The 54,505-nt window shown below is 68.6% G+C and carries 62 protein-coding genes (1 of these 62 cut by a window edge); 20 read left to right on the plus strand and 42 right to left on the minus strand.

Annotated features, from left to right (window positions below; translation table 11 throughout):
- A partial coding sequence (panC, locus tag B2742_RS12135) for a pantoate--beta-alanine ligase (protein WP_292066631.1) occupies positions 1-777 on the plus strand: 777 nt, incomplete at its 5' end.
- An 8-nt stretch (positions 778-785) separates the two neighbouring features.
- On the opposite strand, the gene B2742_RS12140 is transcribed toward panC, so the two are convergent.
- The 6 genes from B2742_RS12140 to B2742_RS12165 form a co-directional block, all read right to left on the minus strand.
- Entirely contained in the window at positions 786-2,483 is a 1,698-nt protein-coding gene (locus B2742_RS12140; protein WP_292066634.1) for a hypothetical protein, read from the minus strand.
- Positions 2,484-2,547: 64 nt separating this feature from the next.
- The gene (locus B2742_RS12145) at positions 2,548-2,820 is read right to left on the minus strand and encodes a peptidase inhibitor I78 (RefSeq protein ID WP_292066637.1); all 273 of its coding nucleotides are present in this window, start codon (positions 2,818-2,820) and stop codon (positions 2,548-2,550) included.
- Complete coding sequence (locus B2742_RS12150) at positions 2,817-3,113, minus strand: hemolysin (protein WP_292066641.1); 297 nt, start codon at positions 3,111-3,113, stop codon at positions 2,817-2,819. The genes B2742_RS12145 and B2742_RS12150 overlap by 4 nt, the downstream gene beginning before the upstream one ends.
- Before the next feature lie 23 nt (positions 3,114-3,136).
- On the minus strand, positions 3,137-3,439 hold the full coding sequence (locus B2742_RS12155; RefSeq protein WP_292066642.1) for a hypothetical protein: 303 nt from the start codon (positions 3,437-3,439) through the stop codon (positions 3,137-3,139).
- Between the two features lie 8 nt (positions 3,440-3,447).
- Complete coding sequence (locus B2742_RS12160) at positions 3,448-3,909, minus strand: DNA polymerase III subunit chi (RefSeq protein ID WP_292066643.1); 462 nt, start codon at positions 3,907-3,909, stop codon at positions 3,448-3,450.
- A gap of 22 nt (positions 3,910-3,931) precedes the next feature.
- A complete protein-coding gene (locus B2742_RS12165) occupies positions 3,932-5,407 on the minus strand; it encodes a leucyl aminopeptidase (RefSeq protein WP_292066645.1) in 1,476 nt (491 codons plus the stop codon).
- A 134-nt stretch (positions 5,408-5,541) separates the two neighbouring features.
- On the opposite strand from B2742_RS12165, the gene B2742_RS12170 reads away from it, so the two are divergent.
- The 6 genes from B2742_RS12170 (at position 5,542) to rsmA (ending at position 13,694) form a co-directional block, all read left to right on the plus strand.
- Positions 5,542-6,675, plus strand: a complete 1,134-nt coding sequence (locus B2742_RS12170) for an LptF/LptG family permease (RefSeq protein WP_292066648.1) — start codon at positions 5,542-5,544, stop codon at positions 6,673-6,675.
- The gene (gene lptG, locus B2742_RS12175; RefSeq protein ID WP_292066650.1) at positions 6,672-7,802 is read left to right on the plus strand and encodes an LPS export ABC transporter permease LptG; all 1,131 of its coding nucleotides are present in this window, start codon (positions 6,672-6,674) and stop codon (positions 7,800-7,802) included. Before B2742_RS12170 ends, lptG begins: the two co-directional genes overlap by 4 nt.
- Before the next feature lie 93 nt (positions 7,803-7,895).
- The gene (locus tag B2742_RS12180; RefSeq protein WP_292066653.1) at positions 7,896-10,295 is read left to right on the plus strand and encodes an LPS-assembly protein LptD; all 2,400 of its coding nucleotides are present in this window, start codon (positions 7,896-7,898) and stop codon (positions 10,293-10,295) included.
- Between the two features lie 98 nt (positions 10,296-10,393).
- The gene (locus B2742_RS12185; RefSeq protein ID WP_292066657.1) at positions 10,394-11,737 is read left to right on the plus strand and encodes a peptidylprolyl isomerase; all 1,344 of its coding nucleotides are present in this window, start codon (positions 10,394-10,396) and stop codon (positions 11,735-11,737) included.
- On the plus strand, positions 11,737-12,795 hold the full coding sequence (gene pdxA / locus B2742_RS12190) for a 4-hydroxythreonine-4-phosphate dehydrogenase PdxA (RefSeq protein WP_292066660.1): 1,059 nt from the start codon (positions 11,737-11,739) through the stop codon (positions 12,793-12,795). The genes B2742_RS12185 and pdxA overlap by 1 nt, the downstream gene beginning before the upstream one ends.
- A gap of 74 nt (positions 12,796-12,869) precedes the next feature.
- Positions 12,870-13,694, plus strand: a complete 825-nt coding sequence (rsmA, locus tag B2742_RS12195; protein ID WP_292066662.1) for a 16S rRNA (adenine(1518)-N(6)/adenine(1519)-N(6))-dimethyltransferase RsmA — start codon at positions 12,870-12,872, stop codon at positions 13,692-13,694.
- On the opposite strand, the gene B2742_RS12200 is transcribed toward rsmA, so the two are convergent.
- Positions 13,691-13,885 (minus strand): hypothetical protein, encoded by a 195-nt coding sequence (locus B2742_RS12200; protein WP_292066664.1) that lies wholly within the window; start codon positions 13,883-13,885, stop codon positions 13,691-13,693. The two genes, rsmA and B2742_RS12200, sit on opposite strands and share 4 nt — an antisense overlap.
- Before the next feature lie 315 nt (positions 13,886-14,200).
- Between B2742_RS12200 and B2742_RS12205 the strand changes: the two genes are divergently transcribed.
- Together B2742_RS12205 and B2742_RS12210 are read left to right on the plus strand one after the other, a co-directional pair.
- Positions 14,201-14,599, plus strand: a complete 399-nt coding sequence (locus B2742_RS12205) for a host attachment family protein (protein ID WP_292066667.1) — start codon at positions 14,201-14,203, stop codon at positions 14,597-14,599.
- Positions 14,600-14,806: 207 nt separating this feature from the next.
- Positions 14,807-15,034, plus strand: a complete 228-nt coding sequence (locus B2742_RS12210; protein ID WP_292066668.1) for a hypothetical protein — start codon at positions 14,807-14,809, stop codon at positions 15,032-15,034.
- A gap of 158 nt (positions 15,035-15,192) precedes the next feature.
- Here the strand turns inward: B2742_RS12210 and gmk are convergent, their stop codons facing one another.
- From gmk to B2742_RS12255, 9 genes are all read right to left on the minus strand, one after another.
- Positions 15,193-15,834 carry a guanylate kinase gene (gmk, locus tag B2742_RS12215; protein ID WP_292066671.1) on the minus strand — a complete coding sequence of 214 codons (642 nt, stop codon included), beginning with the start codon at positions 15,832-15,834 and terminating at the stop codon, positions 15,193-15,195.
- Positions 15,824-16,705, minus strand: a complete 882-nt coding sequence (locus B2742_RS12220; RefSeq protein WP_292066673.1) for a YicC/YloC family endoribonuclease — start codon at positions 16,703-16,705, stop codon at positions 15,824-15,826. Before B2742_RS12220 ends, gmk begins: the two co-directional genes overlap by 11 nt.
- On the minus strand, positions 16,702-17,838 hold the full coding sequence (mltG, locus tag B2742_RS12225) for an endolytic transglycosylase MltG (RefSeq protein ID WP_292066674.1): 1,137 nt from the start codon (positions 17,836-17,838) through the stop codon (positions 16,702-16,704). The genes B2742_RS12220 and mltG overlap by 4 nt, the downstream gene beginning before the upstream one ends.
- On the minus strand, positions 17,838-19,118 hold the full coding sequence (fabF, locus tag B2742_RS12230) for a beta-ketoacyl-ACP synthase II (RefSeq protein WP_292066676.1): 1,281 nt from the start codon (positions 19,116-19,118) through the stop codon (positions 17,838-17,840). The genes mltG and fabF overlap by 1 nt, the downstream gene beginning before the upstream one ends.
- Before the next feature lie 107 nt (positions 19,119-19,225).
- A complete protein-coding gene (locus tag B2742_RS12235; RefSeq protein ID WP_055830235.1) occupies positions 19,226-19,465 on the minus strand; it encodes an acyl carrier protein in 240 nt (79 codons plus the stop codon).
- A gap of 149 nt (positions 19,466-19,614) precedes the next feature.
- Positions 19,615-19,815 carry a hypothetical protein gene (locus B2742_RS12240; RefSeq protein WP_292066678.1) on the minus strand — a complete coding sequence of 67 codons (201 nt, stop codon included), beginning with the start codon at positions 19,813-19,815 and terminating at the stop codon, positions 19,615-19,617.
- On the minus strand, positions 19,815-20,555 hold the full coding sequence (fabG, locus tag B2742_RS12245; protein WP_292066680.1) for a 3-oxoacyl-[acyl-carrier-protein] reductase: 741 nt from the start codon (positions 20,553-20,555) through the stop codon (positions 19,815-19,817). The genes B2742_RS12240 and fabG overlap by 1 nt, the downstream gene beginning before the upstream one ends.
- 335 nt (positions 20,556-20,890) lie before the next feature.
- A complete protein-coding gene (gene fabD / locus B2742_RS12250; RefSeq protein WP_292066682.1) occupies positions 20,891-21,838 on the minus strand; it encodes an ACP S-malonyltransferase in 948 nt (315 codons plus the stop codon).
- A gap of 324 nt (positions 21,839-22,162) precedes the next feature.
- Positions 22,163-23,569: an FAD-binding oxidoreductase gene (locus tag B2742_RS12255; RefSeq protein WP_292066684.1), complete on the minus strand. Its 1,407-nt coding sequence runs from the start codon at positions 23,567-23,569 to the stop codon at positions 22,163-22,165.
- A gap of 56 nt (positions 23,570-23,625) precedes the next feature.
- Between B2742_RS12255 and B2742_RS12260 the strand changes: the two genes are divergently transcribed.
- The 3 genes from B2742_RS12260 to B2742_RS12270 all read left to right on the plus strand — a co-directional run bounded on the left by B2742_RS12260 (position 23,626) and on the right by B2742_RS12270 (position 25,604).
- Complete coding sequence (locus tag B2742_RS12260) at positions 23,626-24,036, plus strand: NUDIX hydrolase (protein ID WP_292066686.1); 411 nt, start codon at positions 23,626-23,628, stop codon at positions 24,034-24,036.
- 92 nt (positions 24,037-24,128) lie between these two features.
- A complete protein-coding gene (locus B2742_RS12265) occupies positions 24,129-25,142 on the plus strand; it encodes an SPFH domain-containing protein (RefSeq protein ID WP_292066689.1) in 1,014 nt (337 codons plus the stop codon).
- Between the two features lie 3 nt (positions 25,143-25,145).
- Entirely contained in the window at positions 25,146-25,604 is a 459-nt protein-coding gene (locus B2742_RS12270; RefSeq protein WP_292066690.1) for an NfeD family protein, read from the plus strand.
- Here B2742_RS12270 and rnhA read toward each other — a convergent pair.
- Positions 25,601-26,044, minus strand: coding sequence for a ribonuclease HI (rnhA, locus tag B2742_RS12275; RefSeq protein WP_292066692.1), 444 nt, complete (start codon positions 26,042-26,044; stop codon positions 25,601-25,603). The genes B2742_RS12270 and rnhA overlap by 4 nt on opposite strands.
- A 104-nt stretch (positions 26,045-26,148) precedes the next feature.
- Here rnhA and B2742_RS12280 point away from each other — a divergent pair, with 104 nt between their 5' ends.
- From B2742_RS12280 to B2742_RS12295, 4 genes are read left to right on the plus strand one after another with little or no spacing between them, the layout of a single operon-like run.
- A complete protein-coding gene (locus B2742_RS12280; protein ID WP_292066693.1) occupies positions 26,149-26,367 on the plus strand; it encodes a twin-arginine translocase TatA/TatE family subunit in 219 nt (72 codons plus the stop codon).
- Between the two features lie 29 nt (positions 26,368-26,396).
- A complete protein-coding gene (gene tatB / locus B2742_RS15515; RefSeq protein ID WP_349681130.1) occupies positions 26,397-26,915 on the plus strand; it encodes a Sec-independent protein translocase protein TatB in 519 nt (172 codons plus the stop codon).
- A complete protein-coding gene (tatC, locus tag B2742_RS12290) occupies positions 26,912-27,790 on the plus strand; it encodes a twin-arginine translocase subunit TatC (protein WP_292066695.1) in 879 nt (292 codons plus the stop codon). Before tatB ends, tatC begins: the two co-directional genes overlap by 4 nt.
- Before the next feature lie 57 nt (positions 27,791-27,847).
- Positions 27,848-28,123, plus strand: coding sequence for a hypothetical protein (locus B2742_RS12295; RefSeq protein ID WP_292066697.1), 276 nt, complete (start codon positions 27,848-27,850; stop codon positions 28,121-28,123).
- A gap of 78 nt (positions 28,124-28,201) precedes the next feature.
- On the opposite strand, the gene glnA is transcribed toward B2742_RS12295, so the two are convergent.
- Both glnA and B2742_RS12305 read right to left on the minus strand, forming a co-directional pair.
- A complete protein-coding gene (glnA, locus tag B2742_RS12300; protein WP_292066700.1) occupies positions 28,202-29,608 on the minus strand; it encodes a type I glutamate--ammonia ligase in 1,407 nt (468 codons plus the stop codon).
- A 74-nt stretch (positions 29,609-29,682) separates the two neighbouring features.
- Positions 29,683-30,021, minus strand: a complete 339-nt coding sequence (locus B2742_RS12305; protein WP_292066702.1) for a P-II family nitrogen regulator — start codon at positions 30,019-30,021, stop codon at positions 29,683-29,685.
- A 120-nt stretch (positions 30,022-30,141) separates the two neighbouring features.
- On the opposite strand from B2742_RS12305, the gene B2742_RS12310 reads away from it, so the two are divergent.
- The 3 genes from B2742_RS12310 (at position 30,142) to B2742_RS12320 (ending at position 32,731) form a co-directional block, all read left to right on the plus strand.
- On the plus strand, positions 30,142-30,969 hold the full coding sequence (locus B2742_RS12310; protein ID WP_292066704.1) for an NAD(P)H-hydrate dehydratase: 828 nt from the start codon (positions 30,142-30,144) through the stop codon (positions 30,967-30,969).
- 73 nt (positions 30,970-31,042) lie between these two features.
- A complete protein-coding gene (yaaA, locus tag B2742_RS12315; RefSeq protein ID WP_292066706.1) occupies positions 31,043-31,810 on the plus strand; it encodes a peroxide stress protein YaaA in 768 nt (255 codons plus the stop codon).
- A 72-nt stretch (positions 31,811-31,882) separates the two neighbouring features.
- Positions 31,883-32,731 (plus strand): 3-hydroxybutyrate dehydrogenase, encoded by an 849-nt coding sequence (locus B2742_RS12320; RefSeq protein WP_292066709.1) that lies wholly within the window; start codon positions 31,883-31,885, stop codon positions 32,729-32,731.
- A 261-nt stretch (positions 32,732-32,992) separates the two neighbouring features.
- On the opposite strand, the gene B2742_RS12325 is transcribed toward B2742_RS12320, so the two are convergent.
- The 4 genes from B2742_RS12325 to B2742_RS12340 form a co-directional block, all read right to left on the minus strand.
- On the minus strand, positions 32,993-33,853 hold the full coding sequence (locus B2742_RS12325) for a DUF5694 domain-containing protein (protein WP_292066711.1): 861 nt from the start codon (positions 33,851-33,853) through the stop codon (positions 32,993-32,995).
- Positions 33,854-34,245: 392 nt separating this feature from the next.
- Positions 34,246-35,163, minus strand: coding sequence for an L-threonylcarbamoyladenylate synthase (locus tag B2742_RS12330; RefSeq protein WP_414633066.1), 918 nt, complete (start codon positions 35,161-35,163; stop codon positions 34,246-34,248).
- Entirely contained in the window at positions 35,160-35,717 is a 558-nt protein-coding gene (locus B2742_RS12335) for a YceI family protein (protein ID WP_292066715.1), read from the minus strand. Before B2742_RS12335 ends, B2742_RS12330 begins: the two co-directional genes overlap by 4 nt.
- On the minus strand, positions 35,714-36,268 hold the full coding sequence (locus B2742_RS12340) for a cytochrome b (protein WP_292066717.1): 555 nt from the start codon (positions 36,266-36,268) through the stop codon (positions 35,714-35,716). Before B2742_RS12340 ends, B2742_RS12335 begins: the two co-directional genes overlap by 4 nt.
- A gap of 122 nt (positions 36,269-36,390) precedes the next feature.
- On the opposite strand from B2742_RS12340, the gene B2742_RS12345 reads away from it, so the two are divergent.
- Positions 36,391-38,175, plus strand: a complete 1,785-nt coding sequence (locus B2742_RS12345) for an acyl-CoA dehydrogenase (RefSeq protein WP_292066719.1) — start codon at positions 36,391-36,393, stop codon at positions 38,173-38,175.
- Between the two features lie 156 nt (positions 38,176-38,331).
- Here B2742_RS12345 and lpdA read toward each other — a convergent pair whose 3' ends face one another.
- The 19 genes from lpdA to B2742_RS12440 all read right to left on the minus strand — a co-directional run.
- Positions 38,332-39,735 (minus strand): dihydrolipoyl dehydrogenase, encoded by a 1,404-nt coding sequence (gene lpdA, locus B2742_RS12350; RefSeq protein WP_292066721.1) that lies wholly within the window; start codon positions 39,733-39,735, stop codon positions 38,332-38,334.
- 96 nt (positions 39,736-39,831) lie between these two features.
- On the minus strand, positions 39,832-40,788 hold the full coding sequence (locus tag B2742_RS12355; RefSeq protein ID WP_292066724.1) for a DUF3667 domain-containing protein: 957 nt from the start codon (positions 40,786-40,788) through the stop codon (positions 39,832-39,834).
- A 20-nt stretch (positions 40,789-40,808) separates the two neighbouring features.
- Complete coding sequence (locus B2742_RS12360; protein ID WP_292066726.1) at positions 40,809-41,216, minus strand: hypothetical protein; 408 nt, start codon at positions 41,214-41,216, stop codon at positions 40,809-40,811.
- A 17-nt stretch (positions 41,217-41,233) separates the two neighbouring features.
- Positions 41,234-42,532 carry a pyruvate dehydrogenase complex dihydrolipoamide acetyltransferase gene (locus B2742_RS12365; protein ID WP_292066727.1) on the minus strand — a complete coding sequence of 433 codons (1,299 nt, stop codon included), beginning with the start codon at positions 42,530-42,532 and terminating at the stop codon, positions 41,234-41,236.
- Entirely contained in the window at positions 42,529-42,831 is a 303-nt protein-coding gene (locus B2742_RS12370) for a DUF5076 domain-containing protein (protein ID WP_292066730.1), read from the minus strand. Before B2742_RS12370 ends, B2742_RS12365 begins: the two co-directional genes overlap by 4 nt.
- Complete coding sequence (locus B2742_RS12375) at positions 42,828-44,210, minus strand: pyruvate dehydrogenase complex E1 component subunit beta (protein ID WP_292066731.1); 1,383 nt, start codon at positions 44,208-44,210, stop codon at positions 42,828-42,830. Before B2742_RS12375 ends, B2742_RS12370 begins: the two co-directional genes overlap by 4 nt.
- Complete coding sequence (pdhA, locus tag B2742_RS12380) at positions 44,207-45,232, minus strand: pyruvate dehydrogenase (acetyl-transferring) E1 component subunit alpha (protein ID WP_292066735.1); 1,026 nt, start codon at positions 45,230-45,232, stop codon at positions 44,207-44,209. The genes B2742_RS12375 and pdhA overlap by 4 nt, the downstream gene beginning before the upstream one ends.
- A gap of 112 nt (positions 45,233-45,344) precedes the next feature.
- Positions 45,345-45,662, minus strand: a complete 318-nt coding sequence (locus B2742_RS12385) for an FtsB family cell division protein (protein WP_414633067.1) — start codon at positions 45,660-45,662, stop codon at positions 45,345-45,347.
- A 135-nt stretch (positions 45,663-45,797) separates the two neighbouring features.
- Positions 45,798-46,274, minus strand: a complete 477-nt coding sequence (locus B2742_RS12390) for a nuclear transport factor 2 family protein (RefSeq protein WP_292066740.1) — start codon at positions 46,272-46,274, stop codon at positions 45,798-45,800.
- A 78-nt stretch (positions 46,275-46,352) separates the two neighbouring features.
- Positions 46,353-47,129 carry a helix-turn-helix transcriptional regulator gene (locus B2742_RS12395; RefSeq protein WP_292066742.1) on the minus strand — a complete coding sequence of 259 codons (777 nt, stop codon included), beginning with the start codon at positions 47,127-47,129 and terminating at the stop codon, positions 46,353-46,355.
- A 138-nt stretch (positions 47,130-47,267) separates the two neighbouring features.
- Entirely contained in the window at positions 47,268-48,548 is a 1,281-nt protein-coding gene (eno, locus tag B2742_RS12400) for a phosphopyruvate hydratase (protein WP_292066743.1), read from the minus strand.
- 77 nt (positions 48,549-48,625) lie between these two features.
- A complete protein-coding gene (locus tag B2742_RS12405; protein WP_292066745.1) occupies positions 48,626-49,237 on the minus strand; it encodes a hypothetical protein in 612 nt (203 codons plus the stop codon).
- A 94-nt stretch (positions 49,238-49,331) separates the two neighbouring features.
- Positions 49,332-49,514, minus strand: coding sequence for a 50S ribosomal protein L32 (gene rpmF, locus B2742_RS12410; RefSeq protein WP_284220375.1), 183 nt, complete (start codon positions 49,512-49,514; stop codon positions 49,332-49,334).
- Positions 49,515-49,624: 110 nt separating this feature from the next.
- Complete coding sequence (locus B2742_RS12415) at positions 49,625-50,152, minus strand: GNAT family N-acetyltransferase (RefSeq protein ID WP_292066749.1); 528 nt, start codon at positions 50,150-50,152, stop codon at positions 49,625-49,627.
- 31 nt (positions 50,153-50,183) lie between these two features.
- Positions 50,184-50,714 (minus strand): GNAT family N-acetyltransferase, encoded by a 531-nt coding sequence (locus B2742_RS12420; RefSeq protein WP_292066750.1) that lies wholly within the window; start codon positions 50,712-50,714, stop codon positions 50,184-50,186.
- Positions 50,707-51,819, minus strand: a complete 1,113-nt coding sequence (locus B2742_RS12425; protein ID WP_292066752.1) for an NAD(P)/FAD-dependent oxidoreductase — start codon at positions 51,817-51,819, stop codon at positions 50,707-50,709. Before B2742_RS12425 ends, B2742_RS12420 begins: the two co-directional genes overlap by 8 nt.
- On the minus strand, positions 51,816-52,271 hold the full coding sequence (locus tag B2742_RS12430) for a type II toxin-antitoxin system RatA family toxin (protein WP_292066755.1): 456 nt from the start codon (positions 52,269-52,271) through the stop codon (positions 51,816-51,818). The genes B2742_RS12425 and B2742_RS12430 overlap by 4 nt, the downstream gene beginning before the upstream one ends.
- Positions 52,272-52,277: 6 nt before the next feature.
- On the minus strand, positions 52,278-53,240 hold the full coding sequence (gene lipA / locus B2742_RS12435; RefSeq protein ID WP_292066757.1) for a lipoyl synthase: 963 nt from the start codon (positions 53,238-53,240) through the stop codon (positions 52,278-52,280).
- 77 nt (positions 53,241-53,317) lie between these two features.
- On the minus strand, positions 53,318-54,505 hold the 3' portion of the coding sequence (locus B2742_RS12440) for a hypothetical protein (protein ID WP_292066758.1). It continues 354 nt past the right edge of the window; only the last 1,188 of its 1,542 coding nucleotides appear in the window; its start codon lies off the right edge, out of view — the gene reads right to left on this strand; it ends in the stop codon at positions 53,318-53,320.

Genomic DNA, 54,505 nt, shown 5'->3' on the forward strand with positions numbered 1-54,505 from the left:
GTGCCGACGATGGGCGCGCTGCACGAAGGCCATCTGACGCTGGTCCGGGAAGCCGGCCGGCGGACGGACCGGGTCGTGGCCAGCGTCTTCGTCAATCCGACCCAGTTCGCCGCCCACGAGGACCTGGGGACCTATCCCCGGCAGGAAGCCAGGGACGCCGAACTGCTGGCGGAGGCCGGCTGCCACCTGCTGTTCGCGCCCCCGGTCGAGGAGATGTATCCGGCGGGCGCGACGACCACGATCAGCGTCGGGGGACCGGCCGAGGGGCTGGAGGGCGATTTCCGGCCGCAGATGTTCGGCGGCGTGGCCCTGGTGGTCGCCAAACTGTTGAACCAGGTCCAGGCGGATTTGGCCGTGTTCGGGGAGAAGGACTGGCAGCAGTTGATGGTCGTGCGGCGGCTGGTCCGCGACCTCGACATCCCTACGGAGATCGTCGGATCGCCGACGACGCGGGACGGTCATGGCCTGGCCCTGTCGTCGCGCAACGCCTACCTGTCGGAGGCTGAGCTGGAGATCGCCCGGCGGCTGAATGGCGTGCTGGCCGAGGCCGGGGCGGCGGCGACCTCAGGCCGGCCGGTCGAGACGGTTGAGCGCGAAGCCTGCGACGCCCTGCTGGCCGCGGGCTTCGACCGGATCGACTATGTCGCGGTGCGCCGGGGCGAGGACCTCGCGCCGTTCGACAGCGCCCTGGTCGACGCGCCGGGCCGCATCCTCGCGGCCGCCTGGCTGGGGCGAACCCGCCTGATCGACAATATGGCGGTGGCCTCGCGGTCCTGACCGCGCGGTCAGGCCAGCTTGAGATCCATGGCCCCGCCGACCCATTCGATGCGCGACAGGCGGCGGGCTTCGGCGGCGGCGTCCGCGTCGCCCAGGGCCGCTTCCGCCTCGGCCAGGACGAAATAGCTGTAGGGGTCCGCCGGCCAATCCTCGATCAGCTCCAGCACCTTGGCTTTCGCCCCGGCGGCGTCGCCACTGAGCAGCAGGGCGGCGGCGAGGCTGCGGCGGGTCGGGTACCAGATGACGGGCGGATCGCCGCCCTCCTCCCCCTGGCCCTGGATTTCCGCGGCGCGGGTGAAGGCGGCGACGGCGGCGGCATGGTTGCCCTCGATCATCGCCGCGCGGCCTTCGAGAACGCGTTGGGACAGTTCGGTGAAGTCCCGGCGCATCTCGGCGCTCGGGCCCGAGGCGAAGGCGGGTTCGGCGCGGAGGGTCTTGATAGCCTCGGCCTCGGCCCGCACCGCCGCCGCGTCGCCGGCCCGGGCCGCGGCCTCGCCCCGGGCGTAGCGCCAGCTGATCCGCAGCAGCGGATGGGTGGCGGCGGGCTCGGCCAGGGCCGCGACCTGCGCGGGCGATCCGAACCGCCCGTAGTTGGCATAGGCGTTGTTGGCGGTGATCTGACGCCAGACATTGTCCTCCGGGATGTCCGGGAAGGTCGCCAGGAACCAGTCGGCGAGCTTCAGGCCCTCCTCGGCCCCGCCCGCCATCAGGGCGCCGCCCATGCCGAAATGGATGTTGTGGCCGTGCAGCGGCATGCCGGGCACGCCGCCCGGCGGCCGGGCCAGGCTGTCATAGCGCCGGTCCAGCGCCACGGCGTTGACGTTGGACATCATGGCGTCCCGGTAGCGGCCGACCCGGTAAAAAGTGTGCGACGGCATATGCACCAGATGGCTCGCCCCGGGGGCCAGCGCCGCCAGCCGTTCGCCATAGGGAATGGCCTTGTGCGGATCGTCCGACCACTCGGTCAGGTGGATGTAGAGATGAATCGCGCCCGGGTCGTCGGGTGCAGCGGCCAGGGTCTGCTCCAGCACGGCCATGGCGCGGGTGATGCCGGGGTCCATCGCCTTGCCGTCGTCATCCCACCAGTCATCGGCCTTCAGCATCCAGGCGTCGGCGGTGATGGCCGCGACGGCGATGTCCGATGGATTTCGACGCGCGATCCGGTCCATGGCCTGGGCGAAGCGGCGGTCACGCGATCCCTTGGCCCCCGAATAACGCTGGACCAGGGCGTCGATCATCTGGCGCTGCATGGGGACGGCGCGGCGGGCCAGCCGCCGGGCCTCGCGCGCGGCCTTCAGCGCGGCGGCCTGGCTCTCGTCGTCATTGCCGCCACCGTTGAGATTGGGGCCGAGGGCCCAGGCCTCGCCCCAGGCGCACATGCCGCACGACGGATCGAGCAGGCGCGCCTTGCGGAAGGCGCGCACCGATTCCTTGTGCTCGAAGGCCCAACGCAGCCGGACGCCGTGGTCGAACCAGGCCTGGGCCTCGGGGTTGGCGGTATCGATGGGGAAGCCGCCGGTTCCGAACCCCTCGACCATGACCATGTTGGCGACGGGAGTGCCTGCATTGGCCGAGACGGCCGGGCCGCAGACCTGGGGCCGTTCGATCCGGTCGAGCGCGGCGCGCTCGGCAGTCGCGTCTGCGACGGCGGCGGGACCAAACAGCGAGACGCCGAGGGCGACGCCCGCCAACAGAATTGTGCGCATTGTCCAGCTCTCCCTGCCCTCGGCGCCAGCTTGTCGCGAAAAGCGGCGGTCGCCAAGGGCCGGATCAGCCGCAGGCCACGCTCTCGATGATCCCTGTGGCTTCGTCGAACCGGATATTCAGCCGGTCGGGCCGCAGATCCTTGGTGACGGGACAGGTGGTGCAGGCGATGCGGACATTGGCGTCCTGCGGGAAGGACACCGCCCCGACATGGGAGCCGACCAGGGACCGGGCGCCCTCGATCCCGCATTGCTGCGGGATCGGCGTCTCGACCGGCGACGGCGCGGTCGGGGCGCACGCCCCGAGGGCAAGCATGGCGGCGATGGTGAGCGCTCTCATCCGCATTTAACCTCGCGGATGACGCCCGTGGACTGGTCGAACAGGATGTTCAGCCGGCCTGAGTTGTAATCCATGGTCACCGGGCAGGTCGTGCAGGTCACGCGCCAGACCTCGTCGGCCGGACGCGGCGGCAACTCCGAGCGGTTGCGGCCGACGAAGCGCTGATACTGGTCGGCCCTGCACTGGCTCGGTCTGTCTTCCGGCGGCATGGGGACGGCGCCGCCGTCGTCGACGGGCGCACAGGCGGCTGCAAGCAAGCCGGCCGCGGCGAGGCTTAGGGTCAGGATCTTCATCGGCGTCGTCTCCCGTGATGGCTTCAACCGCAGCGGACCTGTTCGATGACTTCGGTCTGTTCGTTGAAGAAGATGTTCAGGCGGTAGGGCGAATAGTCCTCGGTGATCGGGCAGCTGGTGCAGGTGACGCGCCGGTTCACGATATCGACGGGAACGGGGATGTCGGTCTTCGGTTTCCCGACCAGCCATTGCAGTTCGCCGGCGCGGCACAGGTCGGCGGTGGGATTCGTCGGACGCGTTCCCGTCGGCAGATTGATCTGGGCTTCTTCGATGGCGCGCGGGGCGGAGGCGTCCGAGGCCGGCGTCGAACAGGCCGCCAGGGCCATGAGCGCGATCAGGCCGCCTTTTCCCAGCGCCCCTCCGGAGACTGCTTCCAGTAGGCCAGATTGGCGCCCTGATCCTTCAGCGTCTTCCACCGGACCCGCGCGCCCGACAGCGCCGTCTCGTCCCGTCCGTCGAAGATGATGAAGCATCGATCGAAGCCTTTCGTATCGCCCAGCTCTGAGCCGTCCACGATGAACAGCGCCTGAGCGGCGTTCGGGTTCTCAAGCGATTCGGTCAGCAGTATGGGCTGCCGCGCCGCTTCGGGCCCGGACGCCCGGCCGTGGGCGAGGAAGCTGTCGTCGCGGTACGTCCACAGCCGATCGTCGATGTCGTCGAGCAACCGGGCGTCGGCAGCGCGCACCAGCGCCCTCCAGCCCCGCTCACGCGTCTTCTCCAGCAGGCCGGGCATGACCTGTTCCAGGGTCGACCGCTCGAGGTGGTAGAACCAGATTTCCGGCTTGGCGTCAGACACCCGGTTCTACCTTTTCAGAGACCTACGACTCGTAGCTGTCGGCCACCATCCGGTCGAGCGTGCGCACGCCCCAGCCGACGGCGCCGTCCGGGACGGTCGGATTGCGGCTGTCCTTGACCCAGGCGGTCGGGGCGATGTCGATGTGGGCCCAGGGCACGCCGTTGGTGAAGCGCTGCAGGAACAGGGCGGCGGTGATGGAGCCGCCGGCGCGGCCGTTGCCGGTGTTCTTCACATCGGCGATCGGGGTGTCGATGTGGCGCTCGTAGAAGGCCGGGATCGGCATCCGCCACGCGTTCTCACCGACCTTGGGACCGGCGGCGAGGAAATTGTTGGCCAGCGCGTCGGAGTTGGAGAACACCCCGGCGTATTCGAGCCCCAGCGCCACGATCATGGCGCCCGTCAGGGTGGCCAGGTCGAGCATGAATTTCGGCTTGAACCGCTCTTGGGTGTACCAGAGGCAATCCGCCAGAACGAGGCGGCCCTCGGCGTCGGTGTTCAGGATCTCGACCGACTGGCCCGACAGGGACATGACCACGTCGCCGGGGCGCTGGGCCGCGCCGTCGGGCATGTTCTCGACCAGGCCGAGGACGCCGACCGCATTGACCTTCGCCTTCCGGCCCGCCAGCGCGTGCATCAGGCCGGCCACGGCGGCAGCGCCGCCCATGTCCCATTTCATCTCTTCCATGCCGTCGGACGGCTTGATCGAGATGCCGCCGGTGTCGAAACAGACGCCCTTGCCGACGAAGGCGATGGGCTGGTCGCCCTTCTTGCCGCCGTTCCACTTCATGATGGCGACCTGGCTCTCGCGCACGCTGCCCATGCCGACCGCCAGGAGGGTGCGGAAGCCGAGCTTTTCAAGCTCCTTCTCGCCGAGAATCTCGACCTCGAGTCCGAGTTTCTCCAGCGCCTTGACGCGTTTGGCGAACTCGACCGGATACAGGACGTTGGCCGGCTCGCTGACCAGATCGCGCGAGAACTCGACCGCGTCGGCGACGGCGGACAGGTCGGCGTAGGCAGCCCCGGCGGCCTTGGGATCCGCCGCGACGATCTTGATGGTCTCGATCGACGGCGTTTTCTCGGGCTTCAGCGTGGTGCGGTATTTCAGGAACCGATAGGCGGCCAGGCGGGCGGCGAAGGCGGCGCGGGCGGCCTGGTCGGCGGTCAGGTGGGAGGCATCGATGGTCAGGACAGTCGCGCCCGACAGCTTGACGGCGTGATAGGCGGCGCCGGCGGCGGACTCGAGCGCCAGGTCGTCGAACTTGCCGGCCTCGCCCGCACCGCTGAGCAGAATGCTCGTCGCGTCGACGCCGGCGGGGGCGGCGACGATCAGGGTGCTGTTCGAGGCGCCGGTGAAGCGGCTGGCGGTCATCGCCCGGGTCAGGGCGCCGGAGGTCGCGGTGTCGAGGCGGGGACCGGCGCCGGAGAGGACCCGGCCCTCATGGACCAGGACGGCGAGAATTTCGGCGGGACTCGCGGACGCGACGAATTCGATCTTCATTTACTACTCCCGCCGGGCGATACGCCCCGGCTGTGTGTCGATGGGATGAGTGCGCGCGGTTTCACCGGCGCATTCGGGTGTGTATTAGATGCTCTCCCTCGCCGCCGCCTGCAACGGGCGATTTCCTGCCGTATATGACCCTGATTCAAGGCTATCTTTTCCGGCAGATCGCCCGTCCCGTCGTGGGCGCGTGCGCCGCGCTGGCCGGAATCGGCATTCTGAGCCAGAGCCTCGACCAGCTGGAAGTCATCGTCGAACGCGGTCAGAGCGTCTGGGTGATGGTCAAGCTGACCCTGCTCGCGGTGCCGCAATTGCTGGCCGTGATCATTCCGATCGGCCTGTTCGTCGGCGCCCTGATCGCCCTGACCCGGCTGCAGCGGGAGCAGGAGCTGACCGCGGTGTTCGCCTCGGGCGTCACCCGCTGGTCGGCGATTCGCCCCTCGGTCCAGCTGGCGGTCATCGCGGCGTTGCTGACCCTGATGGTCACCGCCGTGGGCCAGCCCTGGGCGCAACGGCAATCCCGGGCCGAGGCCTTCGCCGTCCGCTCCGACCTGGCGACCCTGCTGGTCCAGGAAGGCCGGTTCGTCGAGGGCCCGAACGGTCTGACCGTCTATGTCCAGCAGATCGAACAGAACGGCCTGCTGAAGAATCTGTTCGTCTATCTCGAGGAAGGCGACAAGGTCACCACCTGGGACGCCGCCGAAGCCCGGTTCAGCCGCATTGACGGCCAGCCCTATCTGACCCTGCTGAACGGGTCATGGCAGCGCTACTCGTCGCGCGGGGTGCTGGAGTATCTGTCCTTCGGCCGCCAGGACGTGCCCCTGGCCCAGTATTCGGAAGTGACCGAGCGCGTCCGCTACAAGCCGTCGGACCTCTATCTGACCCAGCTGTTCAACCCGTCGCCGGCAGATCTGGAGCGGGTCGGTTCGGCGGGCGAACTGGCGGCCGAGGGCCATTCGCGGCTGTCGGCGCCGCTTTACGCCCTGATGGCCATGGCCATGGCTCTGACGGCGATCATGGGCGGGCAGTTCAGCCGGACCGGCTACGGCCTGCGCATCGCCAAGGCCGCGGGCATCTTCCTGGTCGTCCGCATCGCGGGCTACGGCGTGGTCTCGGCCAGCGCCTGGAACGGCTGGTTGAACGTGTTCCAGTATCTGCTGCCGATCGTGGCGACGGCGGTCGCGCTGAGGCTTCTGTTCCGGGCCCTGAAGCCGCGCCGACGCCGGAGCTCGCGGTTTCTCGAGCGGCTGAAGGCGCGGGTCGCATGAGCAGCCGCACCTCCCTGCCTGTGCCCTGGCTGCGGCTCGGCCGGATTGAACGCTATGTGCTGGTCCAGCAGGCGCGGTCGCTGGGCGTCGCCCTGGGCGTCATCGCCGCCCTGATCATGCTGATCGACTTTGTCGAGATCTCCCAGCGCGTCGCCTCGAACACCGACCTGTCCGGGGTCCGCATTTTCGGCCTGATGCTGCTGAAGTCGCCGCAGGTGATCATCCAGTTGCTGCCGTTCGTCTTCCTGTTCGGGACGCTGGCGGCGTTCGTCGGCCTCAATCGTCGCAGCGAGCTGATCGCGATGCGGGCCGCGGGCGTCTCGGCCTGGCGGTTCGTCCTGCCGGCGGCCGGGGCCGCCCTGATGCTGGGCGTCATCACCGTCGCCGCCTTGGGACCGCTGGCGGCGTCGGCGGACGGTCTTTACCAGCGCGAGCGGACCCGTCTGTCCGGGTCGGCGGCCGGCGCCGAGGCCAGCCCGACGGTCTGGATCCGCGAAGGCGATGATACGCGCCAGATGGTGGTCCGCGCCGAGCGGCAGGACCGGTCGCGCGCCCGGCTGCTCGACGTCACCTTCTTCATCTACACCAATGACTCCGAGGGCATGCGCACCTTCTCGGAGCGGATCGACGCCGACTCGGCCTCGCTGTCGAACGGAAGCTGGCGGCTGGTCAATGCGGTCGGGGCCGAGATCGGCCAGCGCGCGGTGCGCTACGCCACCCTCGACCTGCCCTCCAGCCTGGCCGACGATGAGGCGTTCGAGCGGTTCGCGCGGCCGCAGGCGACCTCCTTCTGGTCGTTGCCGGCCCAGATCGCGCGGGTCGAGGACGCCGGGTTTTCATCGACCGCCTATCGCCTGCGTCTGCAGCAACTGCTGGCGACGCCCCTGATGTTCGCCGCCATGTCGATCCTGGCCGCCGCCTTCTCTCTGAGGCTGATGCGGCTGGGAGACCTGGCCCGGATGAGCGTGGCCGCGGTCGTGCTCGGGTTCGGCTTCTTCTTCGTGAACCAGGCGGCGTCGGCCTTCGGCTCGGCCGAGGTGATCCCGCCCTGGCTTGCGGCCTGGCTGCCGCCCTTGCTGACGGCGCTCGCCGCCTTCACCTTGCTGTTCTATACCGAAGACGGCTAAGCGATCCGGCCTGCCCCGCCCCTGCCGACCCGTACGCCATCCAGAGTGACCTTTTGCATGCAGCGTGACCGCCGCGCGCCCGATTCGGGAGTCTTGCGCCACCGGCTTCTGGCCGGTGCGGCTGTCATCGCGCTGTTGGCGCTGGCCGGAGCCGCCCGGGCGCAGGACGCGCCCGTCCCGTCCACACCGGGCGCCGACGGGCTGACCCCGGGATCGGTCTATATCGAGGCCGATGCCGCAGGGCGGGATGGCGACGTCATCACCGCCGAGGGCGCCGGCTCCGACCGGGTCCTGGCCCGGTTCCGCAACGCGACGCTCAGGGCCGGCGCGATCAGCTACGACCTGCGCCAGGGGATCGCCACGGCCGACCGGCAGGTCGAGTTCACCGATCCCGAGGGCAATGTCGTCTTCGCCAGCCATCTGGAGCTCGACTCCGATCTCAGGGCCGGCGTGGCGGTGGATTTCGCGACCCGGTTCCGCAACGGCGCCAACCTGATGGCGGCCACCGCCGTGCGGCGGAGCGTCAACGTCAACGAGCTGAACTACGCCATCTTCACCCCCTGTCCGATCTGCGACGACGAGGGGAACGCCAGACAACCGAGCGTCTCCATCCAGGCGGAAAAGGTGGTCCAGAACGAGGAGTTGCGCGCGATTCTGTATCGCAACGCCGTGTTCCGCGTCGGCGGGGTCCCGGTCTTCTACCTGCCCTTCTTCGCCCATCCGGATCCGACCGTCGAACGAGCCTCCGGCTTCCTCGTGCCGATCCCCAGCTATGACGAAGGGCGCGGGCTGAGCCTTGAGGTCCCCTATCTGCGGGTCGTCTCGCCGTCCGAAGACTGGCTGATCAGCCCCCAGCTGAACACGGACGTCGCCCCGTTGCTGAACCTGCAATGGCGCCGGCGCTTCGCGGACGGGACCGTCGTCGCCCGGGGCGGCTACACCTATGAGCGCAATTTCGGGGACTTTGATCTCGACGGCGACGGCGACCGCGAATCCAACGTCAAATTCGGCGACCGGACCAGCCGGAGCTACATCCTCAGTCACGGCCGGTTCGACCCGCAAGGCCCGTGGCGCTGGGGCTTCACGGTCGAACAGGTCTCGGACAAGACCCTGTTTGACCGGTACGACGTCCGTGATCCCTATCAGGACAACGGACTCTATTACGGCGACCAGCGCCGACTGATCAGCCAGATCTACGTCGAGCGTCAGACCGCCCGCTCCTACATCTCCGTGGCGGCGTTCAGCATCCAGAGCCTGAGACTCGATCCGGCCTTCGCCGACACCGATTTCCGCGACCCGCAGGGATTCAAGGTTTTCGAGAACGAGGGGCAGTTGCCGCTTGCGGCCCCCCTGATCGAGGCGCGCTGGGAGCCGGACGGTCCCGTGTTCGGGGGCCGACTTCGGCTGCGCGGGTCGGCGGTCTCTCTCGCTCGCGACGACTATGTCGGCGGGCCGGTGCTGCGTCCCGAGATCATACCGGCCGGCCCGACGCTCGGCCTGCCGGGGATCGACAGCCGGCGCGTCTCCGGCCAGGCGGAATGGCGCCGCACGCTGATCTCGGCCAGCGGCGTCCGGTGGGAACCGTTCATCGATGTGCGCGCCGACCTCTATTCGGTCGATGACCTTCCGCCCATGCTGGGGCTGGAAGAGGAAGCGATTTCCCGCGGCCGCGCCACGGCGGGCCTCGACATCAGCTATCCCCTGTTCCGCCAGGTCGCGCCCGGCGCCGATCTGATCCTCGAGCCGACCGCCCAGCTATCGGCCTCGACCACCTCCGACCTCGATCCGCGCATCCCCGTCGAGGACAGCCAGACGCTGGAGCTGGACGAAAGCTCGCTGTTCCGGACCGATCGCTTCCCGGGCCATGACCTCTACGAAGGCGGCGCGCGCCTGACCCTCGGCGCCCGCGCCACCCTCCGCTGGGACCAGGGACGCCAGGCCAGCCTGTTCATCGGCCGCAGCTATCGCGCGGACGAGGAGCCCGCCTTCCTGACGCCCGTTCCGGACGCGCCGACGCAGCTCTATGACCCGTTCGGCCTGGCCGCCCAATCCTCGGACTGGGTTGTGCAGGGCAGCTTCTCGCCGTCCGACCGCATCCGCGGCTGGGGCCACGCGACGATCGACGCCTCCGGCGAAATCCGGCGGGCCGAGGCGGCGGTTGACGGACGCTGGGGACGGCGCAATCTCGCGACGGTCAGCTACATCCTCGACCAATCCAACCCCGTGCCCGGCCCGCTCAACCGCAACTATGAGTTCGTGCAATTGTCGGGACAGCAGTTCGTCTACGGCAACTGGGGCGTGACCGCCTCCGGCATCGCCGACCTGGAGCGGGACATCATCACACGGTCGGAAGTGGGCCTGCTGTTTGACGACGACTGCTTCCGATTCGAGATCGGCTATCGACGCGACAACACCCGTGTGCGCCCGACCGGACCGTCCGAGGGCATCTATGTGCGCCTAAACCTCGCCACTTTCGGCGGTACAGGGTATTGACGCAGCGACGGGCGCTGGCGGCCGCGCGGCCTGGGGGCGCGCGGCTCGCAAATCCGGGGCAGAACCGGACCAGCGCCGCTTGAGGAACCAGGACTGACATGGGTTTGCAGCGTTATATGACGGGCGTGGCGATCGCCGCCCTCCTGGCCGGTTCGGCCATGGCCCAGACCGCGCCTCCGGCGCAGCCGGCGGCCGCCGGCAATCTGAATCCGGCCGCCGAAGCCGCGCCGCCGCCGGCCGCGCCGCCGGCCGCCCCGGCCTTCCAGATGTCGGACGGCATCCTGGTCACGGTCAATGACAGCGTCGTCACCGGGTTCGACCTGCGCCAGCGCATGCTGCTGCTGATCGCCATGACCCAGGTCCAGCCGACGCCCGAGAATATTCCCGCCATCCAGCAGCAGGCCCTGAATGCGCTGATCGACGAGCGGCTGCAGGCGCAGGAGCTGGCCAACTACGAGGATCTGGTCATCAGCGAGCAGGACGTCGACCAGGAGCTCGCCGCCATGGCGCAGGAGGTCGGCGCCTCGCCGCAGGCCTATAACGAGTTCCTGATCCAGGGCGGCATTCGCCCGTCCACGCTTCGCGAGCAGGTCCGCGTTCAGCTCGGGTGGTCGCAACTGGTGGGCGGTCGTTTCCAGAGCCGCGCCCGGGTCAGCCAGGCCGCCGTCGCGGCGGCCCTGCGTCAGGTGTCCGAAGCCGCCGCCAAGAAGCAGTATCTGATCGGCGAGATCTACATCGAATCGGCCCGCGTCGGCGGTCAGCAGGCGGCGCTGAACGGCGCCAACCAGCTGGTGCAGCAGATGGTGCAGGGCGCCCCCTTCCAGGCGGTGGCCCAGCAGTTCTCGGCCGCGCCCTCCTCGACGCGCGGCGGCGACGCCGGCTGGGTCGTGGAAGGCACCATGCAGCCGGCCCTGCAGCAGGCGCTCGATCAACTGGAAGTCGGCCAGCTGTCGCGGCCGATCCCGGTCGAGGGCGGGGTCTACATCGTCTATATGCGCGACAAGCGCGACGGGGCCGCGTCGAACCTGGTGCAGATCAAGCAGGTGATGATCGAACTGCCGGAGACGGCCACCGAGGCCGAGGTGACGGCGGCGACGCAGCGGCTGGAGACCCTGCGTCCCCAGCTGACCTGCGACACCATGCTGGCCCGGGCCACGTCTGAGCAGGGTCTGCTCGGCGCCGACCTCGGCGAGGCGGATGTGCAGAACCTGGCGCCGCAATTCCAGCAGGTCGCGCGCTCGGCCGCGGTCGGTTCGGTCAGCACGCCGGTCCGGACCCCGCTGGGCGTCCATCTGCTGGGCGTCTGCGGACGCCGCGTCGGCGGGGCCGAGGCGCCCGACGCCCAGACCGTCGAGAACCAGCTGTTCCGCCAGAACCTCGCCACCCTCGGCCGCCGCTATATGCGCGACCTGCGCGAGGACGCCCTTATCGAGTACAAGTAATGACCGCCGGTCCCGCGCCGCTGGCCCTGTCGATGGGCGAACCGGCGGGCGTGGGACCGGAGATCATCGCCCGGGCCTGGGTCGCGCTGAGGGCCGACGGCCCGGCCTTCGTCGTCATCGGCGACGCCGCCCTGCTGCGCGCCCAGGGCCAGCCGGTCGAGTCCGTCCTGTCCGCCGCCGACGCTGTCGCCGTGTTCGCGCGCGCCATTCCCGTGCTGGATCATCCCCTGCCCGCGCCCGTCACGTCCGGCCGTCCCGAACCGGCCAACGCCGGGGCCGTGGCCGACTGGATCGAAGAGGCGGTCGGCCTGGCCCTGTCCGGCGAGGCCTCGGGCGTCGTCACCGCCCCCATCGCCAAGGCCCCGCTCTACGCCGCCGGCTTCCGCTTTCCCGGCCATACGGAATTCATCGCTGAACTGACCGCCGACGTCCCCTTCGCCGGGACGCGCGGGCCGGTGATGATGCTGACCGCGAAGGACCTGCGCGCCTGTCTGGTGACCATCCACGCGCCGCTGGCCGAGGTGCCGGAACTGGTCACCGCCGAACGGGTCCAGCGCACCGCTCGCGTCGTGCATGAGGCGATGAAGCGCGACTTTGGCCTCGCCGCCCCACGGCTGGCGCTGGCGGCGCTGAACCCGCACGCGGGCGAGAGCGGATCGATCGGGCTGGAGGAGATCGCGGTCCTGATCCCCGCCGCCGCCGCCCTGCGCGCCGAGGGCATCGACATCAGCGACCCCCGCCCCGCCGACACCCTGTTCCATGACGAGGCCCGCGCGACCTATGACGCGGTGCTGTGCCTGTATCACGATCAGGCCCTGATCCCGGTCAAGACGCTGGACTTCTGGGGCGGGGTCAACACGACCCTGGGCCTGCCGGTGGTGCGGACCTCGCCGGACCACGGGACGGGGTTCGACATCGCGGGCAAGGGTCTGGCCCGGGCGGACAGTCTGATCGCGGCGGTGCGACTGGCGGGGGAGATGGCGGGGAAGAGGGTGGCTAGTGGCCAGTGGTTGGCGGGCGCCGGTGCAGTGGCGCCATCCGCGCCGCCCTTCCGCTGACAGGCAAGCGCAATCACGAGCCACTGGCCACTAACCACTAACCACTTCTCCCGCCTCTGCCCTATGAAACACCGGTGACCCCCACCGACCTCCCCTCCCTCCGCGAAACGCTCGACGCCCACGGCCTGCTGGCGAAGAAGAGCTTCGGGCAGCATTTCCTGCTGGACCTGAATGTGACCCGCAAGATCGTGCGACTGGCCGGACCGTTCGAAGGGCGGGCCGTGATCGAGGTCGGGCCGGGACCCGGCGGGCTGACGCGGGCGCTGCTGGAGAGCGACGCCGGCCGGGTGGTGCTGGTCGAGAAGGATCCGCGCTTCCTGCCGCTGCTGGCCGAACTGGACGACGGGTCCGGCCGGCTGGTCGTGGTCGAGGCCGACGCCCTCAAGGTGTGCGAGGCCGAGTTGGTCGAGGGACCGGCGCATGTGGTCTCCAACCTGCCCTACAATGTCGGCACGCCGCTGCTGATCAAATGGCTGACCGGCCCGTGGACTCCCCACGCCCTGACCCTGATGTTCCAGAAGGAAGTGGCCGAACGGATCGTCGCCGCGCCGGGGGACGACGCCTATGGCCGGCTGGCGGTGATCGCCCAGGCGGTGTGCGAGGCGCGGCTGGTCATGCACCTGCCCGCCGCCGCCTTCACGCCGCCGCCCAAGGTGGCGAGCGCCGTGGTGCATCTGGTCCCGCGCGCGGACCGGCCCGACGCCGGGACGCTGAAGCGGCTGGAGCGGGTGACGGCGGCGGCCTTCGGCCAGAGGCGCAAGATGCTGCGCTCGAGCCTGAAGACGCTGGGCGGGGCGGCGCTGTGCGAGGCGGCGGGGATCGAGCCGGACGCGCGGGCCGAGGTGGTCGACGGGGCGGGATTTCTGAGGCTGGCGGGCGCGCTCGAGGTCGTCCGCTAGGCCGCGTTCTCCATCACCCGGGTCGTTGCGCGCTTGAAAGCGGCCCGGGCGTCGGCCAGGGCGGTGTAGTGACTTGGACGCGGACCGGCGAGTTCATAGGTGGTGCTGCACACCTGTCCGCTGACGCCGACCAGCTGCTGCTTGACCAGGATCCAGTCGCCGGAACGGCCCAGTTCGGTGCGAATCAGCATGTCAGCCCTCCTCCCGGACCGGGCGCTCGCGCTGGAACCGGCCACAATCGCGACAGTAGTATCCCTGGCGACGCTCCGACCAACTGTACGTATGCGTACAGAGCAATCGTCGTATAAATTTCAACACCTTGCGTCTTCCCCCAACGGTCGGGCAGATGCACTCAGGATCGCTGTTCTGTCAACGGTGTTCACGCATCGGATGCGGGCCGCAGGGCCGACCCTGACGTCGGACCTGGCCGTCTCGTCTCGTCGACCCATGGCAACCGCGACGCGCCCGGAACGTTCGTCAGGTCCCCCCACAGTCGGAGACTCCGGATGAAACTTTCCAAAGGCACGCTCGTGGCCGTCGTCGACGGCGAGAAGCTGGCGCTGTTCGAGAACACGGGTCAGCAGGCGATCGCCCTGACCGCGAAGCCGACACCGGAGATCGCGGACCGCGCCTCCGGCGCCGCCGGCCGCATCTCCAGCGAGGCCAACCCCGACAACGACACCCAGGCCGAGGACGGCTTCGCCTTGGGCGTGACCGAGGTGCTGAACAAATGGGTGCTGACCAACAAGGTCGAACACCTGCTGGTCATCGCCGCGCCCAAGACCATGGGTCAGCTGCGCAAGGGCTGGCACAAGGAGACGGCGGCGCGGGTGGTCGGCGAGATCTCCAAGGACCTGACCGGGCATTCGACGGAGCAGATCGCGGCCGCGATCGAGAAGGCGTGAAGGGAGCCTTCTCCCCTCAAGGGAGAAGGAAACCATCGGGGCCGCAAGCGGCGTGAGACAATGAGACCTTCAGCTGGGGTGGGTGAGCGGACGCCTTGTTCGCACACCCGCCTTCGCTATCTTGCCTGCGGTGACAGCGAGGTCGTGATGTTCGGATCAGGCGGGCGTTCGGGAAAAACGACTCTCCAACTCGAGAAGGACCAGGCTTTGGTCCTGTTCGAACTGCTGTCCCGCTGGATTGACGACGCCCCGCAGCCAACACCGTCTGCCCAGTGCTTTCAGAGCCCCGCCGAGCTGGTCGTATTGAAACAGCTGGATGAAAAACTGAAAGCGACGCTTCGCGAGCCTTTCCGCACCGACTACCCCTCGATCCTCGCTGCAGCCCGTGATCGCCTCTCGGACGAGTTTGTGGTCGGCGAAAACCTGCAGGACTAGGCCGCGCCACCGCCGGGTCATGCTCCTCGTAGCCGATGTCGCCTTGGGGTCGGAAGCAGCGATGCCGTCGGCAGACCGGCGGTCAGTCGCTCCTGAGCAGGCTCACCCCTCATCCGCCCCTCCGGCGCACCTTCGCCCTCAAGCGGAGAAGAACGCCGCTAGACCGCCTCGTTGAGCAGGGCGTCCTTGTAATTCTCGACCCAGATGTTGCGGAACCGCTTCGAGCGTTCGGCGTGATAGATGTGGGCCAGTTCGGCGTAGCTGCGGTCGAAATCGTCGTTGACGAAGACGTAGTCGAACTGGCCGCAGTGCTCGATCTCGCCCTTGGCGTTCTGGATGCGGCGCTCGATGACCTCGTCGGCGTCCTGCGAACGGGTGACGAGGCGGCGGCGGAGTTCTTCGAGGCTGGGCGGCAGGATGAAGACGCGGACGGCGTCCTCGGGGCATTTGGCGGCGATGTCGCGGGCGCCCTGCCAGTCGATGTCGAACAGGACGTCGCGGCCCTCGGACAGGGCGCGGTCGATCGGCGCGCGCGGGCTGCCGTAGCGGGCCCCGTGAACGTCGGCCCATTCGAGGAAGGCGTCGGCGTCGACGAGGCGCTGGAACTCGGCGTCATCGACGAAATGATAGTCGCGGTCGGCGACCTCGCCGGGGCGGATGGCCCGGGTGGTCATGGAAATGGACAGCTCCAGCCCGCCGTGGTCAGCCATCAGGCGGCGGCACAGGCTGGTCTTGCCGGCCCCCGAGGGGCTGGCCACGATCAGCAGGACGCCGCGGCGGGGGTGGCGTTCATTCGACATTCTGGACCTGTTCGCGCAGCTGTTCGATCACGGCCTTGAGCTCGAGGCCGATTCCGGTGAGCGCGGTCGTAGCCGATTTCGAGCAGAGGGTGTTCGCCTCCCTCATGAATTCCTGCATCAGGAAGTCGAGTTTCCGGCCGGCGGGGGGTTGCCGCAACAGTTCGCGGGCCGAGGCGACGTGGGCGGCGAGGCGATCCAGCTCCTCGCGGACGTCGGCCTTGGTGGCGAGGGAGGCGGCCTCGAGGAAGATGCGGTCCTCAAGCCCCGGCGCATCGGGGGCCAGTTCGGTCATGCGGCGGGTGAAGCGCTCGCGGATGGCGTCGGTCTGGGCGGCGGCTTCGGTTTCGGCCTGGGCGGTCAGGGCGTTGATGCGGCCGATGAAGTCGGTGACGACGGGCAGCAGCTGGCCGCCCTCGCGGTCGCGGGAGAGCTTCAGGGCGTCGAGGGCCAGATCGATCGAGGCGGCCATGGCGGCCTCGACGGCGGCGCGGGCCTCGGGGTCGTCGACCTCCTCGGGGGCGTCCAGCACGCCGCGCAGGGACAGCAGGCCGTCGGCCGAGGGCGGGGTGGCCCCCTCCTCCGCCAGCTGATTGGCGAGGGTCAGATAGTGGGCGAGGACGTCCGCATTGACCTTCAGCGCGGCGACGCCGAGCTCGCGTTTGGCCTGGACGCCGAGGGTCACCTGACCGCGGCTGAGGCGGGCCTGGGCGGCGGTCTTGGCGTGGCGCTCGAGGGTGTCGAAGCCGGGCGGGCCGCGGAAGCGGACCTCCAGATTGCGGCCGTTGACCGAGCGGGCCTCGACCGACCAGGACCAGTCGCCATGCGCGCCGTCGGCCCGGCCGAAGCCGGTCATGCCCGAGATGGCGCTCATCCGGCGGGGGCGGGGGCGGGAATGGTGATCACGCGCGCGCCGGGGGGCACGGCCATGCCGGACGTCGGGTTGGCCGGAGGGACTTCCGGAACCGGCGTCAGGGCCGGAGCTTCCGGCGCGGCGGGCGGCACGCCGGCCCGGCGGCGCTCGATCTCGCGCCAGCGGGCGACGTTGGCGAGGTGTTCGTCATAGGTCCGGGCGAAGGCGTGGCCGCCCGAGCCGTCGGCGACGAAGAAGATGTCCGCGGTCGACGGCGGATTGAGCACGGCGGCGACGGCGTCGCGACCCGGATTGGAGATGGCGGTCGGGGGCAGGCCGTCGATCTGATAGGTGTTCCACGGATTGGGCCGGTCGAGTTCGGACCGTCTCAGCCCCCGGCGCAGCGGCACGCCTTTGGTGATGCCGTATTCGATGGTCGGGTCGCTCTCCAGCCGCATGCCGGAGCGCAGACGGTTGGTGAAGACAGCGGCGACGCGGGGGCGTTCGGCGGCGACGCCGGTTTCCTTCTCGACGATGGAGGCCAGGATCATGGCCTCTTCCGGCGTGCGGACGACCGTGTTGGGACTGCGCGCGGCCCAGAGGCGGGCGAGGTTCTCGTCGCGGGCGCGGCGCATGCGGGCGATAACCGAGGCGCGGCTCTCGCCGCGGCTGACCTCATAGGTGTCGGGCCACAGGCTGGCCTCCTCGGGCGTGGTCTCGACCGTGCCGGTCAGTAGGGTCTGGTTGTTCAGGATGGCGACGGCCTGGGCCGAAGACCAGCCCTCGGGCAGGGTGACGTAGTGGCGGACCACCCGCCCCTCGACCAGCAGGACAATGACCGAGCGCAGCGAAGACCCGGACGGCACCTCATATTCCCCCGCGCGCAGCTTGCGGTCAGCGCCGGTCAGGGTGGCGGCGGCCTTGAACATGTCGGTCGAGCGGATCACGCCCGCCGATTTGAGGGTGGCGGCGATGGCCGATACGCCGGCCCCGGAGGGCAGGCTGACGATGGTCGACTGGCCTTCACGGGCGGACGGGCCGGGGGCGTAGAAGACGCTCCAGGCCGCGACGAGGGCGATGATCAGGAAGGTGCTGAAGGTGGCCGTGGCCGCCAGAAACGCCGTCTTGCGGCCCGAACGACGCTCCACCGACATCAGCCGACCTTCCGGAAGATGACCGAGGCGTTGGTGCCGCCAAAGCCGAAGCTGTTGGACATGGCCACGTCGATCTCCATCGGCTGGCCCTTGCCGCGCACCATGTTGAGGGGCGTCTCGCGCTCGGGGTTGTCGAGATTGATCGTCGGCGGCGCGACCTGGTCGCGGATGGCGAGGATGCAGAAGATCGCCTCGATCGCCCCGGCGGCGCCGAGCAGGTGGCCGGTCATCGACTTGGTCGAGGACAGGGCGACGTTCGGCGCGTGATCGCCCATCAGTTTCTCGATGGCGCCGGCCTCGATCCAGTCGGCCATGGTCGAGGTGCCGTGGGCGTTGACGTAATCGATGTCCGAGACGTCGATCCCGGCGCGCTTGATGGCCATCTGCATGGCCCGGTAGCCGCCGTTGCCGTCCTCGGCCGGGGCGGTGATGTGATACGCGTCGCCGCTCATGCCGTAGCCGATGACCTCGGCATAGATGGTCGCGCCGCGGGCCTTGGCGTGCTCGTACTCTTCCAGCACCACGATGCCGGCCCCCTCGCCCATGACGAAGCCCGAATGGTCCTTGTCCCACGGCCGCGAGGCCTTTTCGGGCGCATCGTTATAGGCGGTGCACAGGGCCTTGCAGGCCAGGAAGCCGGCGATGCCGATGGGAACGATGGAGCTTTCCGCCCCGCCCGCGACCATGACGTCGGCGTCGTCCAGCATGATCATCCGGGCCGCGTCGCCGATGGCGTGGGCCCCGGTGGCGCAGGCGGTGACGACCGAGTGATTCGGGCCCTTGAGCCCGTGGCGGATCGAGATCTGGCCGCTGGTCAGATTGATCAGGGCCGAGGGGATGAAGAAGGGGCTGACCCGGCGCGGGCCCTGCTCCTTGAGGATGATGGCGGTGTCGGCGATGGGGCCAAGGCCGCCGATGCCCGAGCCGACCATGACGCCGGTGCGTTCGCGCTGTTCCTCGGTCTCGGGCTTCCAGCCGGAATCGGCCAGGGCCTCGTCGGCGGCGGCGATGGCGTAGACGATGAAGTCGTCGACCCGCTTGCGGTCCTTGGGCGACATGACCTTTTCGTGGTCGAACACGCCGGGCTGACCGGGCGCGCCGCCGCCGCGGCCATCCACCGAGGGAATCTCGCCCGCGATGGTGCAGCCATAGCCCTCGGTGTCGAAATTGGTGATCGGGCCGATACCCGACCGCCCCTCGAGGATGCCCTTCCAGTTATGCTCGACGCCCCAGCCGAGGGGGGTGAGAAGACCGAGGCCGGTGACGACGACGCGGCGCATGAGCGCTCCTCGCTACAGAATCCTGACCGCAAACAGTAATGGCCGCCGGACGGCCCCGCTAGGGGCGCGCCACGGCGGCCATCAAAGCCGTTTCGAAGGGGCGGCGATCAGCCCGCCAGCTTCTCGTCGATGAATTTCACGGCGTCGCCGACCGTCTGGATGTGTTCGGCGGCGTCGTCCGGGATTTCGATGTCGAATTCTTCCTCGAAGGCCATGACCAGTTCGACGTTGTCGAGCGAGTCAGCGCCCAGGTCGTCGATGAAGCTGGCCTTTTCGACGACCTTCTCCGGATCGGCGTCCAGGTGGTCGATGACGATCTTGCGGACGCGTTCCAGGGTGTCGGACATGGGGGTCTCTGCTTTTGGGGCCGCCGGGGCGGCTGTTATCTCAAATCCTGCCGTATGACGACGGCGACGGCGACGCAAGCCTTGAACGAAGACTCAGGCCATCCGGTTGCGGAGGCTTTAGCACGGCGGCGCGGGCGGGAAATAGCCCGTTACCGGGTTTGAACGCCCCGGTTCACCCACCAGACCAGCCCGCCGCCCGCCAGCGCCAGGGGCGCGCCATAGATGGCCCAGATGATCTGGCCGGTCATGAAGCTGCCCGGCAGGATGTTCAGCCCCTGCAGGACCCAGATGATGCCGATCAGCAGCATCGGGCCGCTGAGGATGGTGGCGAGGATGCGGAGAATTTTCATCAGATCATCGCCATGCCGCCGTTCACGTGCAGGGTCTGCCCCGTGACATAGGCGGCTTCGTCGGACGACAGATAGACGGCGGCGGCGGCGATCTCGTCGCCCGTGCCCAGCCGGCCGAGCGGGATGGTCTTGAGGATGGTCTCGCGCTGCTGGTCGTTGAGCACGTCGGTCATCGGCGAGGTGATGAAGCCCGGGGCGATGCAGTTGACCGTGATGCCGCGGCTGCCGACCTCCTGGGCCAGCGACTTGGAGAAGCCGATCATGCCGGCCTTGGAGGCGGCGTAGTTGGTCTGGCCCGGGTTGCCGGTGACGCCGACGATCGAGGTGACGCCGATGATCCGGCCCGAACGGCGCTTCATCATGCCCTTCATGGCGGCCCGGGAGAGGCGGAAATAGCTCTCGAGGTTGATGCGGATGACGTCCTGGAAGTCCTCGTCCTTCATCCGCATCAGCAGGCCGTCCTTGGTGATGCCGGCGTTGGCGACGAGGATGTCGAGCGGAGCACCGGCGGCCTCCTCGGCGCGGGCGATCAGGCCGTCGACCGATTCGGCGTCGGACAGATTGGCGGCGGCGGCGAAGGAGCGTTCGCCGAGGTCCTTCGCGAGGTCCTGCAGCACCGCCTCGCGGGTGCCGGAGAGGACGACGGTCGCGCCCTGGGCGTGCAGGGCGCGGGCCACGGCGCCGCCGATGCCGCCCGTGGCGCCGGTGACGAGGGCGGTCTTGCCGGTGAGATCAAACATGGGGTTCTCGCTTTGCTCTCGGGTCAAACAGCCCGAACTTTTTGAGATTCAGGTCACACCGGCTGCAATGCGACCTCGGGAATGAGGAGAAGCGACGGCCTCTCGCCCAGACATATGGACTGTAACCGCAGCGCGGACAGGTGGGGAATTTCGAGAAGCTGAACCCGAACCCCAACCAGACCGCGCCTGCTGCGAAGAGGGCCGGAACGCGCCAGTCACCCTCCAACGCGTTGGCCATCGACAGGATCGGAACGGCCACGAAGAGGAAGATCAACAGCAAACCGACCGTGGAATATAGCCAAGCGAACAGATAGACGCTCGGCCACCTCATCGGCTCAGGCCAGCGACTTCGCGAACGCCTCAAGGTCTTCCGGCGTGTTCAGCGACAGGCTTTCCGCCTCCGGCGCGATGCGTTTGGCCATGCCGGTCAGGACCTTGCCCGAGCCGATCTCGGCGAAGCGGGTCACGCCGCCCTCCCCGGCCATCCATTCCATGCTCTCGCGCCAGCGGACGCGGCCGGTGACCTGTTCGACCAGCAGGCGGCGCAGGACCTCGGGGTCGCGCTCGGGGCGGGCGGTGACGTTGGCGACGACGGCGACCGAGGGTGCGACCAGGGTCGCGCCGGACAGAGCCTCGGCCATTTCATCGGCGGCGGGCTGCATCAGCGGGCAGTGGAAGGGGGCCGAGACGTTCAGGGGGATGGCGCGGGCGCCCAGTTCCTTGGCCTTTTCGATGGCGCGATCGACGGCGGCCTTGTCGCCCGAGATGACGATATTGCCGGCGTTGTTGTCATTGGCGACGACGCAGACCCCGACCTCGGAGCCGGCGGCGGCGGCGGCCTCGGCGAGGGCGAGGTCCGTCTTCGGGCCGATCAGGGAGGCCATGGCGCCTTTGCCGACCGGTACGGCGCGCTGCATGGCCTGGCCGCGCAGCTTCAGCAGGCGGGCGGTGTCGGCGAGGGTGATCGAACCGGCGGCGCACAGGGCGGAGTATTCGCCGAGCGAATGGCCGGCGACGAAGCCGGCGCGGCTGACATCGACGCCGAACTCGACCCTGAGCACCCGGGCGGCGGCCAGCGACACGGCCATCAGGGCGGGCTGGGCGTTCTCGGTCAGGGTCAGCTGGTCCTCGGGGCCCTCGCGCATCAGCACCGACAGCTTCTGGCCGAGGGCGTCGTCGATCTCGGCATAGACCTCGCGGGCGGAGGCGAAGGCGTCGGCGAGGGCCGCGCCCATGCCGACCGACTGGCTGCCTTGTCCGGGGAACAACAGGGCGAGGGTCATACAGGGGCTCCGGCGGCGTTGAATCGAGCCGGAGGGGTAGGACGATCAGGCAATGGGGGCAAGCGGGACCCTCCCCGCATGCACGGACCCGGGCCGGTTCATCACGAAGGGCACAAGGGAATCACAAAGGACACGAAGGGGCCGGCGGGCCGCGTCTCCCGTCAGGGAGGCGCAAGAGAATCGGTTGGCGGGCAAGGGCCCGCGAAAGACGGGTTCAGGCACCGTACTCTTCGTGTCCTTCGTGCCTTCTTCGTGGTCTTTGTGATGAACCCGCTTACGCAGGCCACCGGCGCCGAGCCCGGATTTTGGCCCCTCGGGCCGCCCTCAGAACAGAACCGCCGGGTTCATGATCCGGTGCGGGTCGATGGCGGCGCGGACGGCCTGCATGGTGCGGAGTTCGAGCGGCGACTTGTAGCGCCGCGCCTCCTCCGTCTTGAGCCGGCCGAGGCCGTGTTCGGCGGAGATCGAGCCGTCGTAGCGGGCGACGATGTCGTGGACGATCTGCGAGCCTTCCTCCCAGCGGGCGAGAAAGGCCGGGCGGTCGCCGCCGACGGGGCAGAGCACGTCATAATGCAGATTGCCGTCGCCGACGTGGCCGAAGGCGCTGACCCGCGCGCCCGGGTGGAAGCGTTCGACCGCGGCGGTGGCCTCCTCGAGGAAGTCGGCGATGCGCGAGATCGGCACCGAGACGTCGTGCTTCCAGCCGCCGCCCTCGGGCTTCTGGGCGGCGGACTGCTCTTCGCGCACCTTCCAGAAGGCGGTGCGCTGGCTGTCGTTCTGGGCGATGGCGGCATCGGTGATCAGGCCGGTTTCGAAGGCGTGGGTCAGCAGCCGGTCCATGGCGGCGTCGGCGGCGCCGGGCTCGCCCGAGACCAGTTCGATCAGGACGTACCAGGGGGGCGTGCTGTCCAGCGGCTCGCGCGTGTCGGGGATGTTGGCGAGGACGAAGCCCATGCCGATCCGCTTCATCAGCTCGAACGCCTCGACCCCGCCGCCGGTCTCGGCCTTGGCCCGGGCCAACAGCTCGATGGCGGCCGCGGGCGCGTCCAGCCCGACCATGGCGGTGGCGCGACTGCGCATGACGGGGAACAGTTTCAGGGTCGCGGCGGTGACCACGCCGAGGGTGCCCTCGGCGCCGATCAGCAGCTGTTTCAGGTCGTAGCCGGTGTTGTCCTTGCGCAGCCGTTTGAGACCGTTGAACACCTCGCCGTCGGGCATCACCGCCTCGATGCCCAGCACCAGGTCGCGCATGACGCCGTAGCGGATCACCGCCGTGCCGCCGGCGTTGGTCGAGATCACGCCGCCGATGGTGGCCGTGCCCTCGGCGGCGAGGCTGAGCGGGAACAGGCGGTCGGCGGCGGCGGCGGCCTGCTGGGCCTCCGCCAACGTGACCCCGGCCTCGACGGTCATGGCGTCATCCAGGGGGGTGACGTCGCGGACGGCGCGCAGCTTGCGGGTCGAGAGCAGGACCTCGCCATAGGGAATCTGGCCGCCGACGAGGCCGGTGTCGCCGCCCTGGGGGACGAGGGCGATGCGATGTTCGGCGCAGACCCGGACGGCGGCGGCGACTTCAGCCGTCGAGCGGGGGGTCAGCATCAGCGGCGTGTGGCCGTGCCAGCGATTGCGCCACTCGGTCAGCCAGGGGGCGATCTCGGCGGCATCGTCGGTCCAGCCGCCGTCGCCGAGGGCGGATTTCAGGGCGGCGAGGGCGGCGGGCGACGGGGCGGTCATGCGGCCCTTGTCTCAAAGTCATGGGCGCGGCGAAAGGGCCGTGTCAGGGTTGTCGGATGTCCAACCCCCTGTCTGCCCCCGTCCCCGCCGTCGGCGTCGCCTGTCTGCGGGGCGATTCGGTGCTGCTGGTCCGGCGCGGGACGCCGCCTCGCCAGGGCGAATGGAGCCTGCCCGGCGGCCGCATCGAGCCCGGCGAGCGGGCGATGGACGCGGCCCTGCGGGAGTTGCGGGAAGAGACCGGGGTCGAGGCGGAAATCACGGGGCTGATCGACGTGGTAGACGGGCTCTTCCCCGAAGCAGGGCGGCATTATGTGCTGATCGACTATGCGGCGCGCTGGCTTTCCGGGGAGCCGGTGGCCGGCGATGACGCCGCCGAGGCGCGGTTCGTGGCGCTGGACGAGGTCGAGGCGCTGATTGACTGGTCCGAAACGCGGCGGATCATCCGGATGGCCGCCGACGCGCGCTGAGCGAGCAGGATTACGCGGATGTCATCTTGCCGCGTCCGGTTTCTGTGGCGCGCGGGCCACAGGGTGCTAACCTGAACGGACAGGGAGATATCATGGACACCTCGGTTCTATTCACCGCCGCGCTGGTCGCACTGGCCTTTGTGCTGCTGTTCAGCGTGGTCAAGATCGTGCCCCAGGGGCGCGAGATGACGGTCGAGCGGTTTGGCAAATACACCCGCACCCTCAGCCCCGGGATCAGCATCCTGACGCCGTTCGTCGAGCGGATCGGCCGACGCATGAACATGATGGAACAAGTTCTTGATGTGCCTCAGCAAGAGGTCATCACCAAGGACAATGCCATGGTCAAGGTGGATGCCATCGTCTTCATCCAGGTGATGGAGGCCTCGGCCGCCGCCTACCGGATCGAGAACCTGCCCTACGCCATCACCCAGCTGTGCTCGACCAACCTGCGCACCGTGGTCGGTTCGATGGAGCTGGACGAGGTGCTGTTCCAGCGCGACTCGATCAACTCGCGCCTGCTGACCGTGATCGACGCGGCGACCGAGCCGTGGGGCGTCAAGGTCAACCGGATCGAGATCAAGGACCTGACCCCGCCGGCCGACATCACCAACGCCATGGCGCGTCAGATGAAGGCCGAGCGCGAGCGCCGCGCCGTCATCACCGAGGCCGACGGCGAGAAACAGGCCGCCATCGCCCGCGCCGAGGGCGCCAAACAGGCCGCCATTCTGGAAGCCGAAGGCCGCCGTGAGGCCGCCTTCCGCGACGCCGAGGCCCGCGAGCGCGAAGCCGAGGCCGAGGCCAAGGCGACGGCCATGGTGTCCCAGGCCATCGCCGCCGGCGACGTCAATGCGATCAACTATTTCGTGGCCCAGAAATACGTCGAGGCCTTCGCCGAACTGGCCCGCAACCCGACGGCCAAGACGGTCATTGTCCCGGCGGAGATGTCCGGCCTGGTCGGCACCATCGCCGGCCTGGGCGAACTGGTCGGTCTGGCCAGGGAACAGCAGCAGGGCCGCAGCGACGGGCGTCGCGACGCCCCGCCCCCGCCGCGAGCCACACCGCCTGCACCGCCCCGCCCGCCCCGTCCCTCCGTGCCGAGGACCTGACCGATGGACGCCCTGACCGAACTGCACGCCGCCCAGCCGTTCTGGATTTGGCTGGCTCTGGGCGTGATCCTGCTGGCCATCGAGGCCGCCTTCTCGACCGAATGGCTGCTGTGGCCGGCGGTCTCGGCGGGGGTGGTGGCGGTGGTCACCGCCCTGGGCCTTCCGCTGAACTTCCCCGGCGAGGTCGCCCTGTTCGCCGCCCTGACCGTGGCCGCGACCCTGCTGTCGCGTCGCCTGATCCAGCGGGTCAATCCGTCCGATGCCCCGGACATCAACGCTCGCGACGCCCGCCTGATCGGCCAGCGGGCCCAGGTGGTCCAGGCCTTCGTCGACGGCCGCGGCCGGGTGTTCGTCTCGGGCGCCGAATGGGTCGCCGAAATCGAGGGCGCGGCGCCGCTGGCGGGCGAGAGCGTCATCGTCGAGGGGATGGACGGACCGAAGCTGAAGGTGCGGGCGGTCTAACCCGCCCGCATATCCTCGATCCCGCGGTTGGCGAGGCCGTCGGCGCGTTCGTTCAGTTCATGCCCGGCATGGCCCTTGACCCAGTGCCATTTGACCTCATGCCGGGCGCGGGCGGCGTCGAGTCGTTTCCACAGGTCCTCGTTCTTGACCGGCTTCCTGTCGGCCGTCTTCCAGCCGCGCGCCTTCCACGGGCCGATCCATTTGGTGATGCCGTCCATGACGTAGCGGCTGTCGGTGTGCAGATCGACGCGACAGGACCGGGTCAGGGCCTCCAGCGCGCTGATCGCACCCATCAGCTCCATCCGGTTGTTGGTGGTCAGCGGCTCGCCGCCCCACAGCTCCTTCTCGTGACCGCCGCCGGTCTGCAGGATCGCGCCCCAGCCGCCGGGGCCGGGGTTGCCCTTGCAGGCGCCGTCGGTGTGGATGATCACGTGACTCATGGGCGCGTCCTAACAGGTTCGCTTGGCGTCGCGCCACTGAACGGCCTATATGCGGCACAAGTGTTTGAGCGGGCCCCGCATCGGCCCGAACGAGGAGACGGGTCTTGGGTTCTTTCAGCATCTGGCACTGGGCCATTGTCGCCATCATCGCCCTGTTGCTGTTCGGCGGCCGGGGCAAACTGTCCGGCCTGATGGGCGACGCCGCCAAGGGCATCAAGGCCTTCCGCGAGGGCCTGAAGGACACCGATTCGGACAAGCCTTCGGACGAGCGCGCGGGCGCCCTGCCCCGCACCGACGCCGAAAAAGAAGACCTGAAGTCGTAACCCCCTCATTGACGTCGGAGACCTGACGGATGGGTGGCCTCGGCCCCGGTATCGGCGGCTTTGAAATCCTCGTGATCGGCATCGTGGCCCTGCTTGTGGTGGGGCCAAAGGATTTGCCGTTGCTGATGCGCAAGATCGGCAAGGTGATGGCCCGCGCCCGCGCCATGGCCAATGAGTTCCGCTCCAGCTTCGACGAGATGGCGCGGCAGTCCGAGCTGGACGAACTGCGCAAGGAGGTCGAGGCGTTGCGCAGCGGCCAGGGCATGCATCCGCTGGGGGCGGAAGCCGACGCCGCCTTCCGCGACATTCGCAATGATCTGAACAAGCCGCTGGACACCGAACCGGCCATGCTGCCCGCGCCGGACGAATGGCCGGACAGCCCGCCGGCGATGGCGCCGCTCGACGACGCGCCGGCGCCGAAAGCCAAGGCGAAGACCGCGGCCAAACCCCGCAAGGCCGCGGCGACAACCGCGCCGGCCCCCGTGGCATCGATCAAGACCGCCAGCGGCAAGTCCCGTCCCATCCGCGCGAAGAAGGTCGACCTGTGAGCCGGCTGGATCGGGACGAGGACGAGATCGAGGCGTCGCGCGCGCCCCTGATGGATCATCTGATCGAGCTGCGCGGGCGGCTGGTGATCTGCGTGATCGCCTTCGTCCTCGGCTTCATTCTCTGCTTCGCCTTCGCCGAGCCGCTGTACATCTTCCTGGTCAAGCCGTTCGCGGCGGCGGCGGCCTTCCACCAGTCGGTCGGGCCCGGCGGCCATGTCTCGCCGCTGGACCTGATCCTGGGCACGGCGGGGCTGAAACCCCTGCCCGGCGTCGACGGCCAGACGGTCAATCTGATCTATACGGCACCGCTGGAGATCCTGTTCACCAAGATGAAGCTGGCCGGCTTCGGGGCGATCGTCGTGTCCTTCCCGGTGCTGGCCTGGCAGCTCTACCGGTTCGTGGCGCCGGGCCTGTACCGCAATGAGAAGGGCGCCTTCCTGCCGTTCCTGCTGGCGGCGCCGCTGCTGTTCCTGCTGGGCGCGGCGCTGGTCTATTTCGTCATGCTGCCGTTCGTCATGTGGTTCTCGCTGAGCCAGCAGATCACCGGCGGCGGCGTCTCGGCGGCCCTGCTGCCCAAGGTGTCGGACTATCTGAACCTGGTCACCGCCCTGCTTCTGGCCTTCGGCCTGTGCTTCCAGCTGCCCGTGGTGATGACCCTACTGGGTCTGGCCGGCATTATCTCGTCGAAGGTCATGGCCGAGGGCCGGCGCTACGCCATCATGGCCGTGGTCGTGGTCGCCGCCGTGGTCACCCCGCCCGACCCGATCAGCCAGATCATGCTCGCCGTGCCTCTGGTGCTGCTCTACGAGATCTCGATCTGGTGCGTGCGGCTGATCGAGATGCGGCGGAAGAAGGCTGACGCTGCGGAAGCCTGACCGGAACCTCGGACGAGCGTGGCCGTTTGCACCGGGTTCCCATTCAGGAGTCCGCCCATGACCATCCGCCGCCATCTGACTGCCGTCGCCGCGCTCTCCGCCCTCGCCTTCACCGCCGCGGCCTGCACGCCGGCGAACAACGACGCGGACGCCGACCGCGACACCGATACGACGACGATCATCGAGCGCGAGGTCCCGGCCGATCCGGTGGTCATCGAGCGCGAGGTTCAGGTTCCCGGTCCCCCCGTGGTCATCGAGGACCGCCGCGACGGCGACACCACGACCGTCCGCGCCGGCGAGAACGGCATCGAGGTCGAGACCACCAACCGCTAGGTCGCGACTCCCGCAAACGACAGAGGCGCCGGACGGTTTCCCGTCCGGCGCCTCTTTTCGTTGGGCCTCAGCCGCCGGTCAGCAGCTGTAGTACATGTCGAATTCGACCGGGTGCGGGTGCAGTTGCAGGCGCATCACCTCTTCCATCTTCAGCTCGATATAGCTGTCGATGAAGTCGTCATCCATGACGCCGCCCTTCTTGAGGAAGGCGCGATCCTTGTCGAGGCTGTCGAGCGCCTCCTTCAGCGAGCCGCACACCTCGGGGATCGAGCCGCGCTCTTCCGGCGGCAGGTCATAGAGGTTCTTGTCGGCGGGGGCGCCCGGATCGATCCGGTTCTCGATGCCGTCGAGGCCGGCCATCAGCAGGGCGACGAAGGTCAGATAGGGGTTGCCCATCGGATCGGGGAAGCGGGCCTCGATGCGCTTGGCCTTGGGCGAGTTGACCCACGGGATACGGATCGAGGCCGAGCGGTTGCGGGCCGAATAGGCCAGTTTCACCGGGGCTTCGTAGCCGGGGACCAGGCGCTTGTAGGAGTTGGTCGTCGAGTTGGCGAAGGCGTTGATGGCCTTGGCGTGTTTGATGATGCCGCCGATGTACCACAGGCACATGTCCGACAGGCCGGCGTATTTGTCGCCCGCGAACAGGGGCTTGCCGTCACGCCAGATCGACTGGTGCACATGCATGCCCGAGCCGTTGTCGCCGAAGGTCGGCTTGGCCATGAAGGTGGCCGATTTGCCGTAGGCGGCGGCGACGTTGTGGATGACGTATTTGTACAGCTGCAGCCGGTCGGCCATGGTCAGCAGGTCGCTGAACTTGAGGCCCAGTTCGTGCTGCGCCGGGGCGACCTCGTGGTGGTGCTTCTCGGGCTGCATGCCCAGGTCGCGCATGACGCCCAGCATCTCGCCGCGCAGGTCCTGGGCGCTGTCGGTCGGATTGACCGGGAAATAGCCGCCCTTGTGCGTCGGGCGGTGGCCCATGTTGCCTTCGGAATATTCGGCGCCGGTGTTGGCCGGCAGCTCGATCGAGTCATAGGCGTAGCCGGTGTCGTGCGGCTGGGTCGACCAGCGCACGTCGTCGAAGATGAAGAACTCGGCCTCCGGGCCGAAGAAGACGGTGTCGCCCACGCCCGAGGACTGGACATAGGCCAGGGCCTTCTTGGCCATCGAGCGGCTGTCGCGGTTGTAGGGCTCGCCGGTGTCGGGGTTCAGCACGTCGCAGAACAGGAACATCGTGGTCTGCTGGTAGAACGGATCGATCCAGAAATTGGTCAGGTCCGGCTTGAGCAGCATGTCGGACTCGTTGATCGCCTTCCAGCCGGCGATCGAGGAGCCGTCGAACATGGTCCCCTCTTCGAGGAACTCCTCATCGACCAGGTCGATGTCGAAGGTGACGTGTTGCATCCGACCCTTGGTGTCGGTGAAACGGAGATCGACGTATTTGACGTCCTTCTCCTTGATCTCCTTGAGAATCTTGCCGGCGCTCATGTCTTGTGGATCCTGTCTGGCGGGGGAGGAGGAAAAGCGGCCGCGCCTTGCGGAACGGCCGGTCGATGGATCGTCTATACAGCCTGCGCGCCGGTTTCGCCGGTGCGGATGCGGATGACGTCGAGGACGTCGGAGATGAAGATCTTGCCGTCGCCGATCTTGCCGGTGCGGGCGGCGGTCTGGATGGCGTCGACCACGGAGTTGACCATGTCGTCGGGAACCACCACCTCGATCTTGATCTTGGGAAGGAAGTCGATGACGTATTCGGCGCCGCGGTAGAGTTCGGAATGACCCTTCTGGCGACCATATCCCTTGGCCTCAAGGACAGTCATGCCCTGGACGCCCGCGTCCTGGAGCGCCTCCTTCACTTCATCCAGCTTGAAGGGCTTGATGACGGCTTCGATCTTTTTCATCAGCGTTCCCGGGCGGGCTCCGACAGGCCGCGCGCTCGGGTGGTAAAGGGACATTGCATTGCACAATAAGGCAAGCGTTTTTCGTCCGGAGTCGCCATCCGTGAACGGAACGGACAGCCGATGATCCGGCCCGCCCTGCCCGACTGGCGCGACGCCCTGCCGTGGCCGGCGGCGGATGCGCACAAGCATGCGCGCGGACGGCTGGGCGTGGTGTCGGGCAAGGCGACCCAGACCGGCGCCGCGCGGCTGGCGGCGCGCGCCGGCCTGCGGATCGGCGCGGGGGTGGTGCGGATCCTGTGCCCGCCCGACGCGGCGGCCGTGATCGCCCCGGCCATCGAGGCCATCATGCTGACCCCGTTCGGCTCCGACGAGGCCCTGGCCGAGGCGGCCGAAGGCCTGGATGCGGTGGTGATAGGGCCCGCGGCGGGGGTGAACGACGCCACCCGGGCCAATGTCCGCGCCCTGGCCGGCGCGGGCGCGGCCCTGGTCGTCGACGCCGATGCCCTGACCGTGTTCGAGGGCTGGCCGGCGGACCTGTTCGAGGTGCTGGACCGCGACGACGTCCTGACCCCGCACGAGGGCGAGTTCAAACGGCTGTTTCCCGGACTGCTGGACATGGGCCGCGAGGCGGCGGCGGCCGAGGCGGCGAAACGGGCCGGGGCGGTGGTGGTGCTGAAGGGCGCGGCAACGGTGATCGCGGCGCCGGACGGGCGTCTCTCGGTCAACGACAATGGCGTGCACTGGCTGGCGACGGCGGGCAGCGGCGATGTGCTGGCGGGGATGATCGCCGGGCTGATGGCCCAGCGGATGGACAGTTTCGACGCGGCGCGGGCGGCGGTGTGGATGCACGCCGAGGCGGCGCGCGGGTTCGGGCCGGGGCTGATCGCCGAAGACCTGCCGGAGCGGATTCCGGCCGTGCTGGCGAAGTTGTATTCACAGGCCGGCTGACCGCGACCCCTCGCCCGGTTCAATTCGTCACCGAAGCAGCCTATCCCGACAGCTCCCCCGCCGGAGCCCTGTCTTGTTGATTGTCCTGTCCCCGGCCAAGCGGCTGGATTTCACCGAAGCCGATCCACGCCTGCCCGCCAGCGAGCGGCGCTTCCTCGAGGATACGGCGTCGCTGGCGCGGACGGCGCGCGGCCGCACGGTGGCCGAGCTGCGGCGGTTGATGAGCCTTTCCGACGACCTGGCCCGGCTGAACCGCGAACGGTTCCAGGCCTTTGACGCCGAATCGACCGACGGGGTGCAGGCGGCCTTCGCCTTCGCCGGCGACGTCTATGAAGGCCTGAAGGCGCGCGAACTGGACGAGTCCGGCCTGGCCTTCGCCCAGGACCATGTGCGCATTCTGTCGGGCCTGTACGGCCTGCTGCGGCCGCTGGACCGGATCCAGCCCTATCGGCTGGAGATGGGCACGCGACTGAAGACCCGGCGGGGGTCCAGCCTGTACGATTTCTGGGGCGACCGGATCTCGAAATGCCTGAACGCCGACGCCGAGGGGCAGGGTCAGCGCGTGCTGGTGAACCTGGCCAGCCAGGAATATTTCGGCGCCGTCGACGCGCGGGCGCTGAAACTGCCGGTGGTGACGCCGCATTTCCGCGAATCGAAGGACGGCGAGAGCCGGATCATCTCCTTCTTCGCCAAGAAGGCGCGCGGCGGCATGACGCGGTTCGCCATCGACGAGCGGATCGAGCGGGCTGAGGACCTCAAGGCCTTCGACCGCGACGGCTATCGCTTTGACAAGGCGGCGTCGACCGAGACAGAGTGGATATTCATCAGATCGGGAAATTAAACCCGACTGTCGCCTTCGCAACCGCGAACGGCTAGGCTGGCGATCCAAGACTGACGGACGGACGAGACCCTTATGTTCCAATGGCCCAAACGCGGTGACGGCTCACAGACGGCCAGCGAGCCCTTCCGCGACATCGGCGATCTGAAGGGTCAGGTGGCGGTGATCTCGGGCTCGACCTCGGGCATCGGCCTGGCCTTCGCCCGCGCCATCGCCTCGCGCGGCGGCGACGTGGTGCTGAACGGCCTCGGCGACCCGTCCGAGATCGAACGCACGCGGTCGGAGCTGGAAGCCAGCTGCGGCGTGCAGGTTCGCTATCACGCCGCCAACATGCTGCGCGGCGACGAGGTCGCCGACATGGTCGCCTATGGCAAGCACCAGCTGGGCCGGGTCGACATCCTGATCAACAACGCCGGCGTCCAGCACGTCGAGGCGGTGGAGAAATTCCCGTCCGACAAATGGGAACAGATCATCGCCATCAACCTGTCCTCGACCTTCTATGCGACGCGGGCGGCGATCCCGATCATGAAGGCCCAGGGACGCGGCCGGATCATCAATGTCGCCTCGGCCCACGGCCTGGTCGCCAGCCCGTTCAAGTCCGCCTATGTCGCGGCCAAGCACGGCGTGCTGGGCTTCACCAAGACGGTGGCGCTGGAAGTCGCGCAGGACGGCATCACCTGCAACGCCATCTGCCCCGGCTATGTCGAGACGCCGATCGTCGAGAAACAGGTCGCCGACCAGGCCCGCACGCGGGGGATGTCGAAGGAGGCGGTGCTGAAGGACGTGATCCTGGCGGCCCAGCCGACCAAGCGGTTCGTGACCACGGACGAGCTGACCGGGATGATGCTGTATCTGGTCAGCGACCTGGGGGCGTCGGCCAACGGGGCGAGTTTCTCGATCGATGGCGGGTGGACGGCGCAGTAGCCGATGGCGTGAGCGGCGGCCGTCATGCGCCAGAAACGGCTATCGGGACGCTCTCAACCGTTGGATAATGTGCGCACCGGCTGTCGTTCATGACGCCGATCTTCGCGAATATGCGCGCCGGTAAAGTCATCGCAAGAAATCCGGTCCCGACCCTCGGAGCATCGGCCTGTCATTTCGCCGACCCGATCGGCGGTGGCTTACCCCAGTCAGCACGCCCAGCGTCCCACGAGTGCGACCCGCCGTTGGCGGCTGTTTCCATGGTCAGGGCTCCACAGACGCGAGCCAAGTTCCCGGGCGCTCCACATTGAACGCCCCACTCTCCTCGGCGAAGCGATTCAGCAAGAAGGCGTGCCCGGCGCCATAGACGACCAGCACGCGCTCGCCGGGCGTCTCGGCCAGCCGTACCAGATTGCCGAAAATCTTCAGGTTGCGCCCATGCCAGGCGCCGACCCAGTTGGCTCCCTGGCCGTCTTCCGGCGTCCCCAGCAGAGCGATGTCATAGTAGGGCCTGTGCATGCTCAACAGGTATTCGGGCGTGTTCACCACGGCCAGCCAGTCATGGATCGGCCGGGACTGGACCAGGTCGGTGATCCGTTGCCCGCGAACCGGATTGCGCAGTTCGGCAAGGCGCGCCTGCTCTCCCGCCGCCTCGGCGCCTTGCGTCCAGTCGTAGGCCGCCTGATCGCCCGGCGACGCGTCGTTCCAGTCGACGCCGTAGATCCGCTCGTGGCCCAGTCTCGCCGCCAGCCGAAGGCCAATCTGGTCAATCTCGTTGGCGGTCAGCACATAGGTTCCGGCGCGATAGTCGGCGTAGCGCCGATCAAGGGCGGCCTGATCTCTGGTCTTGATCTCAACGGCGATCCTCGTAGGCCGCCAACGGGCCAGCGCCGCCACCACAGCCTCGATCTCGGCTTGGCGCCGGGGGCTGAGCACGTCGTCAACTTCCGTGCGCAGCACGTCACGATTGTTGTTCGCCAGGTGCACAGTGCCCACCACCATGAGTGAGGGACGGTCTTCGATTAGCCGTTCACTCACCAGCTGGGCCGGCGCAAGCGCTGACTGGGCGAAGGCTGGGACTGCAGTGACGAATGACAGGGCGAGGGCGGCGATAGCGGCTTTCATGGCTCAGTCCTTGTGTTCTCGCTTGGCGCGACCGAGGGGATCTTTGGTTTTAACGGTCTCAGAACTTCATGACGGCAGGGCTCGGCAGCGTCTGAAGAACATACCGACGGCGCTCAACGTGCGGAAGGCGCACGAAACGCATCAGCCAGTTGCGTCGAACGCATTGGTCAAGCGCGGGCAAGGCACAGCTTTCGACGCTGGCCATCGGCAAGTCGGTGTCATTGCTGCATCACGCTGATGGACCAGCAGAACGCGCAGCCGGCTTTCTCAGATCGACGCGCCTGAGCGGGTGGCTGCGGGGCGCAGGTTGACACGAGATGCTCTGGTCAGGAGCGGGCGTTCCAGAATTCTCTAATGAGTCAGGAGCCGTCTTTCAGCGAAGCCAGCGATCACTACCCCACAAACCCCGCCGCGCGCTTCAGCCGGTCGTTGATGGCCTCGCCGAGCCCCTGCACCGGGATCGGCGACACCGCGATCCCCGCCGGCTTCTCCCGATCCGCCTCGCGCAGCCTGCGGAACAGATTGGCCGCCGCCTCGCGCAGATCGCCGGAGGGGCTCAGGCTCCAGCGGAGCGCGCCGACGCCGGGGCCGAAGCCGAGCAGGATCTCGTCGGGGTGCGGGACGACGACATCGATCCGCACCGGCGCTTCGGGCGCATAGTGCAGGGCCATGCGGCCGGGCGAGCGGTGCCCCTCCCCGTCCCTGTCCAGAGGGCCGACGACGGCCTCGATGTCGTCGCGCGTGACCGAGCCCGGACGCAGCAGGGAGACGCGCCCGGCCAGCACCGAGACGACCGTGCTCTCCACACCCACGGCGCAGTCGCCGCCGTCGATGAGCGCCGCCGCGAAGGCCCCGGTCTCTTCGACCGCGTCAGCGAAGGTCGTGGGGCTGGGCCGGCCGGAGCGGTTGGCCGAGGGCGCGACGACCGGGCGGCCGAAGGCAGTGATGACGGCGCGGGCGCGGGCGTGGCCGGGGACGCGGACGGCGACGCTGTCCAGACCGGCGCGGGCGAGGTCACAGACCCGGTCGCGGTCCCGAACCGCCGCCACGATGGTCAGGGGACCGGGCCAGAAGGCCTCGGCCAGGGCCCGCGCCCGGGCGTCGAAGACGGCGATCGTCTCGGCCTGTATGGCGTCGGCGACATGGGCGATCAGGGGATTGAACCGGGGCCGGCCCTTGGCTTCGAAGATGGCGGCGACGGCGACGGCGTTTCCGGCGTCGGCGGCGAGGCCATAGACGGTCTCGGTCGGCAGGATGACCAGGCGGCCGTCCGCCAGGGCGCGCGCGGCCTCAGCGTCGGACACGGTCAGCCGCGTTGCGCCTGAAGCGCCACCCGCACCGTCACCTGCCGTCCGACCAGCCTGTTCCAAGGCCCCGATGTCCCTATGCCGAAGTCCGTGCGATTCAGGACGAATGCGCCCGCCAGATGCGCCCGGTCGCCGGTCACGCGCAAGTCCACCGGAAAGGCGACCGGGAGTGTCACCCCCTTCATCGTCACCCGCGCGCGCGCCGTGTAGCGGTCGCCGCCGAGCGGCTCCAGCGACTGCAGATCGAAGCGGATCTGCGGATAGCGGGCGGCGTCGAGGAAGGCCGGGCCGGTGGCGCGCGCCGAGGCGACCGCCGGCGACATCGCCAGCGAGGCCGACTGGACGACCACGGTGGCGCGGGTCCGGTCCGGATCGGCCGGATCGAAGACGATGTCGCCCCGCCAGTCGGCGAACCGGCCGCTGTGCGCGCCGCCGAAGGCCCGGACCGACAGCTCGATGCGCGAGGCGTCGCGGTCCACGGCCCAGGGAATGGGCACCGCCCCGGTGAGCGTCAGCAGGGCCAGACCGGCCACAAGCAGGGCGGCGAGGCGTCTCACGGCCGACGCGGAATCCACGGGATCATCCGGTGCAGGACATTGTCGCGGTCGACGAACTGGTGCTTCAGCGCGGCGAGGACATGCAGGGCGATCAGGACATAGAGGCCCTTCATCACCAGCTCATGGATGTCGATGATGGCGCGGAAGGCGTCCCGACCGCCGGTGATCGGCAGCAGCGGCCAGTTGAACAGACCGAACCAGCTGAAATCCCGTCCGGTCGCCGACACCGCCGCCCAGCCGGTCAACGGCATGGCGATCAGCAGGACGTAGAACAGGACGTGGGTCGCCCGGGCCAGACCCTTCTCCCAGCGCTTCATGCCGTCCGGCAGAGGCAGGGCCGGATTGGCGACGCGCCAACCGATCCGCGCCAGCGTCAGGACCAGCACGGTCAGCCCCAGCGCCTTGTGAACCTGGACGAATTCGCGGGAGATCGTCTGTCCCTCGGTCGCCTCATGGGCGGTGATCAGCAGCACCTGGGCGAGAATCATCGCCGCGATCAGCCAGTGCAGGACCAGCGAGACAGTGGAGTAGCGATTGCGCGGTTCGGCCATGGGTCCTCGGCGTGTTGAACGGCCCAGACTGGACCAGCTGGACGCTGACGCCAAGGCCGCTTGCATACCGTCGCGGCAAGGCGTCATGAACGCGGATCAGACCGACAGCAAGGCCCGTCCGCATGACCTACCGCGCCCCCGTTCGCGATCTCGCCTTTACCCTGCAGGCCGTCGCGGGCATCGACCAGGTCGCCGCCACCGGCGCCTTTCCCGATTATGACGCCGAAGTGCAGGGCGCCGTGCTCGAGGCCGCGGCGCAGTTCTCGGAAGGCGTGCTGGCGCCGTTGAACCGGATCGGCGACCAGAAGGGTTCGACCTGGGCCGACGGCGCGGTCACCGCCGCGCCCGGCTTCGCCGACGCCTATCGCCAGTTCGCCGAGGGCGGCTGGACCGGCCTGTCCGCCCCCGCCCACGCCGGCGGCCAAGGCCTGCCCAAGGCGCTCGAGCTGGCGGCCTATGAGACGGTGCACGCCGCCAACATGGCCTTCGGCCTGTGCCCCATGCTGTCGCTCGCCGCCATCGAGGCCCTTGAGGCCCACGGCACCCCCTCCCAGAAGGAGACCTACCTCACCAAGCTGGTCAGCGGGGAATGGACCGGCGCCATGGTGCTGACCGAGCCGGGCGCAGGCTCGGACCTCGGCGCCCTGACGGCGACGGCGACGCCGAATGGCGACGGAACCTGGGCCCTGAACGGCCAGAAGATCTTCATCACCTGGGGCGACCACGACGCCACGGACAACATCGTCCACATGGTGCTGGCCCGCCTGCCCGACGCGCCCGCCGGGCCCAAGGGGATCAGTCTGTTCCTCGCCTCCAAATTCCTGCTCAACGAGGACGGGTCACTGGGCGCCCGCAACGCCTTCCGGCCCGTCGGCGTCGAGCACAAGCTGGGCATCCACGCCTCGCCCACCTGCGTCATGTCGTACGAGGGCGCGACCGCCGAACTGGTCGGCCAGCCGAACCAGGGTCTGGCCCATATGTTCGTGATGATGAACGCCGCCCGCCTCGCCGTCGGGGTCGAGGGCGTCGGCATCGCCGAGCGGGCCTATCAGCACGCGCTGGCCTATGCGACCGAGCGCCGCCAGGGCCGGTCGGTCTGGACCGGCGAGGCCAACGCCCCGATCGTCGACCATCCGGACGTGCGCCGCTCCCTGTCGGTGATGAAGGCGAAGATCGCCGCCGCCCGCGCCATCTGCCTGTCCACCGGCGTGGCCGCCGATCTGGCGAGGCACGCGGCGACCGAAGAGGAGCGCCGCCGCTGGAAGGGGCGCGAGGACCTGTTCACCCCGATCGCCAAGGCCTGGTCCACCGACGTCGGCTGCGAGGTCGCGTCGCTGGGCGTGCAGATCCACGGCGGCATGGGCTTCATCGAGGAGACGGGCGCGGCGCAATACTATCGCGACGCCCGGATCGCCCCGATCTACGAAGGCACCAACGGCATCCAGGCCATGGACCTGGTCGGCCGCAAGCTGTCGCAGGACGGCGGCCAGTCGGCGCGCGAACTGATCGCCGATATGAAGGCGACCCTGGCCGTGTTGCCGCATCTGTATTCGGGCAGGCCGCTGGAGCGGTTCGCCGCCGCGGTCGCCGCCGTCGAGGACGCCACCCTTTGGATGCTCGACCGCAAGGCCGCCGCCGACGGGGCGGCGGACGTGCTGGCGGCCGCCGACGCCTATCTGAAACTGCTCGGCGACGTCATCGGCGGCTGGATGCTGGCCCAGGGTGCGCTCTACGCCCGCGACCAGCTGGACGGCGGTCAGGGCGACCCGGCATGGCTGGAGGGCAAGATCACCCTGTACGAGGTCTACGCCGCCAATGTGCTCGGCCACGCCTCGAGCCGGCTGGCCGCCGTGGGCCAGGGCGGAGCGCTGCTGGAGCGGATGAGCGTGGACGTGCTGGCGGGGTAGGCGTTTGCCGTATCCCTCCCCTTCATGGGGAGAGACGATCGCGAAGCGATCCGGGTGGGGTTCGAAAGGGCCGGAGCGCGGACTGACGCGCCCCACCCTGTCGTCGCTGCGCGCCGACATCCCTCCCAATAAAGGGGAGGGAGAAGCGTATTCCGCCTAGATGTGCAGCACCCGCCCATAGGCGTCCAGCGCGGCCTCGTGCATGGCCTCGGACATGGTCGGGTGGGGATAGACGATGCCGTGGATGTCCTCTTCCGTCGCCTCCATGGCGATGGCGGTGATGAAGCCCTGGATCATCTCGGTGACCTCGGCCCCGATCAGGTGGGCCCCGATCAGGGCGCCGGTCTTCGCGTCGAATATGACCTTGACGAAGCCGTCGGTGTCGCCGGCGGCCACGGCCTTGCCGTTCACCTTGAAGGGGAAGCGGCCGATCTTCACGTCCCGCTTCGCCTCGCGCGCGCCCTGTTCGGTGATGCCGACCGAGGCGATCTGCGGCTGGGCATAGGTGCAGCCGGCGATGGGTGAATGGACATTGGGCGTCTTGTAACCGGCGATGTGTTCGGCGGCGTGGATGCCTTCGTGGCTGGCCTTGTGCGCCAGCCAGGGCGCGCCGGCGCAGTCGCCGATGGCGTAGAGGCCTTTGACGTTCGTCTGGCAGTGGCCGTCGATGGTGATGTGGCCGCGGTCCATGTTGACGCCCAGCGCCTCCAGACCGATGCCGTCGGTGTTGGCGGTGATGCCCACGGCCGAGATGCAGACCTCGGCCTCCAGCGTCTCGGCCTTGCCGCCGGCCTCGATGGCCACCTGCACGCCCTTGCCGCCTTTCGAAACCTTGGTGACCTTGCAGCCGACGCGGAATGTCATGCCGCGCTTCTCGAACGAGCGGCGGGCGGCCTTGGAGACTTCCTCGTCCTCGACGGGCAGGATGCGGTCGAGGGCCTCGACCACCGTCACCTCGGCCCCGAGGGCGCGGTAGAAGCTGCCGAACTCGATGCCGATCGCGCCGGAGCCGATGACCACGATCGAGGCCGGCATCGTCTTCGGCGCCATGGCCTCGCGATAGGCCCAGATGCGGTCGCCGTCCGCCTCCAGCCCGATCTGCGGGATGGCCTTGGCGCGCGCGCCGACGGCCAGCATGACGGTCTTCGCCTCGACCGTGCGCGATCCGCCGGCCTTCAGGGCGATGACGACCTTCGGGGCTGCGGCGCCCTTCTCCAGCTTCGCCGTCCCCTCGATGACCTCGATCTTGTTCTTCTTCATCAGGAACGCGACGCCCTTGTTCATGGTGGCGGCGACGCCCCGTGAACGCTGGATGATGGCGTCGAAGTCGAACCCGACCTTGTCGGCGGACAGGCCGTAGTCCTTCAGGTGCGACAGGCTCTCGTATTTCTCGCCCGACTTCAGCAGCGCCTTGGTCGGGATACAGCCCCAGTTGAGGCAGATGCCGCCGAGGCTCTCGCGCTCGACGATCGCGACCTTCAGGCCCAGCTGGCTGGCGCGGATCGCGGCGACATAGCCGCCCGGGCCGGAGCCGATGACGATGAGATCGAATTCAGCCATCTGGGTCTCCTGGGCGGCGTCGGATGTCGCCTCTTTAACGCGCCGGCGCCGCCCGGGGCCACTCCCCTGCCCGCGCGCGACACAATTTGTCAGCGGTCAGGCCGCCATGAAGGCGAGGAAGGCGTCGACGTCCATTGCGGAGATCGCGACCACCAGGGCGGCGGGGAGCAGCACCAGAGCGAAATAGAGAACGGTGTGGGCGGCGCCGCGCCAGGCCGCGGACGCCAGCGGCAGCCCGTAGTAGGCCCGCGCCGACATCACCAGATAGGCCAGATAGGGCCCCAGCAGGGGCCAGGCGGGCGCATCAGCGCCGAACCGGTTGATCAGCGCCAGCAGGATCAGCAGGCCGAACGCCATCGAATGGGCCCACATGGCGAACACGAGGTGCTCCATGAACAGCCGACGCCGCCCGAACAGCGGCATCAGCAGGAGCGCGAAGAGGGGCATCAGCAGCCACAGGGCGTTGGGCAGCCAGGCGCCCATCCGCTCGGTGATGACAGCCTGTTCCCGGTCCGCCTGCAGTTCGTAGGAGAGGTTGGCGCGATCCTTCGGGGTTTCCGCCCGCGCCAGCGCCGCCTCGATCGCTGTCGTGACGCGCGGATCGATGAAGGGGGTCACCCGCTGCTGCATCCAGTGGTCACGCTCGGTCGCGCCCGCCACGTGCACCGTGGCGCCGTCCGGATCGGGCGTGGCGACGACAGCCTGCCCCGGCACCACCTCGCGCACATACTGGAAGATCACGACGTCGCTGAAGTTGAGGACAGCCAGGAACAGGGCCGTCATGACCACGAAGATCTTGATCGGCGAGACATAGAGGCCGCCCGCCCCGGATCGATAGGCCTCGAGCAGGCGGGCCGGGCGGGCGGCGAGGGCGCCGACGGTCCGGACAAGGCGGGAATCGATCAGGGTTGTCTCGGACAGGGCCTCGGCGGCCATGTCGCGCAGCGGGCGCGGCCGCGCGAGCGTATCCTGGCCGCAGCCATGGCAATAGCGACCGACCAGATCGAGGCCGCAGGCCGGGCAGGCCGAAGGTGGTTCCGGATGCGTCGCCAAATCGTCCCCCGGGCGGGAGCCTAGCCGGGCCCGGCCTCGCGAGTCCACGCCTCGGAAACCGCCCGGCCCCGTTCCATGTCGTCCACCACGAGGATCATCTGGTGGTCGTGGTCGCTGTACAGGACCTCGATATTGACGCCGGCCTCGGCCATGCGGCGGGTGAGCTGCCCGAGCTGGCCGGGAACATCCTGCCGCAGCCGCTGCACCAGCACCTCGCGCTCGGCGACCACGCGGATGCCGGCCGCTTCCAGCGCCGCGCGGGCGGTGGGGCCGTCGGTGAACAGGAAATGCGCGACACCGGCGCCGTCGGCGATCCAGGCGCCGCCGCCCTCGATGCTGACCCCGGCTCGCGCCAAGGCCTCGCCCATCTCGGCGAGGGTGCCGGGGCGGTGATCGAGGGCGATGGCGAGGTCGCGCAGCGTGGACATGTCAGTTCAGCGCCGGACTACGCCAGCATGGTCACGGGATCTTCGATCATCGCCTTGAAGACCTGGAGGAACTTTGCGCCGATGGCGCCGTCGACCACGCGGTGGTCGCAGGTCAGGGTGACGGTCATGACGGTGGCGACCGCCAGCTGGCCGTCGACCACGACGGGCCGCTGCTCGCCGACGCCGACGCTCATGATCGCGCCCTGGGGCTCGTTGATGATCGAGGCGAAGGACTGGATGCCGAACATGCCGAGGTTGGAGACCGAGAAGGTGCCGCCCTGGAACTCCTCGGGCTTAAGCTTGCGGTCGCGGGCGCGTTTGGCCAGGTCCTTGGACTCCGCCGCAATCTGCGACAGCGACTTGGTCTCGGCCTTGCGGATGATCGGCGTGATCAGGCCGCCGTCGATGGCCACCGCCATGGCCACGTCGGCGTGGTGGTGCATCGCTATGCCCTCGGGCGAATAGCTGGCGTTGGCCTCGGGCACGGCCTTCAGGGCCATGGCGCTGGCCTTGATGACGAAGTCGTTGACCGAGACCTTGCCGCCGTCCTTCTCGCGAAGGGCGTTGACCTTGGCGCGGGCGGCCAGCAGGCCGTCGATGCGGCAGTCGATGGTCAGCGGGAAATGCGGCACGTCGCGGAAGCTGTCGGTCAGGCGCCGGGCAATGGCCTTGCGCATGCCGTCCAGCGGGACGAGGTCGTAGCTGCCGTCGGGTATGCCCATCTGGGCCAGGGACTGGACCTTGCGGGGCTCGCCGGCGGCGACCGGAGCCGGGGCGCCAGCCGGTTTGGCGGCGCCGGTCGGGGCGCCTTCGAGATCGCGCTTGACGATCCGGCCGTGCGGGCCGGTGCCCTTGACCGAAGCCAGATCGATATTGCCCTGGGCCGCGAGACGGCGCGCCAGCGGCGAGGCGAAGACGCGGGCGCCGTCGGTCCTGGCCGGTACGGCGGCTTTCGCCCCCTCCCCCGCTTCGCGGGTACTCCCCCCGGCAGGGGGAGACGGTTGAGCGGATTGTCCCCCCGCCGGGGGGACCGAAGCCTGCGGAGCAGGGTTCGACGGGGCCTTGGCGGCCGCGCCGTCCTCGCCCTTCAACCGCGCGATCGGCGTATTGACCTTCACGCCCTCCGTGCCCTCGGCGACGAGGATCTCGGCGACCTCGCCCTCGTCGACGGCCTCGACCTCCATGGTCGCCTTGTCGGTCTCGATCTCGGCGATGACGTCGCCGGCCTTGACCGTGTCGCCGACCTTGACGTGCCACTTGGCGAGGACGCCCTCTTCCATCGTGGGCGACAGGGCGGGCATCAGGATGTCGGTCATTGCGGCGACCCCTGCTGCTGGTTCGCGTCCCCGTTGGCGTGACCCTCGAGCCAGCCCTGCTTCAGGGCGTCGAGCGCCTGGCGCTGGGTGAGGCCGCCCTTCTGCTCGTAGGCGTGGGCGAAATTCCAGCACAGCTCGGCCAGCATCATGCCCATCGCCTTGGGATCGTCATAGGCCGGGCGGACCGTGATCAGCGCTCCTTTGGGCGAGACCCACACGCGCGCGAGCTCCATCACCGACCCGTCGACCGGGGCCGCGTCGAGCCCCTGCGGCTCCGGAAGAGCGAATTTGTGGGTCATGCCATCACCTGCTTCACGGCCTTGATGATCTTGTCCACGCCGGGCAGCGACAGGACCTCGAGGTTGGCGGCGTAGGGCAGAGGCACGTCCTCCTGGTGCACCCGCAGCGGCGGCGCATCCAGATAGTCGAAGGCGTGTTCGATGACCCGGGCCACGACCTCGGCGCCGACCCCCATCGGACCCCAGCCCTCCTCGGCCGAGACCAGACGGCTGGTCTTCTTGACGCTCTCGACGATCGTCTCGTGATCCAACGGACGCAGGGTGCGCAGGTCGACGACCTCGCAGGAGATGCCCTCGGCGGCCAGTTGTTCGGCGGCCTGAAGGGCGAAGCCGACCATGCGGCTGTGGGCGGTGATGGTGACGTCGGTCCCCTCGCGGCGAACCTTGGCCTTGCCGATCGGCAGGACGTAGTCGCCCTCGGGCACGTCGAACTCCAGCCCGTACATCATCTCGTGCTCGAGGAAGACGACAGGGTTGGGATCGCGGATGGCGGCCTTCATCAGCCCCTTGGCGTCGGCCGCGTCATAGGGGGCGATGACCTTCAGGCCGGGGACGTTGGCGTACCAGGCCGAATAGTCCTGGCTGTGCTGGGCGCCGACGCGGCTGGCGGCGCCGTTCGGTCCGCGGAAGACGATGCTGGCGCGGATCTGGCCGCCCGACATGTACAGGGTCTTGGCCGCCGAGTTGATGATGTGGTCGATGGCCTGCATGGCGAAGTTGAAGGTCATGAACTCGACGATCGGCTTCAGCCCGGCCATCGCCGCGCCGACGCCCAGGCCGGCGAAGCCGTGCTCGGTGATCGGGGTGTCGACGACCCGCTTGTCGCCGAACTCCTGAAGCAGTTCGCGGCTGACCTTGTAGGCGCCCTGGTACTGGGCGACCTCCTCGCCGATCAGGAAGACCTTGTCGTCGCGGCGCATCTCTTCGGCCATGGCGTCGCGCAGGGCGTCGCGGATGGTCGTCTTGACCAGTTTGGCGTCGGCGGGGATCTCGGGATCTCGCAGTTCGACCTTGGTCGCGGCGGCGACGGGCTCAGGAGCCTTCTCGGGGTCGCCAGACGTGGCGGTCTCCGGGTTCTTCGCAGCCGTATCCGAAGTCGTCGAAGTCGCAGCGGATTTCGTCGTCGAATTCCCTGCCGATTCTTCGCCCGCCAGACGCGCGATCGGCGTGTTGACCTTCACATTCTCGGAGCCCTCGGCCACGAGAATTTCCAGCACCTCGCCCTCATCGACGGCCTCCACCTCCATCGTGGCCTTGTCGGTTTCGATCTCGGCGATGACCTGGCCGGCCGAGACGGTGTCGCCCGCCTTGATGTGCCATTTGGTCAGCGTGCCCTCTTCCATCGTGGGCGACAGCGCCGGCATGAGAATGTCGGTCACGCTGAGGCCTCCACATAGACGTCGGTATAGAGCTCGGACGGGTCCGGCTCGGGGCTTTCCTGGGCGAACTGGACGGCCTCGGCGACGATCGTCTTGATCTCGGCGTCGATGGCCTTGAGGTCGTCCTCGGTCGCGCCGGCCTGGTCCAGCAGCATCTTGACGTGGTCGATCGGGTCGCGGGTCTTCTTGACCTCGTCGACCTCTTCCTTGGCCCGGTATTTGGCCGGATCCGACATCGAGTGACCACGATAGCGGTAGGTCTTCATCTCGAGGATGAAGGGGCCGCCGCCTTCGCGCGCCCGCTTGACCGCCTTGGCCACCGCGTCGCGCACGGCCAGCACATCCATGCCGTCGACCTGTTCGCCGGGAATGCCGAAGCTGGCGCCGCGCTCGCTCAGCCGGGTCGTCGACGACGAGCGTTCGATGCTCGTGCCCATGGCGTACTGGTTGTTCTCGATGATGTAGATGGCCGGCAGCTTCCACAGCTGGGCCATGTTGAAGCTCTCATAGACCTGGCCCTGGTTGGCCGCGCCGTCGCCGAAATAAATGAACGCGACGCTGTCATCGCCGCGGTAGCGGCCGGCGAAGGCCAGACCCGTGCCGAGCGCCACCTGCGCGCCGACGATGCCGTGGCCGCCGTAGAAGCCGGTGGCGGTGTCGAACATGTGCATCGACCCGCCCTTGCCCTTGGACGAGCCGCCGATGCGGCCGGTCAGCTCGGCCATGACCTCTTTCGGGTCCATGCCGGCGCACAGCATATGGCCGTGGTCGCGATAGCCGGTGATGATCTTGTCGTGGCCCTGTCTGACGCTCTCCTGAACGCCGACGGCCACGGCCTCCTGGCCGATGTACAGGTGGCAGAAGCCGCCGATCAGCCCCATGCCGTACAGCTGGCCGGCGCGCTCCTCGAAACGGCGGATCAGCACCATCTCGCGATAGAAGCGCAGCAGGTCCTCCTTGGACGCTGCGGGCGTGTTGGGAATCTTCTTGGACGCAGTCTTCGCGGCGGGGGCTTTCGCCATCCGTCATCTCCCGGCTGGGCCCACCGTTGAGGGCCTCTTGTCGTTACGGAAAGGGGCTTTAGCAGCCTTCGTTCCCGAAAGGCAAAGCCGGCTCAGGCGATGTAACGAAAGTTCACGCCCTCGGCGCGGACCCGTTTGTCGCGGGCGGCGCGGACACCCGGATGACGTAGTCGCGCGGATCGGAGAAGCCGAGCACGGCGCGGGCGCGCTCTTCCAGCAGGTCCCGCGACAGGCTGTCGGTGCGAAGATAACGGACCCGGACCTCGAGATCGCGCCGCTGTTCCAGAATCCCGGCCAGTTGCGCCTCGCGCCGGACCATCAGGGCGTCGCGCTCATGCCCGCTCAGCAGGCCGCGCTGACCCGTCAGGGCCTGAACGCCCAGATAGACGACCAGCAACAGGAGGATGGCGGAGGGAAAATACGGCTTCATCCGTTCGGGCACTACAGACGCTCCTTCTGAGCGTGGACTCACAATCAATGAATCCTGACCGAAAATGCCTAACGAACCGTAGCTTGACGGTACGCCTGCGTCGAAGACACGAACCTGTTCAAGTCGCGCGCACCCCTAGGGCGCGGCGGTGGCCGTCGGCGGAAGGGGCAAGGAAGCCTGGGCGAAGGCGTAGCGCCAGCCCGAGTCCGTTCGAACATAGGTGTCGCTGAACCAGAGCGTGCGATCGAATGGCCCGTGAGCGTTCACGCCCTTGAGCCAAAGTTTGGCGGTCACAATCGCCGTATCGCCATAGAGCCTGACCGTTTGACTGCCTGGCTCCTCGTCCTGCTGTTGATAGGTGGTCTGACGCTCGTTGGCGAACAGGGCCTCCCGGCTGATGGCCCGGCCGTCGCCGAGCATCAGCACGAAATCCTCGTGAAGAATCCGGTCCATGGTGACGAAATCGTTGTGCTTCACCGCCATCTGGTAGGCGATGTCCAGCGCCGCCACCGCGCGACGATCGTCCTCAGGGGTTTGCGCACGCGCCGCGGAACCACTTGAAACCACCGACATCAAGAAAATCCCGCCAATCAGAATTGAACGAAGGCTCATCGCCTGTCTCCCAGGTTGCGGAGTTCAGGATTAGCGATGCCTCCGGAACCGGACTTCCAGAATCTTATGGTCGCGGACTCAGGCCGCCCGCACCTGCGGCCGCCTTCGGGCCGAGGCGCGATACTGCGATGGGCTCTGCCCGAAGCTGGCCTTGAACGCGGTGCTGAAATGGGCGTGGCTCGAGAAGCCAAGATCGAGCGCGAGGCCGGTGATATCGTTGCTGTGCGGAAGCTCGACCAATGCCTGGTTCAGCCGCAAGCCCAGCTGGTAGCGATACAGCGGCTGGCCTTCGGCGCGCGTAAACGCCTGGGTGAGATAGGCGGGAGAGACGCCGACCTCGCCCGCGATCCGCTCAAGGCTCATGCGCTGGAATCCGAAGGCGTGCAGCGCCTGCTTCGCCCGGTCGATAACGCGGGGAATGGGTCGGGCGGGGTCGCGAAAGCCGGCGACCAGAGCCCGGCCCAGAACCGATACGATCGCTTCCTCGTCACGCAATGGATCCGGACCGTCCAGCTCCAGTCGGCGAAGCTCCTGGGTGCGCAGGCGAATGCCGGCGCTCGCAGGCAGCCCCACGCAACGGAAGGCGGGATGATCCCGCGGGGCGGCCGAACCACAAAGCTCCTCAAGGAGAGCCGGTGTTGGCGTCACCACCAGGGCCGCATGGCCCAGCCCGTCGACGGGGTGGCTGTCGGCATAGTCGCGGCCGGCCGTGACGAACAGCATACGCTGGGAGTCGAACACATCCTCGCGGCTGCCGACCCGAAACCCGAACAATCCGTGATACGGCAGGGCGATCTGAAACTGATCAGAATGACCCGACGGCGGCTCCCGTGCTGCGGCGGAAACGTCGGTCACGCGCGCGATCGCACTGTCATGCAAGGTGCATCGACGGGAGCCGGAATCCCGCCTGTTCAGACCTGTCAGGCTCGCCGAAAGGGCCGCTCGCATGCCCACAACCCCCGTCTCCGGCCAGATCCCGCGGCGATCCGCGTTCTACCGGTTCAGCAGCATCCCGTCGCCGAAATAGGCGCCCTGGTCGCCCAGCATCTCCTCGATGCGGAGCAGCTGGTTGTATTTCGCCGTGCGGTCGGAGCGCGCCAGCGAGCCGGTCTTGATCTGTCCGCAGTTGGTGGCGACGGCCAGGTCGGCGATGGTCGAATCCTCGGTTTCGCCCGAGCGGTGGCTCATCACGGCGGTGTAGCCCGCCCGATGCGCCATATCCACGGCGTCAAGAGTTTCCGACAAGGTCCCGATCTGGTTCACTTTAATCAGGATCGAATTGGCCAGACCCTCGCCGATGCCGGCGGCCAGGCGCGCGGGGTTGGTGACGAACAGGTCGTCGCCGACGATCTGGCAACGATCGCCCAGACGCTCGGTCAGCATCCGCCAGCCGTCGAAATCGTCCTCGGCGCAGCCGTCCTCGATCGAGACGATGGGGAAGCGTTCGCACAGGTCGGCAAGGTAGTTGACCATGGCGTCAGCCTCGAGCGTCTTGCCCTCCCCGGCCATGACGTATTTGCCGTCCTTGAAGAATTCGGTGGCCGCGACGTCGAGGCCGAGGTGGAAATCCTCGCCGGCGAGATAGCCGGCGGCCTGGCCGGCGCGGGTGATGAAGCTGAGCGCCTCCTCGGCCGAGGCCAGGTTGGGGGCAAAGCCGCCCTCGTCGCCGACATTGGTGTTGTGTCCGGCGTCCTTCAGCTGCTTGCGCAGGGCGTGGAAGATCTCCGAGCCCATGCGAAGGGCCTCGGAGAAGCTGTCGGCCCCGGTCGGCAGGATCATGAATTCCTGGATGTCGATCGGGTTGTCGGCGTGGGCTCCGCCATTGATGATGTTCATCATCGGCGTCGGCAGGACCCGAGCCGAGACCCCGCCCAGATAGCGGTGCAGCGGCAGGCCCGAAGAGATGGCGCTGGCCTTGGCGACGGCCAGGGACACGCCGAGGATGGCGTTGGCGCCCAGCCGGCCCTTGTTCTCGGTGCCGTCGAGGGCGATCAGGGCCTCGTCGATGCGGCGCTGGTCCTCGGCGTCCATGCCGCTGAGGGCATCGAAGATCTCGCCGTTGACGTTGTCGACGGCCTTGCCGACCCCCTTGCCGCCCCACAGGTCCTTGTCGCCGTCGCGCAGCTCGACCGCCTCATGGGCGCCGGTCGAGGCGCCCGAGGGCACGGCGGCGCGGCCGAAGCTGCCGTCGTCCAGGGTCACATCCACCTCGACCGTCGGATTGCCGCGGCTGTCGAGGATCTGGCGGGCGACGATGTCGGCGATGTCGGTCATGGGAGCGCTCTGCTGTCAGGGAGTGGCCGGGGTTTAGCCCAACCCCCGCCGAATCGCCAACCGTCAGACCGCAGGGATCAGGCGCACCCCTCGACCAGCTGGATCGACGGTCCGCCCACATGGATGATGCCGACCTTGCCCGCGCCGTCGATCTCGTAGCGAACCCCGCGCGCCGCCGCGTTCTGGACATAGGCGTTGGGCGTCGCGGGCCCGCCGGAAGCCCAGACGAAGATGTCCTCGGCCGGGGCGGCGGAATATTTGTGGGGCTGTGACACCGCGCCGGCGCCGTAGGCCGTCTTGATCGCCACGGCTGTGTCGCCGACGCCGAAGCCGCGATCGGTCTTCAGCGTCGAAGGCTCGGCGACGGAGATGCGCGTCAGGACGCCGTCCTGGATCATGACCAGCAGGCCGGCCGGCGCGCGCTCGGGCCGCCACTGGTCACAGACCTCCGGCTCCGCGCCGCCGACCGACCCCGGGTTGCTGTCAGCGCCCAGCGCCGCCTCGACCTCGGCCTTGGTCATGCCGATGCGCAACGGACCCCAGCCCTGGGCGGTCAGGGCGTTGGCGTCGACGGGGGTGACGGGGGCGTCCGGCGCCGCCGGCGGCGCGGCCGGGGCGGGCTCGGACTCCGGCGCACCGCAGGCGGCCAGCATCAGGACGGCGGAGGTCAGCATCAGGGTGCGGATCATGGGGCAACTCCTCGGGTTCGGAGCTACAACGCACGAAAACGGCGCGCGGTGAACCGCGCGCCGTCATTCAGTCGAAAAACCGGTCTGGAAGGACCTAGTCTTCCTTGGGCGTCAGGACCTGGCGGCCGCGATAGGTGCCGGTCTTCAGGTCGATGTGGTGCGAGCGGCGCAGCTCGCCCGTGTCCTTGTCCTCGACGTGCGGGTTGGAGCCCAGCGAGTCGTGCGAGCGGCGCATGTTGCGACGCGAGGGCGATACTTTGCGCTTCGGAACGGCCATGTCCGTCTCAATCTTCTCAAGGGTGGCGCCGGAGGAGGCGCGAAAACAACAGCGGCGGCCCGAAAGAGCCGCCTGCGAGGGCGGGCTTATGCCTCAACCCGGGCCGGAGTTCAAGCGGGAGCTTGCGCCGCCCTCTTCGCCGCCCGGTCCGCACGCGACAGGGCGTAGTAAAGGCTGTCCTTCCACTCGCCGCCGACGTTCCAGGTCCGCTCGCCCGAACCGGACGGGACGAAGCCCAGGCGCTCCAGCAAGCGAATCGAGGCGGCGTTCTCAGGATCGACATCGGCGGTCAGGGTGTCGACGTCATGGGCGCCGAAGACGTGGTCAATGGCCGCCGCCGCCGCCTCCCCCGCCAGTCCCCGCCCCCAGACGTCGGGATGCAGGATGTAGCCGATGTCCGGCATGGCGTAGAAGCCGGCCTTGCCGATCACCCGTCCGTCCAGCTCGATGACGAAGTCCGGATGGTCGGGACCGTTGGCGATCATGCCGTCCATCCAGGCCTTGGTCTGCTCCAGGGTCTCGTGCGGCGGGGTCGACCACCAGCGGGTGGCGCGTGGATCGGACAGGACGGCGTGCATCGCCGCCAGATCATCCGGGCGGGCGGAGCGCAGGGTCAGGCGGGGGGTGCGGATCTCCATCCCCGCCCAGTGCAAGGCCGCGCCGGAACGGTCAAGGCAGAGGGCGGCTGAGGACGATGAAATGCAGGTCGTCTCTGAGCGGAATCCCGGAGCGCGGGTCATCATAAGGAAACGGCAGCGTCTCGCCCGTCGGCGCATAGCCGAGGCGTTGATACCAGCCGACCAGCGCCTCCCGATACGGGAAGACCGAGATGCGAACCTGACGCGCGCCGAATCGTTCGGCCAGACCGCGGTGGGCGGCCGCGACCAGTCGCCGGCCCAGGCCGCTTCCCTGCAGAGTCGGACTGACGGACAGCATGCCGAGATAGCCCGTTGAATCCCCGCGGTCCGCGATCAGGACGCAGCCGACCAGGCCATCGCCAAGCCAGGCGGTCAGCAGGGCCTGCTTCGGATCGGCGAGGATGTCGGCCAGTTCCTCCGGGTCGGTGCGCTGGCCGTCCAGCAGATCGGCCTCGGTGGTCCAGCCCGCGCGCGAGGCCTCGCCCCGGTAGGCGCTTTCGACAAGCCGGTGCAGGGCCGGGATGTCGGCCGTCGTAGCGGCGCGGATGTCGATCTCAGTCATGGGCCAGCATTTCGCTGACCGCCTCGCCGATCGCAAGCGAGCTTGTCAGGCCGGGGCTTTCGATGCCGAACAGGGCGACCAGCCCGTCGAGGCCATGGACGTCGCGGCCGTGCAGCTGGAAATCCGGCTGCGGCTCGCCCGGCCCGTGCAGTTTGGGGCGGATGCCGGCGTAGTCGCGGGTCAGGGCGCCGGCGGGCAGGCCGGGCCAGAATCGACGGATATAGCCCTCGAACTCGGCCGCCTTGGCGGCGTCGACCGAATAGTCCTCGGTCTCGACATAGGCGAGGTCGGGGCCGAACACGGCCTGTCCGCCCAGATCCTTGCGGTAGTGGGTGCCGAGCGCGCCGGGTATGGGCGGCGGATAGATCAGCCGCTCGAACGGCGCCTTGCCGGTCAGGCGGAAATAGACGCCCTTGCCGAAATGGCCGGCGGGGATGCGGTCGGCGGGATAGCCCTCGATCCGGGCCGCCACGGCCTGTGCGCCGAGGCCGGGAGCCGTGACCAGCAGACGGGTAGTCAGGGTCGCCCCGCCCTCCCCGCCCGCGATGATCGTGAAACCGCCGCCGGGCAGCGGCTCCGCCCGTTCGAACGGGGTTGAGACGACCACTGAGCCGCCCGCCTCGCCGATCTCGCCCTCGAGGGCCAGCATATAGCCGTGGCTGTCGAACACGCCGCTCTCGGGCGACAGGATGGCGGCGTGGGCGTTCAGGCCCGGTTCCAGCGCCCGGGCCTGGGCGCCGGTCAGATGTTCGAGCCCCTCCACGCCGTTGGCGGTCGCCTGGACGAAGATGGCCTCGATGCGCTCGACCTCGGTTTCATCCGTGGCCACGACCAGCTTGCCGCATTTGCGGTGATCGACCTTGTGGCTGTCGAGGAAGGCGTAGAGCGCCCGCCGACCCTCGACACAGAACCGGGCCTTCAACGACCCGGTCGGATAGTAGAGGCCGCCGTGGATGACTTCGGAATTGCGCGAGGAGACGCCCTGACCGATGTGGGGCTCCTTCTCCAGCACGAGCACCGCCAGGCCGCGTTTCGCCAGCGCCCGGCCGCAGGCGAGACCGACCGCGCCGGCGCCCACCACCGTCGCGTCGAAGTCGAAGCTCACGCCTTCGAGCCGTAGAGCGCCGCCGCCCGCTGTTCGAAACAGTGCATCAACTTGCCGACCGCCCGGTCGAAATTGGCGTGCAGCATGGCGTCGAGCAGCCGCGACCTGAAGGCGAAGTCGATCATGAACTCGACGCGTGTGCCGGCCGGGTCCGGGAAGAATTCCCAGCGGTTCTTCAGATGTTTGAACGGTCCGCGGATCAGGCCGACCTCGACCATGTCGCGGTTGCGGTCATGCCGCACCCAGGTCGAGAACCGCTCCTTGAGGAAGGAGAAGCCCACCGCCGCCTCGGCGTCGATCAGGCTGACGCCGGGCGCTTCCTCGCGCGGACTCCAGGTCCGCATGGCGGTGACCCAGGGCACGAACTCGGGATAGGCGCGCACGTCCGCGACCAGCGCGGCCAGCTGGGCTGGCGTGTAGGGCAGGGTTTTGGTGACGCGGTGGACGGCCAAGCGGGCTCAGCGTCCGGTATGCGCCAGACGCGCCGCCCGCAGCCGCGCGAAGTCGTCGCCGGCGTGGTGCGAACTGCGGGTCAGGGGCGAGGACGACACCATCAGAAAGCCCTTGGCCCGGGCGATGGCCTCATAGGCCTTGAACTCGTCGGGGGTGACGAACCGGTCGATGGCGGCGTGTTTGCGGGTCGGCTGCAGATACTGGCCGATGGTGATGAAGTCGACGCCGGCCGAGCGCATGTCGTCCATCACCTGCATGACCTCTTCGCGGGTCTCGCCCAGGCCGACCATGATGCCGGACTTGGTGAACTGGTTGGGGTCGCGCTCCTTGACCATCTGCAGCAGGCGCAGGGAGTGGAAGTAGCGGGCCCCGGGCCGGATCTTCAGATACAGCCGCGGCACGGTCTCGAGGTTGTGGTTGAAGACGTCCGGGGTGGCGTCGATCATCACCTCGGCCGCCCCGTCCTTGCGCAGGAAGTCGGGCGTCAGGATTTCGATGGTGGTGTTCGGGGCCTGAAGGCGGATCTGGCGGACGACCTCGGCGAAATGCGCCGCGCCGCCGTCGGAAACGTCATCCCGATCGACCGAGGTGATCACGACGTGGTTCAGACCCAGCTGAGCGACCGCCAGACCGACCTTGCCGGGCTCTTCCGGGTCCAGCGGCTGGGGCAGGCCCGTCTTGACGTTGCAGAAGGCGCAGGCGCGGGTGCAGGTGTCGCCCATGATCATCAGGGTGGCGTGCTTCTGGCTCCAGCACTCGCCGATGTTCGGGCAGGCGGCCTCCTCGCAGACGGTGACGAGGCCCTTGTCCTTCACGATGGCCTTGGTGGCGTTGTACTGGCCCGAGCCGGGCGCCTTGACGCGCAGCCAGTCGGGCTTCTTCAGCACCGCCGTCTCGGGGCGGTTCTGCTTCTCCGGGTGACGCAGCTCGGCCGGCGTCTTCGTCAGGGTGTCGATCAGCGTGACCATCGCCGGGGAACAGGGCTCCTTGCCAGAGCGGCTATGTCGGTCTTTCGGCCGTCAAAGGCAAGGTGGCGGAGGGCGACCTAGGGATTCAGCACGGCGTCGGTGCGCATGTGGACGCCGAGGCCGAACAAGGTCTCGGCGGTCGGATACAGGACGGTGTTCTCGAGGTCCTTCTGCGTCATCTCGGGCAGGCGGCGGGTCAGGATGTCGTCCAGCACCGCCAGCCGGTTGCGCTCGTCGCCCGACAGGCTGGACGACCGCGACAGTTCGCTGACCGCCGCCATCGTCCATGGGTACCAGAGGAAGGTGGAACGCTCGAGAGTGAAGTCGGGCTGGCCGAACAGGTAGGATTCGCTGTCCTGAAGCTGGCAGTTCATGTCCAGCGGCCGCTTCTGGATCGAGGCGAACTGGCCGTCGCCCTCGCGCAGCCGGCGCAGATAGCCGGTGCGCAGCTCGGCGAAGGCGGCGTCATAGGGGCGCAGGCCCAGTGACCGATCGACGTGGGCGAGGACGTACATGACCTGGGAGGTCAGGCCGAGACAGTCCCCGTCGGTCCGCCGCACATAGGGGTTGGGCCACCAGCCCTTGGCGCCCTCCTGTCCCTCGGTGGCGTTCAACATCAGCCAGCGGGCGCCGCGACGGATGTCGTTGTCATAGGTCCAGCGGGCGTCGCCGCGCACGAGGTCGGCGTCCCGCGCCGCGAGGAAGGCCATCATGCTGACGACGGTGGAATAGGTGCGCTGGTGTTCCCGCTGAGCGGTCGGCGACAGCGGCCCCCAGCCGCCGTCGGCGTGCTGGCGGCCGGCCAGTTCGGCGAGGTCCTTGAACAGCCGGTCGCGGGCCGGCCCCTCTTCCGCCGGCGACCAGACCGGCTGATGCGGGTCCGGATGCAGGGCCAGCGCCTCGGCCGTCGCCACCCAGCCGATGATTTCCGTGACCGTGGTCTTCGCCCCGTCCTGATAGCCCCAGCCGTTCGGCTGCCGGATGGATTCGATATAGGCGAGGCTGCGCCGGACCCGCTCGACGGTCTGGGAGCGGCCTTCGGCGCTGGAGGGGGCCTGCAGCACGCCGGACAGGACCTGGGCGGTGGTCCAGCCCTGTGGGCCCATGGAGGCGTTGTCGGTCGCAAACCAGTAGCCGCCATGGCTGGCGCCGGCGCTGACGTAGTTCTGGTCGACCATGGCCAGAAGTTCGGCGAGCCGCTCCGACTGCATCGGCCCCAGATCGCTCGCCGGCCGCAGGCTCAGGCTGACGAACAGGACGAAAGG

It is taken from the genome of Brevundimonas sp. UBA7664, assembly GCF_002483305.1.
Classification (GTDB): Bacteria; Pseudomonadota; Alphaproteobacteria; order Caulobacterales; family Caulobacteraceae; genus Brevundimonas.

Bases quoted from the DNA above. Each gene is read 5' to 3' on its own strand.
- B2742_RS12140 (WP_292066634.1), bottom strand. From the start codon at position 2,483: ATGCGCACAATTCTGTTGGCGGGCGTCGCCCTCGGCGTCTCGCTGTTT.
- B2742_RS12145 (WP_292066637.1), bottom strand. From the start codon at position 2,820: ATGAGAGCGCTCACCATCGCCGCCATGCTTGCCCTCGGGGCGTGCGCC.
- B2742_RS12150 (WP_292066641.1), bottom strand. From the start codon at position 3,113: ATGAAGATCCTGACCCTAAGCCTCGCCGCGGCCGGCTTGCTTGCAGCC.
- B2742_RS12155 (WP_292066642.1), bottom strand. From the start codon at position 3,439: ATGGCCCTGGCGGCCTGTTCGACGCCGGCCTCGGACGCCTCCGCCCCG.
- B2742_RS12165 (WP_292066645.1), bottom strand. From the start codon at position 5,407: ATGAAGATCGAATTCGTCGCGTCCGCGAGTCCCGCCGAAATTCTCGCC.
- B2742_RS12170 (WP_292066648.1), top strand. From the start codon at position 5,542: ATGACCCTGATTCAAGGCTATCTTTTCCGGCAGATCGCCCGTCCCGTC.
- lptG (WP_292066650.1), top strand. From the start codon at position 6,672: ATGAGCAGCCGCACCTCCCTGCCTGTGCCCTGGCTGCGGCTCGGCCGG.
- B2742_RS12185 (WP_292066657.1), top strand. From the start codon at position 10,394: ATGGGTTTGCAGCGTTATATGACGGGCGTGGCGATCGCCGCCCTCCTG.
- pdxA (WP_292066660.1), top strand. From the start codon at position 11,737: ATGACCGCCGGTCCCGCGCCGCTGGCCCTGTCGATGGGCGAACCGGCG.
- B2742_RS12200 (WP_292066664.1), bottom strand. From the start codon at position 13,885: ATGCTGATTCGCACCGAACTGGGCCGTTCCGGCGACTGGATCCTGGTC.
- B2742_RS12205 (WP_292066667.1), top strand. From the start codon at position 14,201: ATGAAACTTTCCAAAGGCACGCTCGTGGCCGTCGTCGACGGCGAGAAG.
- gmk (WP_292066671.1), bottom strand. From the start codon at position 15,834: ATGTCGAATGAACGCCACCCCCGCCGCGGCGTCCTGCTGATCGTGGCC.
- B2742_RS12220 (WP_292066673.1), bottom strand. From the start codon at position 16,705: ATGAGCGCCATCTCGGGCATGACCGGCTTCGGCCGGGCCGACGGCGCG.
- mltG (WP_292066674.1), bottom strand. From the start codon at position 17,838: ATGTCGGTGGAGCGTCGTTCGGGCCGCAAGACGGCGTTTCTGGCGGCC.
- fabF (WP_292066676.1), bottom strand. From the start codon at position 19,118: ATGCGCCGCGTCGTCGTCACCGGCCTCGGTCTTCTCACCCCCCTCGGC.
- B2742_RS12235 (WP_055830235.1), bottom strand. From the start codon at position 19,465: ATGTCCGACACCCTGGAACGCGTCCGCAAGATCGTCATCGACCACCTG.
- B2742_RS12240 (WP_292066678.1), bottom strand. From the start codon at position 19,815: ATGAAAATTCTCCGCATCCTCGCCACCATCCTCAGCGGCCCGATGCTG.
- fabG (WP_292066680.1), bottom strand. From the start codon at position 20,555: ATGTTTGATCTCACCGGCAAGACCGCCCTCGTCACCGGCGCCACGGGC.
- fabD (WP_292066682.1), bottom strand. From the start codon at position 21,838: ATGACCCTCGCCCTGTTGTTCCCCGGACAAGGCAGCCAGTCGGTCGGC.
- B2742_RS12255 (WP_292066684.1), bottom strand. From the start codon at position 23,569: ATGACCGCCCCGTCGCCCGCCGCCCTCGCCGCCCTGAAATCCGCCCTC.
- B2742_RS12260 (WP_292066686.1), top strand. From the start codon at position 23,626: ATGTCCAACCCCCTGTCTGCCCCCGTCCCCGCCGTCGGCGTCGCCTGT.
- B2742_RS12265 (WP_292066689.1), top strand. From the start codon at position 24,129: ATGGACACCTCGGTTCTATTCACCGCCGCGCTGGTCGCACTGGCCTTT.
- B2742_RS12270 (WP_292066690.1), top strand. From the start codon at position 25,146: ATGGACGCCCTGACCGAACTGCACGCCGCCCAGCCGTTCTGGATTTGG.
- rnhA (WP_292066692.1), bottom strand. From the start codon at position 26,044: ATGAGTCACGTGATCATCCACACCGACGGCGCCTGCAAGGGCAACCCC.
- tatB (WP_349681130.1), top strand. From the start codon at position 26,397: ATGGGTGGCCTCGGCCCCGGTATCGGCGGCTTTGAAATCCTCGTGATC.
- B2742_RS12295 (WP_292066697.1), top strand. From the start codon at position 27,848: ATGACCATCCGCCGCCATCTGACTGCCGTCGCCGCGCTCTCCGCCCTC.
- glnA (WP_292066700.1), bottom strand. From the start codon at position 29,608: ATGAGCGCCGGCAAGATTCTCAAGGAGATCAAGGAGAAGGACGTCAAA.
- B2742_RS12305 (WP_292066702.1), bottom strand. From the start codon at position 30,021: ATGAAAAAGATCGAAGCCGTCATCAAGCCCTTCAAGCTGGATGAAGTG.
- B2742_RS12310 (WP_292066704.1), top strand. From the start codon at position 30,142: ATGATCCGGCCCGCCCTGCCCGACTGGCGCGACGCCCTGCCGTGGCCG.
- B2742_RS12320 (WP_292066709.1), top strand. From the start codon at position 31,883: ATGTTCCAATGGCCCAAACGCGGTGACGGCTCACAGACGGCCAGCGAG.
- B2742_RS12325 (WP_292066711.1), bottom strand. From the start codon at position 33,853: ATGAAAGCCGCTATCGCCGCCCTCGCCCTGTCATTCGTCACTGCAGTC.
- B2742_RS12340 (WP_292066717.1), bottom strand. From the start codon at position 36,268: ATGGCCGAACCGCGCAATCGCTACTCCACTGTCTCGCTGGTCCTGCAC.
- B2742_RS12345 (WP_292066719.1), top strand. From the start codon at position 36,391: ATGACCTACCGCGCCCCCGTTCGCGATCTCGCCTTTACCCTGCAGGCC.
- lpdA (WP_292066721.1), bottom strand. From the start codon at position 39,735: ATGGCTGAATTCGATCTCATCGTCATCGGCTCCGGCCCGGGCGGCTAT.
- B2742_RS12360 (WP_292066726.1), bottom strand. From the start codon at position 41,216: ATGTCCACGCTGCGCGACCTCGCCATCGCCCTCGATCACCGCCCCGGC.
- B2742_RS12365 (WP_292066727.1), bottom strand. From the start codon at position 42,532: ATGACCGACATCCTGATGCCCGCCCTGTCGCCCACGATGGAAGAGGGC.
- B2742_RS12370 (WP_292066730.1), bottom strand. From the start codon at position 42,831: ATGACCCACAAATTCGCTCTTCCGGAGCCGCAGGGGCTCGACGCGGCC.
- pdhA (WP_292066735.1), bottom strand. From the start codon at position 45,232: ATGGCGAAAGCCCCCGCCGCGAAGACTGCGTCCAAGAAGATTCCCAAC.
- B2742_RS12385 (WP_414633067.1), bottom strand. From the start codon at position 45,662: ATGAAGCCGTATTTTCCCTCCGCCATCCTCCTGTTGCTGGTCGTCTAT.
- B2742_RS12390 (WP_292066740.1), bottom strand. From the start codon at position 46,274: ATGAGCCTTCGTTCAATTCTGATTGGCGGGATTTTCTTGATGTCGGTG.
- eno (WP_292066743.1), bottom strand. From the start codon at position 48,548: ATGACCGACATCGCCGACATCGTCGCCCGCCAGATCCTCGACAGCCGC.
- B2742_RS12405 (WP_292066745.1), bottom strand. From the start codon at position 49,237: ATGATCCGCACCCTGATGCTGACCTCCGCCGTCCTGATGCTGGCCGCC.
- rpmF (WP_284220375.1), bottom strand. From the start codon at position 49,514: ATGGCCGTTCCGAAGCGCAAAGTATCGCCCTCGCGTCGCAACATGCGC.
- B2742_RS12415 (WP_292066749.1), bottom strand. From the start codon at position 50,152: ATGGAGATCCGCACCCCCCGCCTGACCCTGCGCTCCGCCCGCCCGGAT.
- B2742_RS12420 (WP_292066750.1), bottom strand. From the start codon at position 50,714: ATGACTGAGATCGACATCCGCGCCGCTACGACGGCCGACATCCCGGCC.
- lipA (WP_292066757.1), bottom strand. From the start codon at position 53,240: ATGGTCACGCTGATCGACACCCTGACGAAGACGCCGGCCGAGCTGCGT.